Source organism: Paenibacillus thiaminolyticus (assembly GCF_003591545.1).
GTDB classification, from domain to species: Bacteria; Bacillota; Bacilli; order Paenibacillales; family Paenibacillaceae; genus Paenibacillus_B; species Paenibacillus_B thiaminolyticus_A.
The window spans coordinates 191,550-249,220 of record NZ_QYZD01000004.1; the positions used below are offsets into that span (position 1 = coordinate 191,550).

Genomic DNA, 57,671 nt, shown 5'->3' on the forward strand with positions numbered 1-57,671 from the left:
CGGGCACAGTACATCGCGGTACACGAACACCGCAGGCCACTCGGGCACAGTACATCGCGGTACACACGCGACAGACCACGGCCCGCAGCCCACAGCCGCTGCATAAAAAAGCACCCCTCAGCAGGCAGCGGATAAGCCGGCGGCTTCGTCCGTTCCCCGTTCTGAAGGGTGCAGCTTATGTTCGTTAGAAAATCTCGGATTGCTTCACGCGATCATTCAGGATCGTAAAGTCTTTGTCCTGCAAAGGCTCCACTTTGCCCTTCTGATAACCGCTGCCCTTCGTCGAGAAGAAGTCATGCGTGCTCGTCTCGGTGCGAATGCCGTTCAGGACGACCGGATTGACTTCCTCTTCCGGGAAATGCGGCTCGAAGCCGAGGTTCATCAGCGCCTTGTTGCCATTATAGCGAATATACTTCTTCACTTCATGCGTAAGCCCGATCGCATCATACAGATGCTGCGTATACTCCAGCTCGTTCTCATACAGCTCAAGAAGCAGATCTAGCACAAATTGGGACAGCTCCTGCTGCATGTCTGCGCTCTGCTTATTGTAAATTTCTTGCGCCAGCAAGCCGACAAAAACGCCGTGAACACTTTCGTCGCGGATGATTAGCTTGATAATCTCCCCGCTTGCTACCATTTTGCCTTGTCCGGCCAAGTACAGCGGATAGAAGAAGCCCGAGTAGAACAAGAAGCTCTCCAGGAAGACGGACGCCACCATAGCCTTGTACAGGCTGATCGGATCGTTGTCTTGAATGCCTCTGTACAGACCATCGATGATCGCGGTCTTCTTCTGCAGATGCTTGTTCTCCTTCACCCAGTCGAACGTCTCGTCGATCATGGCCGTGCTGGCCACGGTCGTAAAGATCGTGCTATAGCTCTTCGCATGAATCTCTTCCATCGCGGCCTGGAAGATCAGAATCGCTTTTTTCTGCTTGCCTTCGACGTGCTGCGCAATGACCGGCATGCCGACGTTGCCTTGTTCCGTATCGAGCAGCGTGAGGCCGCCAAGCACATGCATGTAAGCGAGCTTCTCGTCTTCGGTCATTTTGGACCACGACTTCAGGTCCTTCGAGATCGGAATCTCGGTATCCAGCCAGAACTGGGACGTATTTTGCGTCCACAGCATTTCCATATAATCCGACTCGGGCCGGTTCCAGTTCACTGCTTCAAAATTTTTCATCGACGAATTCTCCTTCTATATCTGCAACTTCTGCAACTTATAAGGCTCCGACTGATAAGACTTATTCAACTTATACGACGCAGCTCACGCACTCGTCGATCGTTTTCTTTTTCGTCCGGGTATAGTAGAGCGTCTTGAGCCCCTTCTTCTGTGCGTAGATATAGTACTTCGCCAGATCGCGGGTCGTCAGATCGTCCTTCACGAACAAGACGGTCGAAATGGCTTGGTCCACGTGGACCTGCACATCCGCAACCAGGTCGATCAAGTTGAACATATCCATATCATAAGCTTCTTTGTAATAGAAGTAGTTCTCATCGCTAATGTACGGCATCGGATAGATCGTCTTCGAATCGCCGTATTCGCGCTCTTCGATGCGCTGCGTAATCGGTGCAATGGATGCCGTCGAGGACTGCAGGTACGAGATCGAACCTGTCGGCGCAATCGCCAGACGGTACGCATGGTACAAGCCATGCTCCATCACCTGCTCCTTCAAGCGGGCCCAATCTTCGAGGGTCGGAATCGTATGGCCTTCGAAGAGCTGCTGCACTCGCTCCGTCTTCGGACTGAAGTCCGTATTCAAGTAACGGTCGAAGTACGCGCCGCTTGCATATTCGCTCTTGTCGAAATCTGTGAACGTCACGCCGCGCTCCTGCGCGATCAGCATGGAACGCTCCAGGGAATAGAAATTCACCATCATGAAGAACGCGCGAACGAAGTCTCTCGCTTCCTTCGATTCATAGGCGAGCTTGTTCTTCGCCAAAAAGCCGTGCAGGTTCATCGCGCCCAAGCCGACGGAATGGAGCTCGCGGTTCGCCTTGGCCACCGAAGGCACAATGCTGATATTGCTGCGGTCGCTCACTTCGGTCAACGCATCCATCGCGCGGTGTACCGTGTCGCGCATCCGCTTATTTTTCATGACGTTAACGATATTCAACGATCCGAGGTTGCAGGAAATATCGCGATGGATCTCGTCCGCTACGCCGTAGTCGTTAATCGTGGACACTTCGCTAAGCTGCGCGATCTCGCTGCACAGGTTCGAGAACTTGACGCGTCCGATTTCTTTGAGCGCATGGTATTCGTTCGTATTGTCGACGAACATGATATAAGGATAGCCCGATTCCATCTGAATCTGCGCAATCTTCAAAATAAGGTCGCGTGCGACAATCTTCTTCTTCCGGACATTCGGATTGTCGACAAGCTCATCGTACATCTCGCTGATGTCCATGTCGTCCAGATGCTTGCCGTACTCCTTGTACACGGTATACGGATAGAACAAGTACATATCCTTGTCCTGCTCGACCAGCTCGAAAAACTTATTCGGAGCCACAACGCCAAGCGACAAGGTCTTAATCCGGATTTTCTCATCGCTGTTGATTTTCTTCGTATCCAGAAATTCATGAATATCGGAATGGAATACATTTAAGTAGACGACGCCGCTGCCGTCGCGCTGCCCCAATTGGTTCGCATAGGAGAACGCATCCTCGAACAGCTTCATGACCGGCAGAACGCCGCTTGCCTTGCCGTCCAGCCCTTTGATCTGCTCGCCGGCGCCGCGGATTTTGCTCAAATTCAGGCTGACGCCGCCGCCAATCTTGCTAAGCTGCAGCGCCGAATTGATCGAGAATCCGATCGAGTTCATCGAATCATCCACTTCGAGCAGGAAGCAGCTGACCAGCTCCCCTCTCCGCTTCTTCCCGGCATTCAGGAATGTCGGTGTCGCTGGCTGATACTCCTGGGAGATTAACAATTCGGCATACTCGAACGCCTTGTCGATATCCCCGCTCGCCAGGAACAGGGAGACAACGGCCAGCCGGTCCTCGTAGCGCTCCAGGAACTTCGTATCGTCATTGGTCTTCATGGCATAGTTGTTATAGAACTTGAACGCGCTCATGAACGATGGGAAGCGGAACTTCTTCCCGTACAAATATTCATAGAGACGCTTAATATCCTTGAACTCGTACTTATCGAACAATTCTTTTTCATAGTAGTCGTTCTCTATCAGATAATGAATCTTTTCCTCAAGATTATGGAAGAATACTGTATTTTGATTGACATAGTCAATGAAATAGCTTTTCGCCGCTTCTCGATCTTTGTCAAATTGGAATTTGCCGTCCTTCTGGACCATGATTTCGTTGTTAAGCTGTATCCATTTTGGTATCAAAGTAATGGACCTCCTGAGTAAATTGTTCTACATCCTTCTTCGTGCCGCTGAGCTCGAACTTCATCAGCACGGGCACTGAATATATTCGAGAAATATGATCGGCTGCCAGTCCGTACCGGACGCCCCAGTTCATATTGCCGCTGGAAGCGACACCTTGCAGCAAGTGACCATGCTCCTCGAGGAATTGCATTGTAGATTGAGGCACTTGTCCGAACCCTGTCGTATACGTAATCAAAATAAAGGGGTCGGTCAGCTTCGTCTCTTCCGATATGCGAACACAATCCATATCCAGCTTCTCGACAAAACGCTTCACGTTGCCGGTCTTCGAGTCGTAAGCGATAAGCACGTGATCCCTCCGTCGCAATCCAATCTTCAAATTTCAAATAGAGTCGCCTGTACTCGCCAAAAAGAGCACATCTCAAAGAAAGAGACAGGAACCAACCGCGCACGATGATCCGATGTACCGCATGCAAATTGGCACTTCCATCTCCTTACTCTTCGAAGAGAATGATAGAAAAATATGCTATTGGTTAAGCAGGGAACTCCACTTGCCGTTACAATATATAGTGTATGTATTCATTTTCGCATACCATATATAGTCCGTTATTGAATCATAACCAATTTTAAGATAAATGGCAAGCCCATTTTATCCGCCATCGGCAGCAACGAAATATGTCGGCCTGTGACAAAAAACATATCTATCGTACCACATCTATGAGCATTATTGGTGTTCAATTTTTTTGGAATTATGCGGGATATCCATTTCTGGCATATGGGCCGCCTAGCCGCCGTTCAATAGGGGGAGACTTCAGTATTTCAGAGGGATAATTCAGTACTTCTCCGTAAAAATACAATTTTCGCAGCAGGAAATAGAGAGCCTCAAACCGGATTTTTGGGTTATTTAATGAGATTACATATACTCATCGACTCGATTCCCCATAACGACCGCAAAGCTGGATTTTTCCTGGGCGGAAGGATAGTCAATGTCATTAAGTAGATACAAAAAAGAGCCTCGTGGACGGCTGGCTCGAAGTCAGGCTGTGCGCATCTTTTATTAAAAATTTTCCCGGGCAAGAGTGCGAATTCGCGTGTTTGCGACAGCGCTCACGCCATTGACGGTGATTTTTTACCGACAAAGGACGTGAGCGCTGATAGTTAAGGAATCTTAGCTTTGTTTCGCTTTTTCTGTATACAGAAACATCATTAGTTTCTTTGATAGACTTCTATTTCTCTTCCATCTTTTGTTACAGCATATATACTAACTTTTCCATTATTATCACCAAGATCTAAGCCTCCTCCCTTATTGTAATCTAACATGTTAACCTTTACACTACCCTTGCTATCAACTGGATAACTGCCTAAACTTTTATCTAAATTCGCTGTTGTTTTCACTCTGTATTTCGTTACATAATTTTGTAAGGGGTGTATATTTGTAAATGTGACAGAGTTTAAATAGGACTTATTATCGTACTTGACTACATTTTCTTTATGATCCTGATATATCCCTTTTATTTCTTCGTCTGACAACTCATTAGGTTTTATGGCCGAAACCTTAGAAAAACTAAGATCATCAAACATAACCCTTGATTTCCCATCTGCAACGATGCGTATTTCCTTAATCGGATTATATTCTAAATTGTGAACCAAAATATCAACTCGCGTATAGTTCTTGTCACTCTTATTTAATGTTATTTGTTTACTAGCCAGCACAGATTTTTCACCAGCTATTTCTAGTGTAGGCTTTGTATTATCCGTATCCGCCTTCATGTATAAGCTGATATAGTAGTTCGTATTTCTCTCTAACTTATTCTTTGAAGCTTGATTTAGGGTAAGGGTGCTCGTTCCTTCGGATAGACCTGATATATATTGCTTCTTTCCAGTATTCCCGCCATCAATAACCAATATCAAAGACCAGGTACCTAGAGGGCCAGATAAACTGCCGTTTTCCGCCCCATCATAAAGCGTAGACATTTTGATCGTAAAATTCATCTTTGGCGTCAGCTTAACATCATATAACTGCTTGACATCCTTAAATATTCCTTTTGTATCACTGATCTGTTTTTTGATTTCCTTCGCCGTATTTTCATCAACATAGCTCATGACACTGGATTCATAAATCGGCTGATCATCATAATATAATAATCCTTCTTTTTCCGTAATCTCCGGATAGGCCAGCTTGAGTGCTTCTTTTAAGGATACGGACGGTGTTTTATCTTCCGGGTTATCATAATCTTTGGCAGCCACTCTTTTTTCCGAAGCGGAGTCACCCTTATCAACGATAATAGAAGCTGTTTTCCCTTTAATTTGGTCAATCACACCAGTCCACGAACCACCCATCGCAATCGAGCCATCTGCTTTTTTTATGGCATATTTCCCATCTGCCTGGTCCGTCTCAATTATAATCGGTTTTTTATTTACGACATCATTCAACTGTTGATTGTTTAAGGTAATCGGATTCGAGTTAAAGTCATCCATGGTGTTTAAAGCGATACCGTTCTGCCCTTTTTTCGGATAGCTTTCACCAGAAGGCATACTTAATGCGGTAGCATTCGATTTTGCCGTTATCGTTGCAATCGTGCTGTCCCCGAGTACAAAGCTCGTTGTCGGTTGTACTTCGTAAATTGCGCCTGTTCCGACATTATTGTAGCGAACATTCGCATTTAAATATCCGGCTGAAGCGGTATTGAATTGCGAGGTCGTTCCATGGGATGCTCCCCATTCTGCCCCTACCGTCTCAGAATGTTCATAGTTTGCGCTTATTCCAAACGAAAAACCTTGTGGACCAATACCTGCTTGAATAGAAGCTCCTTCCGTATTAGTATATGACCAATTACTTGAGGAGTGGGATTCTGCACTCTTGGATAAATCCTTGTTCTCCGACAGTATGATCTTTTCCATACTTACATTGATGCTTGGGAATGCGGCTACTAACGGATTAAAGGTTTCTTTCGCGTTTGCCAGGGGCAAGTCTCTTGCCGCTTTTTCATAGTCCGTATAGGGATCTCCTGCCGTGTGACTATCCAATGGATTGGAAACAAATTTGGTATATCCCTTGGATGCATAGGAGTCGTCCCATTTAACGGCTACTTTATTCATAATGGTATACCCATTTTCTTCCCAGCTATCCGGAATGGAATCCCCGTCCGTATCTTTATCATCATCATCTTTTACTTCTTTTTGACTATGCAGATAGGATACAGAGGCTTTCTTAAGAAAATCCTTCGTTTCTTTTTTATTAAAGTCTGGGTTTCTTAGCTCCTCTTGTTGAACAGGGATGGTATGATTGCGGATATCTGTCTTAACTAACCGAAGCTTATTCCATGCGGCGCTGCCGGTACTCAGCTTGCCGTTAGGCTTGTACTCGATTCTTATGGGTACGAATTGTCCCTTCTCTAAATGGACCCTTTGTTTCTCCTTGCCCTTGTTCGAAACTATTTTTCCATTGATTTCGATGATGGCAAGTTCATCATCTGACAAGGAAAATGTATAATCGCCTGTTTCCTTGCTTGTTATCAGACCGGCCCAGCGAATGGAAGAAAATTGCTGCTGGCTGTCAGCCAACAAATCGCGAGCTGTTCCTTGATCATAGACGAGGGTATGATTGCGCGTGGGAGTGAATAGTATCAGATTTTTAAATTGATCTTCCCGGTAGTAATATCCTATCAACCCCTCGCGATCGATGGCTGGCTCATCTATTGATGTAATTACAAACGGGTCCCCCGCATGAACTACAGGAGCATTTCCATTCAAAAAGAGTGGAGCTAACAAAACGCATGTTAACATCATGCTAACTTTTTTCTTCATCGTTTCCATCTCCTTATTTTGTTAATAATGTGCCATCGATCACCAATTTAGGTTTTCCTTTTACCGTTACCTTTGTTACCTTGTCGATGGTATATTTACTTCCTTTGTCAAAAAGAATTTCTTTTTCCCCTGTTTTTCCACCCAACGCCGTTACATAAGCTGCTACACTTCCTTTAGGAACATGCAATCTCAAAATTAATGGCCTATTCCCGAAATCAAGTCCCGCGCTGGCTATGCTCGTACTATAAAATGCTTTTTCCTCATGAATTTGATTTAAAAATTTTCCTTCAAAGTCTTCTAAAGTGGGAGTCTGACCAATTTCATAGCCAAATTCCAAATTGCTGCATAATCGATATACGGTCATATTTTCGGGTATGCTTGTTTTTCGTAACCCCTCGGAAATATTTTTAATTTTTTCATCTAATGCTGCATCGCCCTTCCCATTGTCTCGCAAATAAGTATTTATGGCCTGATAGTCTCGCTCCATATAACCAAGAATGTCTCTCAGTTGATCAGGGTTTAATCTGTTCGAAGCATCGGGTTCACCTTTCGCCGTTGCGTTAGCCCATGTTTTATAGTGATCCTTTCCCCATTTATCAGCCTCGTTATTGATATCATTTTTGAAATCAAGGTTTTTCTTCAATGTTCCCTCAACTTGTATGCACTCCTTGCCTTTCTGTGTGATTTGGGTAATTTTATCTGCATGGAGCACATAACCATTGTCAATGAACATTTGGTATTCATTCTTATTGAGAATCAATCCTGCCTTTGTCGGTGTCGATCCTTTCCCGCTCGGGACGGTAACCTTTAAAATAATTCTTTCTGCCGCCGTAACATCTTGCGCCGTTAGATGGGTCGTAAGATAACCATCGAACTTCAACTCTTTACCTTGAAATTGTTCAATAAATTTCTTCTTGCCCTCCGGGTCAAGCTGATTGCCATTCGTTAATTTTTTATGAAATCCGATTTCTGCAGGCGCCACATTTTTATACGTGTGAATAGACGCTGACAGATTCGCTTTACTTAAGGCTTTATCAATATCTTTCAATATTTTAATTTCCTCCGCAAACGGATCTCCCGCTTGCGTCTTTCCATCAGCCGTAAAACTAATCTCTTTATACTTTGTCATGATTTTATTTTTATCAGCTAAGAATCCGTTGATCTTATCTTTTTCAGTAAAAGTTAATTTCCACTCTTTTGCTTTTTCTTCCCCCCATTTCTTAGCTGCTTCCTTATCATCCCTAAAATCTACGGGTTTGTCCGTATCTTTATGGTCATCAAAAGCGGTAATGATAAATGGATCATGTAAAGATGCGGCCCCGGCATATCCATCAAATGTTGAAGGTAAAGCAAACATGGTGCTTAGCAATATAGTTGTCGTGATTACTCGTAATTTTACTAATTTCATAGGACATTCTCCTTACTTTGATAAGTATTTCACAATCTAAAGCATAACTAATGATTTGCTGCTTGTAATTGTGCCGATTCCATCCGAACGCAGAGTCAATCCAAGATCTTCCAATGTTCGAGCATAGTATTGTCTATAAAGGCACGAACATTCTTCAACATCGTACACATTATTCACTACATGGGATTTCAGCCCCTTTCGACCAGAATGAAGCAATCGATCTTTTTTTGCGTTATTTATTCCATAATCCTCCTTTCATCAATACTTTAACAGATGCGAAGGTAATTTTTTACATAACAATAGTTATAATGTGTGTCAACATAATGACCAAAGAAACAATAACGCAATATTCAAACCGAAACATTAGCTTGACACCAACCTAAACTTAAAATATAGTAATCCCATCGGAATTATCATTAACTGACTCGTCAGTTAAGTGGAAAGGGGCGATGGAAGCTGGCTGCCGGACCGAAGCAAGAACAGGACCGCCGTCAACAATTGATGGGCGCCGCCCTGAAGCTATTTGCCTGCAAGGGATATCACAGCACCAAAGTTTCCGATGTCGTCAAAGCCGCAGGAGTGTCGCAAGGAACGTTCTACTGGTATTTTCAAAGCAAAGAACAGCTCGTGCTGGAACTAATCGAAGACGGAAAAAAGGAACTGATAAACGTTATTGAGCAAGGCTACCGCAAGCACGCAGGCACGGTAGATGATTTGGTCCGTTCGTCCGCACGGCTGCTCACCGACCTGTTCACCTTCGCCGATCGTAATCGGGAGTTGATGGCTTTCCTGCTTATAAAAGGCCAAGGCGCAGACCCTCCGGTGCGGGAAGCGGTCTCGCACACGTGGGTTGCGTTCGAGGAGGCGTTCAAGCATAACATTCATCGGGCAATGGAGCTAGGCATGCTTCCCCGTACGAATGATCTGCCGCTTCGGGCCAGCATTCTCGTCTGCTTCATAACGGGCGTATTGTCCAAATGGCTGTTCGGACCGATGCAAGAGGTAGATTATACGTCCGCCTACTCCCCAGCGGAAATCGCCGAAGAAACCGCCAAATTCGAATTCCGGGGGTTGCTCGGATAACCCATTTTACTTATAAGGAAGACCCCATAAGGAGGCTATCATCATGTCTGTCAAACTACAAAAATTCGTCAAAGCTGTACTGCTGCTCACGGTTCTGTCTGTCGCTCTCGCTGCATGCGGAAGCAAGCCGGCCCAAGATGCCAGCGCCGCTAACGCGCTCCAACAGATCAAGAAGGCCGGCAAAATCAGAGTCGGGCTTATGGGCACCTATGCCCCATACAACTTCCTGAACGAGAAGCACGAGGTCGACGGCTTCGATGCGGATGTCGCCAAGGAAGTGGCAAAGCGCCTCGGTGTGGAAGTCGAATTCATTACAGGTGAATTTTCCGGACTGATTGAAGGACTGCAAAAGGATAAATACGATGCGCTGGTCAGCCAAGTCACGATTACCGAGGATCGCAAGAAGATGATGGATTTCTCCACACCTTACGTGAAGAACGCCGTCAACGTCATCGTCAAGAGCGACAACGAGACGATTCAGAAGATCGAAGATTTCAAAGATAAAAAGATTGGCGTCGGACTCGGGACGAACGATGAGAAATATTTGCGCGACGTCGCGATGCCGAAGGTCGGCAAGTTCGAGATCGCCACATATAACGATGTCATCACCTCACTGAAAGACCTGGACGTCGGCCGCATCGACGCGACGATCAATAATGTGTTCGCCCTCAAGCCGCTGATTGAGAAAAATCAGTTCAAGGTGAAAGCGGTCGGCGAGCCGATTAAAGAAGATTTTGCCGGGATCGCGATTCGCCAAAATAATCCGGAACTGCTCGATGCGATCAATAAAGCGCTCGCCGAGATGAAATTCGACGGCACATTCACGGAAATTTTCCATAAATGGTTCGATGTCGATCCGAACTTCTAATGAGCAAGAGCCAGGAGGAGACAGATAATGGAGCTGGTCTTTAGTAATTTCCAATTTCTATTAACAGGCGCGTACTACACCTTGCTGATTACGGTCGTCTCCATGTTTTTCGGGCTCTTTATCGGGATCGTCGTCGCCATTGCCCGCTTGAAAGGAAACCGGCTCGTCCGCACGCTGGCCAAAGGATATGTGTCCCTTATTCGGGGCACGCCAATCCTGGTGCAGATCTTCCTTATCTATTACGGACTGCCTGATTTCGGAATCACGCTGGGGCCGCTTACCGCGGCCTTTATCTCACTGAGCATCAATATCGGCGCGTACTTGTCCGAGACGCTCCGCGGCGCGATTCTATCCGTGCCCAGCGGTCAGACGGAAGCCGCTCAGTCCCTGGGCTTGACGCCTTGGCAGACGATGCGGCGCGTCGTGCTTCCGCAGGCGGCCCGGGTGGCGATCCCGCCGCTCGGCAACACATTCATCGGGATGCTGAAGGAGACGTCGCTCGTCTCCATCGTGACCGTAACGGAGCTGTTGCGCTCCGCTCAACTGCTCATTGCGCAGTACTATGTCGCCATGCCTTTTTATGTGGCGATCGCTCTCATGTATTGGGTGATGAGCGTGTTCTTCTCTTACATTCTGAACCGTATCGAGACGCGGTTGTCAAAAGCCTATTAAGGACGTGTGATGCACATGATTGAGGTAAATGATCTCGGCAAAAGCTTCGGCGAGTTGACCGTATTCGAAAACATCAACCTGCATATTGACTCCGGAGAAATCGTAGTCCTGGTCGGGCCGAGCGGCTCCGGCAAGAGCACCCTGCTGCGCTGCTTGAACGGGCTGGAGGTGCCGGATGCGGGATCGATTCGGGTGGGCGATGCGGCCTGGAACGCTTCCATGGGCGAAGCCGCCAAGAAGGAAGCGGTGCGGCATATTCGCACGTTAACCGGAATGGTGTTCCAATCGTTCAATTTGTTCCCCCATATGACCGTCCTGGAGAACGTCACCATGGCCCCTATGATCGTGAAAAAAATGAACCAAGTACAGGCGGTTGAAATTGGCGAGTCGCTGCTAACCAAAGTCGGGCTGTTGGGCAAAAAAAATGAACACCCATCCCGGCTGTCCGGCGGCCAGCAGCAGCGGGTAGCCATTGCCCGCGCCCTCGCTATGCAGCCGCAAATCATGCTGTTCGACGAGCCGACATCGGCGCTCGATCCCGAATTGACGGGAGAGGTGTTGGCGGTGATGAAGCAGCTGGCTACGGAAGGGATGACGATGATTGTCGTCACCCACGAGATGAGATTCGCGCGGGAAGTAGCGAATCGGGTTATCTTTATGAGCGACGGGAAAATCCAGGAGGAAAGCTCGCCAGAGCATTTTTTCACTCAGCCGCGCACCGAACGGGCCCGCAAGTTTTTGCGGCAGCTTGGCAGTGAGCCAGAAGAATGAGGGCTTTGAAGGAGCTGATCATATGATTTACGGCAAAGCTGAGCATTTGAAAGATGTCGCGGAGCGGGCGCGAGCGGTAATGGAAAGAGAGAACGTGGAAGCCATCGTGGTATCGAGCTGCGAAAATTTCTATTACTTGTCCGGCCACCCCAGCACGTTCATGTATACCTTGCGCATGAACGAAGTCGCGCTGGCGGTGATGTTCCGTGATCCGTCCCGCCGCACGGTGATCATCATGAATGAGTTCGAGGCCGCGGGCGTACCGGACGCTCTGCCCCAATGCGAGCTGCGAACGTACCCGACCTGGGTCGACGTCGACGATCCGCTCGGGCTGCGTGGCGACAGGTACGAAGGACGGAGGCCCGTCAACCATCAAGTCGAGGAAATGTTCGGGCTGCTCCGGGAGGTGCTGGCGGAATACGGAATCCGCAGCGGCAAGGTGGCCGTCGAGTTGAGCGCGATGCGATATCCTGCCGTGAACGCGCTGCGCGAAGCTGTGCCGGGGCTAGAGCTGACGGAGGCCGGCGGGCTGCTCGCCGAGCTGCGTGCGCGCAAGACCCCTTGGGAGGTTGAGCAGCTCCGCCTGAGCTGCGCTTACGCCGAGATCGGAATCACCGAAGCGATCAAGGAGATCCGGGCCGGCAGCTCGGCGGCCGACATTGCCGACGCGTTCCGGCGTGCGCTGCTGACGCATGCGGATGGAGCGCCTTCCCGCTTCCATATGATCTCCGTCGGGGCGAAGTTCGCACCGGCGCATATATTCGACACCCGCCCGGGACAGCCCGGCGACGTGATCAAATTCGACGTCGGCGTCGATGTGGCCGGCTACGGTTCGGACATAGCCCGCACCTTCGTGCTCGGCTCGCCTTCGGACACGGTGAAGCGCATCTACGGCGCGCTGCGGGCCGGACATGACCGGCTGCTGGAGCTGATCGAGCCGGGTCTGCCGATGAGCAGCGCATTTGACGATGCGATGCGGGTGATCCGCCGCTCCGGCCTGCCGAATTACAACCGGGGCCATCTGGGACACAGCGCAGGCCTGAGCCTCGCGGCCGAGGAAGCCCCGTTCCTGAGCCCGGCGGAGGAAGCCGTCTTCGTTCCGGGCATGGTCATCTGCCTGGAGACGCCTTACTACGGCTACGGCATTGGCTCCATCATGATCGAGGACATGGTGCTGGTCACGGACAATGGCTGCGAGCGGCTGAACAAGCTGTCCCGGGATCTGATCTCGCCGTAGCTCCCCCGCTGCGCGCCTATATGAATGGTGAACAAGGGGTTGGTCCCATAAGCAGTTTGTTACCTGCAGCGAGACGGCCCGCCCCTGCTTCTCACAGCTCAGCTTGCTGAAAAAACTGTAAAAGTACAGTTTTTCTTCGAGATGTTTACTTCGATACCAAAATTCCTGCAAAACGGCATGAATTTCAGCCATACCAATGAATGGAAAGCAAAAATCGGCAGAAATGATGTACTTTTGCAGGAATTCTCTCAAATAGCAGAGCAAATAGCGTAAATTCCTGCATTGGCGCAGGATTTCTCTTTCCCATTCATCTTCACCGCTTTGCCCGCCGACTGAAAAAGTTATGCAAGCTTCCACCGACACCATAGAAGGAATGGACATAGTCGCTGGACTCAGCAAACAATCCGATATCTTCAACCGCATCCGGAGAAAGAATCGTTTCAACAGCACCTGTGTCAATGACCATATTATCAACGATTTTTCGAGCACCCTTGAATTCAATCTCCAATGAAGTGAACAGCAGGCCATCTTTATACTCGATGCTTATCATAATTTCCTCTGAAACCGAACAACGGCTTAATTTGGATCTCGATCTTTTCCTTGGCCGTATGGTAAACAAGCTCATCGTCTTTCGAGCGAACCAGCTCTCTGGTTGCCGTTTGATCATCATCAAAGGCTTGAATAACGGCGACATCTTCAACATACCTGACTTGATTATCAATGTGTGATTTCAACAAAATGGCTAACCCGCCGCCATTTGGTATGGCGTACGGGTTAGTCCTTGCCGTTGCTGTATTCTATTTCACGAACTCCACTTCATAACCGTTCGCTTTTAGCTGATCGATAATCATGTCTTTGATAACGAAGTGACCGGCTCCGACAACGACAAAGTGCGTGGACGCCCCTTCTTTATCCAGCAGCTCCATCAGCTTTTTGGCCATATTTTTATCCCGTTCCCCGAACAATCGCTGCGCCGAGTCGCTCTTCACCATGTCCTCCGAATCCATGAAGGATTCCGAGAATTTTTCAAGGTCGGCCTTGGTCCACAGGATCTGCCACTGTCTCAGCTGCTCGCTCGCATCCACCGGCTTGTCGGCGGCCGGCGTCAGGATTTGATCCAACACCTCGTTCAATTCTTTCTCCTGCACCGCAGGCGGCACATTATTGAAGAGATCCGCCTGGAACTTGAGTCCTTCCAGCTCATGAATCGGCTTGCCTGTCAACAAGGCCGAGTTGGTGAAATACATATCGACACCAAGGGCTGCCCCTTGAGCCATGTCTGCAGATTCACCTGACATATTGGCCATCGAGAGATTGGTCGTGATTGCCCACGGCTTGAACGGATCGAAGGTATCTTGCGCCATGTTCAGCTGCTCCAGCACCTTTTGCAGCTTCTCATAGGTTTGCTGCGACACATGCTCCTTCAATTGCGTGCCGTCTTGATACGTCATGAGTTGGATGAAATACTGCATCGAGGCTTCTGTGTCGAGCAAATTCACTTCTACCCACAGCGTGTCCGACTGTGCAAACGCGTCTCGGATTGATTTTTGCATCGGATACATGTCTGGAATGCCCAGGTGAATCGCCCCGAGGAGATAGAGCGTATTTTGCCCCTTCGTGGCTTTCCAGAGAAGCCCCTTCGCCCCGCCTCCTGCCGCATCATAACCGAATTGGACAAGACGGCTTGCCATAACAGACGCTTGCTCTACGGTACTCGGCTTATCTAGCTCCAGCCCTTTGCCTGTTCCATAGACAATGCCGTTCTTCTGCAAGAACGCTACCGGATCGGACATATCTCGATCAAGCGATTCAGGCCATTCGTACTGGGCAAATACGCTATACACGGCATCGATCACCGTTTTTCTCGTAATTTCCTTCGCTCCGGACGGAATGGCGACCTGCCCTGTTTTCTTTAATTCGAGCGCATCCAATTTGGCGGAAGTCGCTTCGATGAGAGCTTGCAACTTATCCTGCGTGATTGGCTGTTGGAACGTGCCGTCAACGTACCACGCAAGCGGGAAGATCCCGTACTTCTCCCCTTCATTCAGCGTTTTAACCGACCACGTACTGATTTGCGGAATGGCCGCAGGTCCTTCATTCGCTTGTGCCGGAATGACGAATCCGAGCATAGCGATCAAGACGGCCAATCCGCTGGCCACACTTCGCTTCACCCTACTCCATCTGCTACATTTCACTGCTATTCTCCTCTCCAAAGGATATATGTACGAAAAAGAAGCCTCAACGATTATATCTCATTCCTCTATGAAAAGGAAGATATTAGGTAATCGTGCACAGACATTTATCCGCTGCGCATGCCCGTTCCTGACTGTAACCGCAGCGATGACGGCCATACGCTTCGAACAACAAAAGGTGAATCAGGTTCTCCCTGACTCACCTTGTCGTCCTTGCCGGTAAACACGGCTTTATTCAGCCGGACCGCCTGCTGTCGCCACTCAGTTAACTTTGTATGTAACCGTGAAGTAATTCATCGTGTACGAAGATGGGGCGGCAAATTGAAAATAAAGATAGCCGTCTTCCGTCGCCGTAAAAATTCTGCCTACATTGCTATTGTAAAAAGTCCCGAGATGATAGTTCGAACTATAGACCGAGTAATGGGCGTAGCTGCCTTGAGCATAAATCGTTAGCTGCTGGCCTTTCTTCAGGTAAATCCCTTCCCATGGGGTAACTTCATTCGGCCGCAGCGCATAATACTTAATGAATTGCTGGCCTTCTTGAACGACCGGGCCCGCAGAGACGGCAGGAACAGGGTTCTGAGAAGCATAGGCCGGCGAAGCGGTGGCCAGGACAGCTAAAGCGGACAATGAGAGCAGAAGCTTCTTCATTTCACATCACTCCTTAAATATTTGTATTTGATGTAATATATGTAAGTTTCACCTTCTTGAATATAACAAAGATATAATATAATGTAAACCTTTATTTTCTATTTTCATAGATTTATTGGTAGAATTCATCGACATATACAAAGATCGGCTCTCCACAGATCATTGAGGCCTATGGAGAGCCGCTCCATTGGAGCAGACCGATTACTTGGCTATAGGCAAGCCTTCCTCACGCCATCGGATGATGCCCCCTTGCAGGTTCATTACATTCATACTGCCATGCGCCTGCAGAATGCTGGCCGCAATCGCCGAGCGCGCCCCCGTCCGGCATTGGAGAAGCACCGGCTTGCCTTCAGGCACCTCACGGATGCGTCCCGGCAGCGTCCCGAGCAGAATATGGCTCGCGCCCGGAATGCGGCCTTCCTCCCATTCCGCTCCAGAGCGTACGTCCACGACAGCGACCTTCCCGCCCAGAACCTGATCGGCGATGTCCGCCGGAGCCACTTCGCGATACGATTCCAGGTCTGACGCCGCCGCATCGATGCCGCTCCACAGCGCGGAAGCCTCGATCGTGCCCGCAATCCGGTCGATGCCAATGGACCGCATGTCGCGGACAATCTCAGGCAGTTGATCCGCTTCTCCCATCACATACAGCGGCCGCTCGTCATCGACGAGCCATCCGGCCCATGCCGTGAAGGAACGGTTGTACGGCAAATTGATCGTTCCCTTCACATGCCCGGATGCAAATTCCGTACTAGACCGCGTATCAATCACAACCGCGTCTTCCTCCGCAAGACCGGAGACCGCCGTGATTGTGCCCTCAATCCACTCCGGTGCGGGAAGCCGGGCGAGCAGCTCCGGACCATCGCGGTTCACCCGCTTCATGCGGGGGAAATAGGTTGGAGGCTCGGGCTGTCCCGCCAATAATGCAGCGGTAAAGGCTGGTTCGTCTTCCATGGATAAGGCCCAATTGAAGCGCTTCTCGTAACCGACCGTCGAGGACGGGATCGCGCCAAGCGCCTTGCCGCAGGCGCTGCCCGCTCCATGGGCCGGCCATACCTGCACATAGTCGGGCAGCTGCTTGAAGCGCTGCAGGGAGCGGTACATCTGGCGCGCTCCCTCCGCGGCGGTGCCAGCCAGGCCCACCGCTTTCTCCAGCAGATCCGGCCGGCCGATATCGCCGACGAAGACGAAGTCGCCCGTAAATATGCCCATCGGGCTATCGGCGCCCCCGCCTCGGTCTGTCAGCAGGAACGACACGCTCTCGGGCGTATGGCCCGGCGTATGCAGCACCTCGAGCTCGATCCGCCCCACCTGGAACCGCTCTCCGTCTCTGACCAGCCGATGCTTGATCGGTGCTCTGCCCTCGCCGCCGTTCACGTAAGCATAAGACCAATCCGGTCCGCCTTCTCCCGACACATAGAGTGTGGCCCCATGTTCCTCCCCCAGCTCGCGGGCGCCCGATACGAAGTCGGCGTGGATATGCGTCTCCGCTGCGGCGACGACCTTCAAGCCTTCGGCCTGAGCCGTCTTGATATACGGAACAACATCTCTGGCGGGGTCGATCACGATCGCTTCCCCCGTCGCTTGACAACCCACGAGATACGAAGCGTGGGCCAGCTTCTCATCGTAAAAATAGCGCAGTAGCATGTATGCCGCTCTCCCCTTTCTCTGAACATATTCAACTAACGTTTTATATCTGTTCTGTTGACCTTATGAACCTGCGGTTACATCCGTCCCTTCAGCATGCCGTGCCAGTACAGCTTCGGCAGCAGCTCTTTCTTCAGCAGATACATACTGTACCGCTCCTTCGACTGGTCGAACGGGAACGTCTCCTGCGGCGTCAGATCATAATCGAACTCCGCGAGTATGAGCCGATTATAGCCCGTTACGAGCGGGCAGGAGGTATACCCGCCGTAGCTTACATCCGGCGCCTTCCCCGCCAACACATTCAACACATTACGGGCCGCTGCCGGGGCCTGCTTGCGAATGGCCGCCCCTGTCTTCGAGGTCGGCAGATTGCTGCAATCGCCCAGAGCGAACACGTTCGCGAACCGGACATGCTGCATCGTATGCTTATCGACCTCGGCCCATCCGCCAGGCCCGGCAAGCGGGCTATCCCGGATGAAGGACGGGGCGGACATCGGCGGCACGACATGAATCAAGTCGTACCGGAGCGTCTCCCGGTCCTTCGTGTCCACATGCTCGAAGACCGCTTCCCGCTTGGCGGAGTCGATCTCGACCAGATTGCGCTTGTATTTGGCCGTGATTCCCTTGCGCTTCACCACCTTGTCGAGCGCAGCGGCGTACTTCGGCACGGCGAAGATCGACGCATTGCCGGATGCGAAGATAATCTCTGTCTTCTCCCTGACACCCGAGCGCCGGAAGGCGTCGTCGGCCAAATACATGATTTTCTGGGGCGCGCCCCCGCACTTGATCGGCGTGTTCGGCTGCGTGAAAATTGCGGTGCCGCCGCGGAACTCCCGGATCGACCGCCAAGTGCTGTCCACATAGCGGTAATCATAGTTGCTGCATACGCCTTCACGGCCGATGCATTCCTTCAGCCCCTTAATCTGATCCCAATCGACCTGGATACCCGCGGCGACGACGAGGACATCGTACCGGATGACGGTGCCAGTACTTGTAACGATGCTGTTCTCGTCCGGGCGGAAATGCGCGACCGCTTCCTGCAGCCAGTCGGCTCCCTTCGGGATAAGCGATTGCTGATCGCGCTCCGTCACCTCCTTGCGCGCGACTCCGCCGCCGACGAGCGTCCACAAGGGTTGATAGTAATGCTTGGCCTGCGGATCAATGACCACGACGGAGCCGTGCAGTGTTGCCGATGTTCGCAGCACACGGGCCGCAACCGACAACCCGGCGCTGCCTGCCCCTACAATGACGACGGCATAGTGGAGTTGCTGTGGCATCACATACCTTCCCCTCTTCCAAAATGCTGCTAGTCTGGGTTCTCCATCCAATCTCTAAGGCCTATTCTACTCTTGCGCTTCAATGTTCGCAAGCGGCTCCTTAATGCACCAATGGTCAAATTATATGGCCAGACTTCGGGTTCTATGTTTTACATTTCGGTGAATGAACTGAAGGGCGGATCCATTTCAAGTTTGATTAGGGTTCTGACTTCGGTAGGTTATAGACGTTCGAATCTATCTTGATCGCTTTCGCGTAAGACAATGGAGGAATGGCTTTTGTTCGCGCTTAGGGAAGGGTGGCGGAATGGTCTCTCCCATCGGCATGGCCATGGTATACTATATTGCGCCAGTCCGCCAATGAGGTTTTGTTATGATTTACTTGAAAACGGGCTGTTCATACTGTGGCAGGCACTGAGCTTAATGCTTTACATGCCCATTGGAGGTAAAATCTTGGCGGGGTTGGACCCTGGACATGCCCGCGTGTTACAGCCGGCCCAGCTTGCTCAAATATAGAACGAGCTCCGTACGGTTCCGGCATTCGAGCTTATCGAGAATTCGGGATACATAATTTTTAACCGTCCCCTCGGTAACGAACAGAGCTTGAGCGATCTCTTTATTACTGCTTCCGGATAGGATATGACGGGCAACTTCCGCCTCTCTCGGGGTAAGCAGCCCCAGCTTATCCGGTACGGGAGCCTCTTGGTGAGACGGCATGGGGTTGTCCCGTCCGGAGGATATGGCCTCTACCATGCGTTCGGTCACCTTCGGATTGAGAAGCACGCTGCCGGCGTATACCGTTTTGATGGCGTGTAAAATATCGGCGGAACCGGAATCCTTCAATATATATCCTTCCACCCCGTTCTTCAACCCTTGGATAATATACTCATCTTCATTAAAGGTGGTCAAAATGATAACCTTGATCTCCGGATGCCGCTCCTTCACCAATTGAGCAGCCGTAATTCCATCCATCACCGGCATTCGGATGTCCATCAGAATCACATCAGGGTTCATCACTTCAAGCCGTTCCAACAGTACTCTGCCGTTTGGCACTTCACCGATTACCGAGACCTCATTGTACATGCTCAGTATCATTTTAAGCCCTTCCCGGACGATTTCCTGGTCATCTACAATCATTACCTTGATCATAGCGTCCCCCTTCGATTATGCATGCTGCCCGCACCTTCCCCAAGCCTGCTCAGGCTGCGAAGGACACCGGACATCAATAGTAAGTTGGCAATGGCCAGCTCTTCAACGGCAGACAAATAGATCTGCAGCGCGGCATTCGCCTCCTGCAGCTCCCTATCCAAGTTCTATAGGACACACGGGCACTGAACATCATCAGCACAATCGGTATCCGTTGTATATGTGTTCTTCTAATCTTCAATCATATCAATTAATCATAGCATGGCTTTTTGAGGTTTCATAGATAACGAAAGTCATCGAAAAACGAGGAAAAGTGATGCGACAATTGAGTACTTTCGTGAATTGGGCGCAGCTCGCCATCATTCTACAATATTCTGTATAAGCCAAGCACAGCAACCAAACGGTTTTCGACAAACAACGGAAAAGGAGTGCGCATGATGAATTCACTTTTTATTATTATCGGCATCGTAGAGCTGCTCTGCGGAATTTTCATCAACATTTATATCGGCTTCTTGGCCAAAACTCTCTTGTGGAAGGTTGGAACTGCTCCCCGAATCCCCCTACGAGTAATCGGGATCTATCTGATCATCAATGGCATTTCGAAGCTTACCCAATAAAAAGTCCATTCCCGGATGTCGGACCATAGGTCCGACATTTTTTCATAAAATTTTTACGAATGTCAATCAACAACAAGCAATGGTCCCGCTTTCAGACCGGATACATTCAAAACCTATTTTGATGTTTCCCCTGTCTCTCGAATTCTTGCCAAAGCTCCCTTCGCTGCTTGTCTCCCATTCGCCATGCCGGATTGCGCAATCTCCCATAATTTCTCTTTTGCCGGGACATGCCTGTGATAGCCCAAAATCTCGCATGCTCTTTCCTGCACATACATATCCTCATCAACTCATCGATACATTTCCTATCATCTTCGAGATGCTGTGTATCGATATCAGCTTCCGCCGGATAGTCCTTTTTTAAATCATCCCAATCCAGATCGGGAGATTGTTCCAACGAAGCAAGGAAAGAACTTACACTTCGGAAGCCCGGCGACAGATCGGTTTCCTCATGACTAATGTAGCATACCTTGTTTTGTAAAGGTCCCCGACAGTAAAGTCCAACATAGTTCGAATTGTCATCGCTCCATAAAGGGAGAATGTCTTGAAATTCTTCAACATCAGCCAGACATTTATGAAGTTCAATGATCTCGTCTCGATTCATGAGCTTCAAGAAAAATTCACCAGCCACTTGCTTGGCATGATGAGACGCTAGAGCATCCATCACATCCCTTGGCAGTTCTATAGGAAGCCCGTCATAAAGCTCTGCAACATTCATTATCTCTTCTCCTTTTAATATGTTATCTAAAAAGACGCTTCTACAGGGTGTTCTTGTTCAATTCTTTTCTTCGCTACAAGTACATCGCAAGGTGATGTACTCCACTCCGGATTCTTGGGAAACATTCTTGTAACTTAAAATAACACCTTATTCAATCTTCGCCTCGATAGGGCCTTATCAGCAGCCGTTTCGTTTCGATTCGCATTGATTTTATCATTACGGCCCCCAATTCTTCACCATTCTTGTGAATTGCATAGGATACATCCAAGACAGGACAAATAGACGGGATGCTCGTTACACATCGGATAACCTTCAGGTATCGTTGGTACGTCATCATCTTCATCCAGTGTGATCCAATCGGCATAATACTGAGCATCTACATCTGTTTTAGCAAACAGCTGCACCATGTTGAAGAAGTGCCCCAATGTCTGCCTGCACCACTCCTCACTCGGTTCATAATCTAGTACATGCCAATTCGTCTTGGTCATCGCGCCTTGTATCGTACGCAATAAGAAATGTTTCATTTCATCAAAATCGTCTTTTTTCCAAGGCATTTCTTCTATATGACATCCAACCGTTCCACGGCCAACGATATTTTGGTCCCTTTGCGCCAGCCATATCACAAATTCCTTTTCTCTATTCGTGGCAGCTAGTTCAGACCCGCTTAAAACGATGACATCCACAAATACGGAAGTACCCGTATTGGTCATTCTTAATGGTTCTATCGCTTTTTCAAGTCGTTTCGGCATCGATATTTGATTCATCACGGTCTCCTTCGGCATGTCCCAATGCGAACACGATGTGATAGGTTGAGTTCACATTGGATCATTGCGCTTGCATCGAGCGCCTCATCACCATAAAGTCAACCTCTTGCTCTCCGATTTTACTTTGGAATAATGATCCCTTAGCAAATCCGGCACGCTCATACACTTTAATCGCCCGTTCATTACATGCGGCCACAACCAATTGAATATTCGTTACTAGATACTGCTCATGAATAAATTGAAGACTGCTTCTAACAAAATCGGCCCCCATTCCCTTCCCGGTGAACTTCGGATGCAATCCTAATCCAAAATCAATGTATGTATCATGATGATAGATGCCGATGTCATATCCTCCCGGCACACGCGCTGAGTTCCCTGTACAAATAAACCCGATTAAGACATTATCATTGTCCAAGACATAAAAATAGTCCCCGTTCATGAACTCTGCAATGGTGTCCTCATCCCCGTCCATACTATAGAGCGAATAAGGCTCATCATAAGTCCACTTCGCAATGATGGAAGCATAGTCCTCTGTCATTGGGAAATAATGCAGAGATGACATGGTTAACCAACTCCTCTTCTTATTGGTTACAATCAAAGCATCGGCCTTTTCCCCGATCCGATCTTCATCCTGCCAAAATTATTCGTTTAGCCTGTTCAAACGAGCTTCCTCTTCCTCGGTGAGATAGCTTGGGATATCCCATAATTCCTGGCAAAGGCGAATCATCCTTGAAGCGCTCCACAATGGAGTAATCTTCCGCAAGCAGCGATTAATCAAAAGTATAGAAAACCGTTTGCTAGAAAACAACCATTTTCGTGAAATGCCGGAAAAGCATGCCTGCATCAGCCAGGCATGCGCCTCTTTTTTATTCCTGCACTTTCGCTTCTATATCGAGGGAGATCTCTTCCGGCAGACGCCGGGTCGTGCCTGGGACCTCGCGCGGAATATACTTAATCAATTCGGAAGAATACACCGCAACGACCATTTGGCCCCCGCCGGCATGAGCGCGGATGAGAACCGGTTGATTGTACCGATTTTGAAATGTGAAATCCGGCCCGCCCCAGCTCACCGTCGCATCGCGGCGAGGCGGTACATAGGGCACATGCCGGCTGTGGGAGTAACGCTGCTTGATGGCAAGCCCTGCCCGGTCCACGGCATTGAACAGTGTCGAGGATACCTGGCAGATTCCTCCGCCAATCCCTTCCGAATACTCCCCGCTTACGATTATAGGCGCTTGCCTGTATCCTTTCGCCATGGTTCGCATACCGACAACCCGGTTGAACGAGAACTGTTCTCCCGGGAACACGACGGTGTTATTAATGGCTTTTGCCGCCAGGTCCACATTATGCGACCGGTTTTTATTTCTGGAATTGTAAAAGGTCACGTAATATCCGATTCTCTTGTCACGGATATATGCCAACAGTTCGCTATCAACTTTGGCGTGAACCTTCAAGCGCGGCGCTTCGATAGCTTGGGAACCGGTGCTGTAGAGGCAGGAATAGAATTGCTCTCGAAAACGCCTCCGATCCAGTTTATAACCGCTCTGTTCCGGGATAATTTCCTCGTAATCGCCAATCCGCGCATTTCTGGGTGCTTGATACACTTTCTGATCGAGATCATCAAGAAGCCGGTCTATTTTGTCATCATTCAAAAGCGGGAACACCGGCGCCACATAATCGGCACGATTCGCGGTCGCAACGCTGCGCCCCTGTACGCCGATCTGCACACTGCCGGGAACGAGGGCCTGGTGCAGCAGAAGCAAGATTTGAACATATGTAGCCCAACTCAAATCGGGACACCCCAATTCACGAAATGTACCTAATACATTTCCCTGAAAAGCGGCTGATTATTTTCGCACCGCGCGCAGCTCCCAGCGCGCGGTTGCATGACGGCGGTCGACCACATGCGGCACATAATTTGAAAAGAAATGACAACACTATCCATAAGTATGGATTGGACAGACTTAATTGACATGGAGGCCAGACCATGAATCCATTGATGACTCGCATCATCTTATTCTTGCTGATCATTTCATTCCTTCCCGTTCACAATACCGTCGTCTATGCTGCGCGCACACCGCAATCCACGGTTGTCATCAGTGTACGAACCACTCCTTCTGCCACGTTCGAACAGAAGCTCGTTCTGACTCCGAAGGATGCCGTTCAACTCTTGAAGGCTAGCAAGGAGGAAGAGGCTTCATCCCCGGCCGCGCTTTCTGATATTTATTTACTGATCTCGTGGAAAGGTCAGTCGAGAACATACCGAATGGAAAAACTCGGGGTCTTTTGGAGCGAAACGGAGTCAAAACGGCTCATCCTGTCTCCAAAAGCAACGAAGCTATTGCAAAAATATTGTGCAGAATTAAAGGCACGCCACTATGGAATGAGCATCCCTTGGAGTGAAGCAAAGCAATTGGTCCCGCGAAAAAGTACCTTTTCCATCATCGATTTGGAAAAAGGGCTTTCGTTTCGTGTGCAACGGCGAGCCGGAAGCAGACATGCCGACGTGCAGCCGCTGACCAAAGAGGACACCAAGATTATGAAGCAAATTTATGATAATCAATGGAGCTGGAAACGAAAAGCGATATTAGTCATTACAGACAAACATAAAATTGCAGCTTCCATGAACGGGATGCCGCATGGAGGAGATGGTATCCCGGGTAATGGATTTTCAGGCCACTTCTGCGTTCATTTCTTGGACAGCAGCACCCATCGCTCCGCCAATCCGGATATATTTCACCAGTTGATGGTATATACGGCCTCCGGCCAGCGCGAGACCTTTTTCAATATGGCGTCTCCCGCCATGCTGTCGGAAATTTTCATTGGAGCATTGTCCGTACGGGATGTTGATCTGTTGAAAAGCGTCTCGAATGGACTGAATCCTGAAGCTGTAGACTCCTTTTTGAAAGAGATCGAAAGGGGAACGACGTTTCGACTAACGACCAAAAAGAAACGGAACCATAACACGCGGAGCACCGAACAAGGCATTGTCCATAGCCTGACGGCGGAAGTGACTCACTCCGTGTCGTGGCGGCGCAAAAATCAACCCGAAAAGGGCGCGGCCTTCCAATTTGAATTTGCGCGGGATTCGTTACATTCGCCCTGGAAATTAACCAATGTAAGGAGCAATATGAAGCAGAGGAATTGATAAAATCCCCGTCATGTGCTTTAATTTTCAATGATGGGGATATTGCGACGACATTCCGAAGATAATTGACTTATAAAAATGGTTCTGTTACAATGAATGACGTTCAGTCATTTCAGCCAGGAGGTACTGCAAATGGACAAAAGAGAAAAGATCGTTCAAGCGTCCATCGAGGTTTTTAAAGAAAAAGGGATCGAAAAAGCCAAAATATCGGACATCGTCCAAAAGGCCGAGATTGCTCAGGGAACGTTTTATCTGTATTTTCCCTCTAAATTATCGGTTATGCCTGTGATCGCGGAGCAAATTGTGCTGCAATTTATGAAGAAAATTGAAGTCTCGGTTTCACTTGACGATCCGTTGACCGAACAACTAAGTCAATTGGTGAATGCCATTTTCCAGGTTACGGCTGAATTTCGTGACGTGTCCGTTCTTGTCTATGCAGGCCTGTCCACTACCGAAAATATGAGCAAATGGGAAAACATTTATGCTCCGCTTTACGATTTGGTCGCTTCTCTGTTCGAGACAAACAAACAGCGCCGCCTCGTTCGCGCAAACCTGGATCCCGCTCGTACCGCCAAATTAGTGCTTGGGCTGATTGAAGCTGCTGCAGAGCAAGTCTTTTTATATGATGCGTACGACTCTCAAAATGAAGCCAATCAAAGAGCTGAATTACTGACCTTTTTAGAGCATGCTTTGCGTCCGTAAAGTATGTCGTCTTTTCAAGAAAAGTGACTGAATGTCATTCATATAGAGAGGGTGTGTGAAATGAATAAATATTGGATGTATGTAATCCTCACCTGTTTATTAGAGATGGTCTGGGTTTATGGGTTCAGTACCGCATATGCGGCATGGCATTGGATACTGCTCGTAGGTGTCATTATCGTTGATTTTTATTTCCTGTCCAAAGCCTGTGAAGGATTGCCTACCGGGACCGTCTATGCCATCTTCGCTGGGGTCGGTTCAATCGGGACGGTATTGATGGATTACTTCTTATTTGGCGGAAATATGAGCGCCCTGAAATTGCTCTTTATCGGGCTGCTTGTAGCCGGGGTTATTGGTTTGAAGCTGGCTGACAATAAAGTGGAAGAAAGGGGTCATCAATAATGGGTTGGTTGTTCGTTACCTTAGCTGCTATAAGTGAAATCGCTGGTGTTGTCGGGTTGAAGCTGTTCAGCCAGGAGAAAAATATCCGCAATGGCGCATTATTCGCAGGCGGGTTCGCCCTCTCCTTCGGGCTGCTGTATCAGGCCTTCGGCTATTTGCAGTTGAGCATCGCCTATGCGGTCTGGATTGGAATCGGAACGGCAGGCGCCGTGCTGATTAATATGATCTTTTTTGGAGAATCCAAAAGCGCGGCCCGTCTTGTCAGCTTGGGTCTGATTATTATTGGCGTTACCGGATTAAAGCTTGTCTCATAAAAGTCATTCTGCCTTAATGGCCTAGTTACAGAGCTTCTATAACAAGAACCGTGTCGAATGACATATTCATTCACACGGTTCTTTCCGTCTAAGAACGCCGTATTCATTTCACATTAGCGATCACTCGCGCATCAAGCTTCAACAGCGTATTATAATTCAGTTTAATGAAGATATAGAAATACGCAGACAAAAGACCGACTATAAACAAGATCGGCACCTTCTCCCATATCACCATACCGATGAACATAAAGAGGAATATAAGTAACACACTCTTATAGAAATAAACGATCGAATACATAAATGACGCCCTTAATATGTTCATAATTCCAGTATCATATAACTGAATCAAGATATACGCGATCAGATTAAATGAGATGATGAACGAAGCCAACAGCAGGTTCACATAAGAAGCGGATTGCAAGAGTAGCGAATAGACCGAATACACGGAGAAGTAGCTCACGATCGCAACCAATCCGAATTGCATCCAGATCTGCTTCGTTAATCGGATCCCGTCCAGCATCTTCTTGTCTTCCACGATGTTGATGATGCAGCGGCATAAGTACAATATGCCCAACGGAATAGATAATAAGGGGATGGAAGTGATATAGAACAGAAAATTCAACACGACCAACTGCACTAACAGCACCAGGCCATTATATAATTTGCTATCTATACTTATCATCTGTCCATCCCCTCAGTTCCTATTTAAGTCTCTCGATATTGGACTTAATCTGATTGTTTCTTTCTTCGACGAGCTTATCATAACCGTTGTTTTGTCGATATTGTACGAACTCGGCCATATACTGATCGACCTCGCTATCCGATTGCGCATTCAGGATCTTAGCGATAGTCTTGGACCATTCTTGATTAATCTTCTCTCTATTTCTAGCCGATTCTTTCGATAGGTACGTATCCAGACTCGCTATCTCGAACTGCGGAACGATGTGCTCAGATGTCCATTGCTTCGCTTGCTGCAGCGATTTCGGGAATTGATCGATCCCCATCTGGCGGGATAGCAATGCGCTGTCCGCAAGCCATAAGTGAGTCGTCAAGCCAACCTTGGTCTCGAATCCGGCAGGATCAGTTTGTTTAAATTCCAACAGATCAGCGTTCAATACCGGCTTGCCGTCTACCATCGTGTACGTTTCGCCTTCTTTGCCGAAGTTCATGACGGTATCGCCATATTCACTGACGAGATAGGTTACAAGCTCCATCGCCTTTTGCGGATTCTTACAGTTCTTCGAGATGAACGTTAGCGTCCAGCCTTCGATCGAAGTGCCTGTCAACATTGGCTGTCTGCCTATAGTCGATGACGGGCCATCAACGGCAATATACTGTTTGTCCGGATTCTCATTGGCCCATACGGTCATTGAATTGGTCTCACCGATGACATCTGAAGCGAAGTATACAAAGTAAGTGCCGTTCGTCAGTCTTGCATCCTTATCATCCTTGGTCATCGTGATCATATCTCGATCCGTCAAGCCTTTTTGCCGAGCATTCACGATTGCCTTCAACCACTTCTGAAAGTCTTCATCCGTAAATCGGTCATAGAACTCGTCATCTTCTGTCAGAATAGGCACGCCTATAAAGTCAGCAAGCGTCTTATTAAATACACCGTTCTTCTCAGAGCCCTCATTAAAGTCACTTGTACCAAAAGGAATGATTGGTTTACCCATCTCATCCTGCATATTTAATTGTTGTACAGCTTCTAGTGCAGCCAGGAAGCCTTCTGGTGTTGTCATATCAGGGCTGCCGAGCTTCTCGTATATATCTTTGCGGACCATGAAAGCTTGGTTGCCGTAGGTGCCGCCATTATTGTAGTCTTCACTTGTCGTGGAGAAGTTCGGATATCCGTAGATATGCCCGTCTTCTTGGGTGAAGAACTTTAAGGTCTCGGGCTTGGCAGCGCTCTCTATGAAGTAAGGATCGTACTTCTCTGCTAATACATCAAGCGGAATAGCAAACTTGTTCGCATCTTTGATGATCGGACTGGATCCGTCTATCGTGATAATGTCGGGCAGATCACCGGATGCCAGCATCGTATTCAGCTTGTCATCTGCGCCGCTCAGATAAGTGATATTGACTCCTGTATCCTCTGTAATATATTTGGTAGCCGTATCATTGCCCCAGGTCTGAGCGAACCAGTCAAAGTTGATGTACCAGTCGAGGTCTGCCGTGCTCTTATCGATCTGCCAGCTCGGCGTATTCTTATTAACGGTAAAGGTCGGATCTGCCAAGCTCGACGCTGCTTCTTTATTACCGCAGCCAACTAACGATATTGCCACCGCTATAATAGTCAATAGTACGATCGATTTTTTCATCATCTTCTTCCTCTCTTATCCTTATTCTTTTACTCCACCGAGTAACATACCGCTAATAAAGTATTTCTGAAGGAAAGGATAGATCAGCATAATAGGTAACGTTGTAACGATCATGGTTGCCTGCTGCAGGGACTGTGTAGTTACGGCCTTGGCAACATACACTCCGGCCTTAGCGGAGTTCGCCGCACCTGCGCTTGTTAACATCTGATACAGGTAATATTGAATTGGATACAGCGATTTGTCCGTAATGTAGAGCTTAGCCACAAAGAAGTCATTCCATTGATAGACGCCGTGGAATAGCGCTATTGTTGCAATGACCGGGACAGATAGAGGCAGAACGATCTTGAAGAAGATCTGGAAGAAATGCGCGCCGTCTATCTTCGCTGATTCTTCAATCGATTCCGGCAAGTTCTTGAAGAAGTTCATCAGAATGACCATATCGTAGAAGCTGAACAGCACTGGAATGATGAACACCCAGAAGCTATTCGCAAGTCCAAGCGACTTGACGACCAGGAATGTCGGGATCATCCCGCCGCTGAAGAACATCGTGATGACTCCCATTCGGATGAATATCTTGCGACCCATCAAATACGGCTTACTCATTGCATAAGCAGCAATACCTGTTATCAACAAGTGACCTGCCACACCAATGACCGTCTTGGCAACGGTGACAGCAAACGCCCGATAGATGGTCAGATCCTTTAGAATCGTTTCATAGTTGATCAGGGTGAACTTTCTCGGTGCTAGATAGATTCCCCCCTTCATCGCGTCATAACCGTCATTCAGTGATAATGCGATGATATTGATCAGCGGAAATATTATTAAGGATAGAAAGAACACCATGAATATAATGTTGAAGATATTGAATATTTTTTCGCCCTTCTCCATGCCCGTATCCCCCCTTCTAGAAAATTGAGCTGTCACTGAATCTCTTCGTTAAGAAATTTGCCATTAACAAGAGCGTAACTGACACAACGGAAGAGAAGATGCCAACGGCAGTAGCAAAGGAGAAGTCCCCTTGCGCCAAACCTAAGTGATATACGTAGGAATCGATGACTTCACTTCGCCCCATGTTGGAAGCATTCTGCAAGACCAACGTCTGCTCTAGATTGGAGCCCAAGACCGAACCTACGCGCAATACAAACATCAGGACGATAATATTGCGCATGCCCGGAAGAGTGACGTGCCAGATCCGCTTGAAGAATTGTGCCCCGTCCACTTTGGCTGCTTCGTATAGCGACGGATCGATTCCTGTTATGGCTGCAAGATACAGAATCGTTCCCCAGCCCACCTCTTTCCATATATCAGAGAGGACGGCCACCCACCAGTATAGGCTCTCATTGGCCAAGAATGAGATTGGCTCCTCAATAATATGAGTGGATAGCAGCAGGCTGTTAACTAAGCCTGATGAGTTCAGCCAGGATATGATCATGCCGCCCAGAATAACCCACGATAGAAAATGGGGCAAATAGGACACCGTCTGCGTGAACCTTTTGAAGAACCCCATGCTTAACTGGTTGATCATAATAGCTAATACAATTTCAAGCGGGAACCCAATTAATAATTTCAATAGGCTAATGGCCAATGTGTTGATGAGAACGTTATAGAAGCCTTCATCACCAAAGAACGCTTTAAAGTTATCAAGTCCAACAAATTCTGAACCAGTAAACCCCGATAGCGGAGAATAATCTTGAAAAGCTATGATCAATCCAAACATCGGTATAAACGAGAATACGATCATAAGTAAGATGCTCGGCCAGATCATAGCTTGGAGTTGCCATTGAGATAGCCAACGACCTATCCAACTGTGCTTCAACATTGTACCCCCTTCCAACTTTCCTCATAACTCCAGCGCAATCGCATGTAAACGTTATCACAAAAACTATTATAAGTGCTGAATTTCCGATCCACAGTGAAAGTTTTTACACACTTAATTAAGTTTATAAAATAATTAGGCGGAGAAAAGGGACACTTGCGCATCCCTCCCTCAATCTCAATATTCTATCGTAAAATCAGCATTCTCCAACTGATTAATATAGATATTGAATCTCCCAGGCTCAACGGTTTGCTGCAGGTCTGCACTTAGATACTGAAGATCCTCCAGTGCAATCGAGATCTCTACCGTTGCCTTCTGGTTAGCAGGGATTGTAACTGTTTTATATTTCTTCATTTCCCTTACAGGACGTACGGTCTTTGATACAAGATCCTCGATATACACGATAACGATCTCATCATAATCATATGAACTTGGATTGCTTATCTCCCACGAGACCTGGATAGCTTGATCTTTTGTAATCCTATAACTTGAAATGGTAAAGCTGGAATACTCGGTATTCGTATACGTTAAGCCATGTCCGAAGGGGAACAGCGGTCCAATCTCACAGTCCTGATATCTGCTGCTGTAGCTGGATGCATTCGCCGGGCGGCCTGAACTGTATTCATTATAGTAGATAGGCGTTTGCGCCGAATAACGCGGGAACGACATCGTTAACTTCCCGGAAGGCGTGTCCTGTCCCAAGATAAGCTCTGCCACCGCGATGCCCGCTTGCGTGCCTGGATACCAGCACCATAGCAGAGCAGGGATATCATCAATAATATCTTGAAGCGCCAGAGGTCTGCCGGAGAAGCATACACAGGCATACGGCTTATTCGTCGCTTTCACATCTCTTATGAGCTGCTTCTGAGCCGCTTCTAGCTCGATGTTCACACTGCTATGCCCTTCGCCGCTTAGCTCCCAGCGTTCGCCGATCGCGACGACGATATAATCGCAATCTGCTAATTCCGCTGCCGGGCAGTCTGTCAGAGCTTCGTATACGTGCAGCTCAAGCGATCGTTCTGCTTGTCTCATGCCTTCTGCCAAGGATACCACATCGTCAAAGCTGCCTTTGCACTGCCAGTTGCCGAGCAGTTCTCTAGTATCCGAGAATGGACCGACGAGAACGACCTTCTTGTGCTCCTTGCTCATGGGCAGCTTCTGATCATTTTTCAATAATACACAGCTCTTCTTAGCAGCTTCCTTCGCGAACTCAAGACACTCTGCATTCAGCATAACTTGAGCTTCCAGCTCCTCGTCAACGTACGGATTCTCGAACAAGCCCATCTCATTCTTGAGCTGCAATATCTTCAAGACAGCGGCGTCAATATCTTGGATAAGTGCGGGATGCTCCTCTATTATCTCTTCATAATGCTCGAGATATAAGGTGGACACCATCTCGATATCGATTCCCGCCTGCATAGCCAATTCAGCTGCTTCCTTGCCATTGCCGGCTACTCGATGGTTCTGCAACTCAGACACGGCTCCCCAATCGGAGATTACGATATGTTCAAACCCATACTTTTCACGCAATATATCCTTCATCACTTCTTGGCTAGCACTCACGGGAACACCGTTAAAGGTGTTGAAAGAGCTCATAACGAATCTCGGCTGCTGCTTCAGAGGGATCTCGTACGACTTGCCATAGTAAGCATAGAACTCTCTCATCGACATGTCTACCGTGTTATAGTCTTTACCTCCGATACCCGCTCCGTATGCGGCAAAGTGCTTCAAGCAGGCCGCTACTCCAGAGTCAGCGATGCGGCCATCCGCACTCTTCTGATAACCGGTGATCATCGCTCCACCCAGATTACCTGACAATAGGTGGTCTTCGCCGAACGATTCCATCACTCTTCCCCATCTGGAATCTCGCACGAGATCTACCATCGGCGAGAAGTTAACGTGAATGCCAGCAGCACGCAGCTCTGATGCGGTATGCTCTGCTGCCTTCTGCAGGACACCTTCATTCCAGGTGCAAGATAAGCCCAACGGAATGGGGAATATCGTCTTGTACCCATGAATCGCATCGTGCATAAAGAGCAGTGGGATCTTTAGTCTCGATCTTTTCAGATATTCCGATTGCACTAAGTTGATCATCTTGGCGCTAGAGACACCGATAATGCTGCCAATCGTATATAAAGTGTCTCCTTCGAGAACTTGGTCTGAATAACCAGGTCCCGTCTCCACCATCTCACTGTCAACCTTGCCTACATAATGCTCGCCAGTAACTTGAGAGAGCTGCCCGATCTTTTCCTTCAACGTCATGCTGTGAAGCAGCTCCAACACTTTTTCTTGTTCCATATGCATGGCCTCACAATCTAGAAGATAATATTAGTATCTTATTTCCATTCCAGCTTCGGCAATAAGTCTTTCTGCCGCTCACACATCTCGTCGATCATCGCACAAGCTTGATAATAAGTAGGAGCTTGCGGATCAAGCAGGATCGCCTGCAGCAGCTTCGTCTTCGATTGTTCGACATATGCTTCCAGCAACAGCTTGTGGATGGTGCCTTGGATATGAATCGTTCCGATAAGGGCAGTCGGCAGTTCAACTGTCATCGGTTTAAATGCAATCCCGTCTTTGTTAACAACAGCTTGCGTTTCCACGACCATATCATCTGGGAGACCCTTAATCGCGCCGTTATTTTGCATATTAACAGCATTCAGATGAAGATCCTCGCCGAAGAACATCGCTTCGATAATGGGAATAGCATACTCACCGCTGCGCGTAACCTTTTCCTTATCAAATACATAAGCCTGTTCTGTCCAGAGCTCTTGTGTCATGATTGGCGAGAATAAACCTTGATCCAGATTGTTGCCGCCAGCACAATACACGAATTCTGGTACTCTTGAATCTGGCTCCCACAGCTTTTCTCTGATCGGATCATAGCGATACTGCAACGATAATCCGGCATAGAAATCTTCCGCATAGGATACATACTCTCCGATATGGTTCGTCCCTGGATAAGGATAATATCCGTAAGTGCGATACATCGTTCTGGATAATGCCATATGTTCAAATTTAGCTAGACGGTTCGCCTGTTTCTCCTTCTCATGGAACAGCGGGTACAGATCCTCTCCTGTATTCTTGTCCCAGATCTTGGTGAAGAAGCCGAAGTGATTCAAGCCGCCGCCTTCGACGCCGATATCCTTACTATCCATCTCTAAAAACTCTGCCAGTTGATGAATGCCCATATCTAGTCCGTGACACAACCCCACTACTTTAATCGAAGTTAATTTGGATATTGCTTCTACCAGCTTCGCTTCCGGATTCGTGTAGTTGATCAGCCAACCCTCCGGACATACTCGTTCCATCGTCTTCGCAATCTCGAGCATCGGACCCAGATTTCTCAGCGTATGGAACATCGATCCCGGACCGCCATTCTCTCCATAGATCTGCTTGCTGCCGTAACGGCGCGGAATGTGGAAATCCTGGGACCAGTAGAAGTATCTCTCTACCTCAATAGCTACAATGACAAAGTCTGCTCCTCTTACTGCATCTTCAAGATGAAGAGTATGCCAGATCTTCGCTGGATACGAATATTCAGTGAACATCTCGGATGCATACCTGTGAGTTCTCTTGACATTCTCTTCTACAATGTCCATCAGGGCGATCTCGAGATCCGCATGCTTCTTCAACCGTTCAGACAACACCAGATCGTTAAGCGCACCTAGCGCAAAGGAGACACTGCCTGCTCCAATCAATGCAACTTTTAGTTTTTTCATGGTTCTCATTCTCCCTTAGCCTTGTTATATACGTTATAGCCGGCTCCAATAATTCCAGCATCGGGGCCGAATTGTGATACCACTATCTGCACATTGTCTCTAAGATGAGGAAGTACCTTCATTTTAGCGCTTTCAATCACTCGCTCAATCAACCATGGATTGTGGTGAATGACCGCTCCGCCAACGACGAAGGTATCCGGGTCTAGCGTCTGCATCAATGACACGATCGCATTCGAGAAGCGTTCGATCCACAGATCAATGACAGCGATCGCTTGTTCATCCTTCAGATGATATTGTTCAAACAAGAAGCAGTTCGTGGCCTGGCTGCCATATAGCAGCTTACTCTCCTCCTCAAGCGCCTTGCCGCTGCATAGAGCTTCCAGAGTACCATCGTATAAAGTTGAATGATTTCGCTTGCTGTCCGAAATAATCATGCTTCCAATCTCACCGGCATAACCATGGGCACCATGAATAAGTGCGTTGTTAACGATAATCCCAGACCCAATTCCTGAGCTAACGGTTATATAGATCGATTGATCGTACGCCTTAGCTGCTCCATGTTCCGCTTCAAGAAGTGTGATAACATTCACATCATTCTCAAAAAAAACGTCATGCTTCGGAAAATAGGATGTAATGCTGCTAATATGAACGTTCTCTAAATAAGGAATATTCGTTGCATCTAGGATAATTTCCGTCTGATCATTCCAAGGAACTGGCAGTACGATGCCTATCCTGCTTGTCTCATGTCCGGGATCTACGGTCTCAATCATCTGCGCGATGGCTTTACAGAGCTCATCGACATTGTGGAAGCTGCTAGTCAACGCAGCCTCCTTGCGAACTAACTCCAGCTTCTCGTTAACTAGCCCTACTCGAACATGAGTACCTCCAATATCTACACCAATAACTGCGTTACTCATATATGAACTCCTCAACTTTGATGACTATATAATGTATCGCGCAGCCTCCGCATCCAGGAAGAAATCAATATGTTCATAACCTAGTAATTGCTGAGCAGGCAGCTGCGCATCTGGGTTGGAGAATATCTCTTGCACAATATTCGCTTTGCGCTCTCCAGTGATGGCTACGATTACTCGCTTGCTATTCGTTATCTGGCCTAGACCCAACGTGATTCCATCCTCTAAGACCGTCTGCTGGTGAAAATACTTCTGGGCGACTTCTCTTGTGGACTGCGATAACGATACGACACTGCTATGATCTAATACGGGACAGCCTGGTTCGTTAAGTCCGATATGGCCATTCATTCCTACACCCATGAGGCTGAATGTAATCGGATGCTCCGCGACGAAACGATCAATTCGCAGACACTCCCGCTTCAGATCGGACGATGATCCGTCGAAAAACTCTATCTGACTGGCATCAAGCGATACCAATGAAAACAGATCCTGATTCAACATCTGATAACAGCTTCCTTCAGAGCTTCGATCAATTCCTACCCATTCGTCCAAGCTTACAATCTTAAGCCTCTTCATCTTCGACTGAATATCGGCATCAGCGGCAAACTGCTTATAGCTCTTCTGCGGAGTGCTTCCTGAAGCCAGGCAGAAGACGGGCTGTTCATCGTGTAATAGATGCTCTTTCATCTCACTAGCAATTGCATGCGCTACTTCCTCTTCACTATCAAAGATCTGGATCATGCTGTTCACTCCCTAATTGGGTTATCCGGAGATGACCTTAATCATCTCCTGCTGAAGAATGAGTATAGCCGCTCCGATTGCCGTTGATTGATGGGAATCGCTCACAGCAATCGTAGGCGTCCATTCCGTGTACTGCTCAACATAGCTCTTGGTGCGATCCAATATACGATCCGGGAACAACGCAATGGTCTTCCCGCTAATGATAATGTGATCAATATCCAATATGCTGATTACATTCGTGATCGTTAATGCCAGGTTCTTAGCAATGTAATCGATACAAGCTTCCGTGTCTTCAGCAGAATTCAGATCATACGTACTTAACAGATACTTAATTCCTAATCTGCTCTCCAACCAACCGACCGAGGAAGGAGTTCGCTTATATTCGGAATCGAAGCACATATACTCCAATTCACCAGCGCTTGCATTCACGCCGCGGTGCAGCTCCTTATTAATGATCAAGCCGCCCCCTACCCCATCACCGGCAGCAATATGAAAGAGATTCGTCGGCGCTTGATCGATATTTTCCAGATTGCGGAATTCCGCCACCGTTGCAGCGTTTACATCGTTCTCTAGAAGAATAGGCAGGTTTACTTCACTCGTTAGTCTCTCTACGATCGTTTCATAGTTGAAGTCGTTTTCTGTATTATGCTGCGTCCTCATTCGGATCGTTTTCTTCCTCGTATTTATCGCCCCGTCTACGCCAATACCAATCCCCAAGACAACGCTGTTCGTTTCCTTCGCCTTATCCTTCAAGTGCGTAACGATCTCTGTAAATATCGAAGTGAACTCTTCGCTATAGAACGGGATGTCCGTTGCGATCGAGTAGGAATCAATAATCTTGCTGTATAGATTAATGAGCAGTGCTGTGATGGTGTTGCCAATAATCTGAATGCCGATGGTCGTGTAGCTGTTCTCATTGAATCGGTACACGGTACGTTTTCTTCCCAAGCCGCCGGAGCCTTCTCGGCTTTCACCCGTGACATGCACTAACCCGATTTGTTCAAAGAAGGTAACGATCTTGCTCACCGTAACGAAGCTCATCGCCGTCCGTTCCGTGATCTCGACCTTCGCCAACTCCGGATTCTGCAGTAAGATGTCAAAGACTATTTTTCGATTCTCATCTTTAATATCATTCGGCAGGAATGACTTCATGAATCCATCCACTCACAATCTTTTTAATTATATTAATAAATGAAGTTAAATAATTGCCTGTAAAAAAATGAGTCCTGCTAGACCTCATATCTCCATTATATAGCTATAAGTATACTTGTCAAGCTCTCAATCGCCTCCATTTACACCTATTCTGCTTGCGATCGTGAGAGGATGGATGAAGTAGAGGCATTTATAGCAACCCCCATCCATGTTCGAGAATATTAATACAATAGCGTCTGAATCGAATGCGCCGGAGCATGAGCGGAAGCTAAGCCATGTTCTGTGCGCAGATGGAATGGCAGCTCCCCGCTCGTCCGGTTCAAGATGACAACAGCCGTCGTGCCGTCAGGATTGCGGAATGCGGTCGTGTCCAGCTTATCCGTATAACGGCTGCAGCCGAGACGGACAGCGCCCGGACGAATGAATCGGCTGAACTGCCCGATATAATAATACGAGCTCTGGTAGTAGACGATCTCCTGCTTCGTATCCGCGATGATTGGAGCATCGCAATAATTCGCTACATGGTTCGGCCCGCCGATCTCATCAAGCAGCAAGTTCCAATCTGTCCATCCGTTCATTCCGTTATTCAGATTGCCGATGATATCGTGCGCATACCGTTCACCCGGGTCCCAAGAGCCGAGCTTACCCCCTTTCTCTACACAGCCTTCTGTGAACAGAAGAGCCTTGTCCGGGTATTGACGACGAACAGCATCCAGCGCTTCAAAGTGATCCCCGGAGTACCAGTGGAAGCCGACTCCATACACATACTCGTTCGCCTTCGGATCGGATAGAATCGTACGTGCTCGTTCGTAGAGCCGCTCCTTATTGTGATCCCATACGATGATCTTGACATGACCCAAGCCGGCTGCCGCTAGCGCAGGTCCCAGATAATCGCGTACGAAGTCGCGCTCTTCCTCCGCCGTGTAGATGCAGGAATCCCAAGGCTGCACCGCTTTCGGCTCGTTCTGAACGGTAACGCCCCAGATGTCGATTCCTTCTGCAGCATATGCTTGAATGTACTTCACGAAATACTTCGCCCAGACTGCCCGGTATTGCGGAAGCAGAGAACCGCCCTTGTTCATCGTGCCGGATGTCTTCATCCAGGCTGGCGGACTCCAAGGAGAAGCGAACATCGTGATGCGGCCGCCTGACGTCTCCATCGCCTGCTTCATGAACGGCAGCAGCGCATCCCGATCCCGCTCGACATCGAACGATTCCATCGAATCGTCTCCTTCTTCGATGTAGACATAGTTACCGAGCGCGAAGTCGCAGCTGTGAATATGAGTCCGGCACAGCGTGTAACCAAGACCCGTCTCAGGCGCAAAGCAGGCATCAATAATTTCCCGCTGCTTCTTAGCACTCATCTTCTTCAGCGTGACTGCCGCCGCTTCTGTGAATGCTCCTCCAAAGCCTTGAAGCTTCTGGTATTCCACATCTTCGTACACGTTGATTAGCTCCAGCTCACGGCCGTCCGCATCAGGTACGAACGTCAAGTCTTGCTGTTTCGTCAAGCGATCCATCGTATCTCGTGCGGTCATATATACGTTGACTGATTTGGTATTCATATGTTTACTCCTCTGCGTATTCTTGACTCTCGTGATTACTATTGCATACTAGATATGCGCCCCCCACTTACTTAACTGAATTAATAAATATAATTAAATAATATCATAACGCGATAAGAATTGCACCTAGAACCAACCGAGTCAGCTTCTTCCCTCTGATACTCGATAGGCGCCGTAGGTTGCCAAATCGTCTTCGCCCAGATAGTCAGGGACCTGAGCCTCCGTGCTGTGCAAGGCTTGTACGATCAGCTTCCACAGCTCCGAACGCTTGTATCGTTGATGCACCTTCTCAAATGGATGCTGTTCCAATATCGCCTTCGCCTCGTCTAACGCGCCTTTATCATAGAGGAACCAAGCTTGCCGCTCCATCAGCCCATCATCGAGAAGGGAATTGACTTGCTCGAACCATTGCTCCCTCTCTTCAAGCGCAGATGAACCGATATGATGAAGCGTGATATCCCGTTCGATAAATACTTGAGGATGGAGGCTCCACGCAGGACAAGTGATCTTGCGGAACGCTTCCCGTGAAGCGGCATAGTCCTGCTTGCTTACGCGAAGCAATCTTCCGAGGAAAGCATAGCTCCAATCGGTCTCCACCGTCTTCAATACGTTGATGCACTTATCGATGTCTCCGCGCCCCGCCAGCCATACGCCTAAGTAATACCTCCACTGCGCGCGGGCCTCTTCGTCGCCATGTTCAGCTGCCCACTTCATCGCATCGCCCAATTGCTCCATACCGGAAGGCGGCCAAAGGCATTCCTCAGCCGCTGGCGGCCAAGGGATCTGATCCGCTGTCCCGTGCTGGTAAGCCTCGGCCAGCTTGCTCCATGGCGCCGACATCGTGTGCGGAGCCCAGTTGAACAACGGAATATGCTCCGCTTCCATCAACTCCGGCTTAGGAAGCTGTAGTTGGCGAATGTCGAGCGGCTCAGAGCTCGGTATCCAATACTGCGTATGCAAGTGGCGCTCACCGGGTCTCAGCTTCTCATTTTCTGATTGCTCGACTAATGGACCCGCTTGTATCTCGACATAGCTCTCTCTTCGCGCAGCAGATAATTCAGCCCACTCCTCATGCGGGCCGATACCGTAGATCCACAGCTTGATGCCCGGCGTGTCCGCCGGATCGGCAATATGGTACAGGCCTGCGCCGAGGCTGGGCGTATACATGCCGAATGCATGGCAATCGGCGGTTCTCCAGAAGAAGCCTTGCATGCGGTCATAATCAGCCAGCCGGTATTCGCGCTTCGCATCCCACTCGATCTCTTCGAGAGTGTCCGCATGGCGCAGCACTTTCCCAGCAGGGAAATGGAATTGCGAATCCGGACGTGCCGGCAGCGCCGCATTGGACCAAGACATCCACGAGTGGGCTTGCGCGGTCGGATTATAAAGTAGCATTCTCTGCGTCACATATCGCTCCTCCGCGCCAAGCGAATATTCAACGGTCCATTGCATGCCATACCGAATCTCTTGCTCACCGCACCAGATATAGATCCGCTCTCCCACTTGCTTCGCGTGAGCGTGAACCGTCTCCGTCAGCACCGGTGTATGAGCAATCGGAAAGCTGACTTCGATACCGCCGCTTATGAACGCCATTCGAGGCAATATTCGAACTGGACGAACCACCCCTGATTGAAACAGAATCTCCTTGCCTGTGGATTTATCGATTAACGAATGAACCTTTCCCCCAAGATCCGGACAGACCGTGAGCTTAATCCACTCGTTCTCGATCGCGATCATCCGGAATTTGCGAAGGTCTGGTCTCTTGGCCGTTTCACAATAGCTCACATACGGATAAATGCCTTCTTCATCTGCGACCGTAGGCACCGGGCCGCAAGGCTGCACCACATGATGGAGCATCGTCTCCTGCCATGCCGATATATTCAGCACGTCATCCCCTCCTATATGCGATCTTGGATCAATCGATTGATACGTTCTCGCATGTTGATGATCCACATCGAATGCTTCTCATAGCGTCTAAAGGTAAGCGGCTCCTGCAAGTCTTGTTCCAGATACTTCATCGTCTCTTGCTTGCCGATTAGCCCTTCCAGCAGCTTAAGCGCTCGTACATCCTGCATCGCTTCGCGCAGCACTTCCATACGGATCGAGCTGATCGGGCCGTTCTTCCCTGGATATACGAGAAATGCGTCGCCCGACGGAAAGCCATGATCCGCATCCGTTACTCTGAACGGATCGATCGGCTGGATCACCGACTTCTGCGAGTACCAGTGGTTATATCCCCAGTGCAGGAAGCCTTGAATATCATATTTGTACAACTGGGTTCCGATGATGCGGGTCCGCTCCGAAGGCATATTGAAGAAGCGGTTGGACAAGCCGTCCTTGTACTCGCAGCAGCAATAATAAGCCCACAGGTTGTTCGCATCATGCTCGATAAACGTATCAATATGTTCGGTAGACACGACCGGATGCGTCAACAGACCCGACTCGTAAAACTGATAATCGGACAAGGCGTCAATCACCGGGAAATCTCCTATCAAGGAGCGCAGCAGCGTGCTGGCCCCCTCATAGTACGGCATGTCACCGATCCATGGCTCATCCGATACGTGGAAGTAAGCCTGATGCTCAAGCCCGTACGCTCTAATCAACTTCAGCAGTTCGGGAATGAACTGCGTCAAGAATTGACGATATGCTTCGCCAGTGGCATTCGTATCCCAGCCAAAGATCCGCTCTGTGCCAGCACCCGTGTCAGCAACAATCTTCGGCGCGTGCTTCGCTCCCCATTGCGTGAACAAGTGAGAGAACTCAAAGTGCTTGATTCCCTTGCCCTGGCATAACGCGATCCATCTTTCCAAGCGGGAGAAGTCAAACGTGTATCGTTCTCCTTCCAGCACCACCCCGATCAGTTGAATCGTCGGACGCTCCTCCCCAACATGCATCTCTAATGGAGGGGTGAACAAAGGCGTCAGAATCATATTCATGCCATGCTCGACATAATGGGATAGGTACGCATCAATGATGTCCCAATGAGCTTCGGAGAACGCTTCTACCTTGTACTCGGTAGCCAAGCAGTCCAGGTAGAACCATTCCGTATGGATGAGTGTCTGCTCCGGTAGCGAAGCGGCGATGACTTCCAGTTGGAAGTGTTCCTCACCCAGCAGCTCACCCGCTTCACTCGTGAACCGAATGCCGATCGGATGGACACCGGCTGCTGCCTTCTCTGTAACCTGAACCGTTATCCAGACGGACCGCCATTGATTCGGAAGAGTCCGGACGGCATCGCCTTCTAGATCGTACAATGGATCAGGGTATAAGCCCGGCTTCGTTCGAAGCACATAATCGTCATGATCCTCATAGATCGGCAGTTCGGAAGGTACTAAGCCTACGCTTCTGACCGTGATGTATTCCGCAAGCGAGGACTCGACAGACATGCGAACATGTTTCATAAGCGATGTCGACCGATACGCAACTTGAAAAGAATAGTATTCCCCGATCAGCGCAGAACCCTGGACATAGGCTGGAGCTTTCAAGTCTTCGTCAGCAAACACTTTTACAAGTGAATGAAGGCATCTTGTCTCAAAGTTGATATTCTGCGTCATGCTTCAACCTCCTAAGTGTACTTGGAAACAGCTTGCAGCAAGTGGCGATGTGCATCTGCAAAGTGTACGATATCCTCACGAACCTCGTTAAAGCTAATCATGCAGGAAGCGGCAATCTCATCGGCCAGTTCCTTATCATGTGAAGCTAGTATTCTCAGAAGCTCGTAATCTTCAGCGCCTGCTCTCATCGCCTCGAAGCGCATGCTCGTGAGCGGACCATTGGCACCGGGGTAGACGATATGGGTGTCGCCTGGAGGGAAGAAGATATCGGTATGGTTGAACGGATCTTTATCATCTGGGCACCAGTTGAGCCCCCAGTGCAGAAATCCTTCCATATCATACTTATAATTCCCCCAGTGCAGATATCGGCTCCGCAGCAGCGGCATGTCCCATAGACGGTTCACATAGCTTCCTCCAGGGAAGCAGCACGTATAATACCACAGCTTGTCGCCAAGCGCCCGCAAGCGTTCGAACTCTTCACGGTGCTCCAGATAGTACGAATTCTTCGGAATCCATATATCGACTGCACCTGATAGATCGGATGTCTCTACCGCTTCGAGCAGCGGCACTCCCGGCATGAACTTTCTCACGATGCCCGCTAGAATTCGATATTCCTCCTTGCTGTTCTCTGTAGGCTCATCCGCTACATGCTGGATGAGAATGTCCAACCATCCGTTCTTCTGGAGGAACTCTCGCCAAGCAGGCAAGAACTGTGACAAGTAAGCGTATCCTTCGAAGGATATTGCCTTAATCGGATCTCCGCCGTTCCAGTGGTTCCATATGACGAACTCTGAACCCATGAACTCCTGCCGTCCAGCAAGCAATCCGCCTTCGATACCGGAGAATCCGAGGCTAAGATAAAGACGGATCAAGCGATCGGCTCTATCGAAGTTGAAACGGTATTGGTTCTCCCCAACCAGTTCCACCTCGATCGCTTCCATCGGCACCCAGAAGTGAGTCTGACGCGCTCTGCGCATCACTTCGCCGTAACGGCGAATCATCGCCCAGTGCTCTTCAGACCACTGCTCTAGGTTGTATCTCTTGGCCATGTTCCCAAGGATGAACCAGTTGATGATGGACAGCGATTCCTTGGCAGGCACGGTAGCCGGATACACTTCCAGCTGATACGGAATGCTGCAGGTCTTCTCCCCGATCTGGATGACCAGCTCTCCTGTGTATTGTCCAGGCTCAGCGTTCGTCGGAATCTTCCAGGCAATGTACAGGGCTTCTGTGTCTGAACGAGTACGTACATCTGCTGTCAGCGGATTCATAGCCTCGTACACACGGAATGGCGCTTGGCGTGTCGTATAGCCTTCTGCCGACTCTCCTTCTTGAACGCAGAACCCGATCGGACCCGTATTTTTCTCGACGTAGATATCAAGCAGTTGATAGATTTCCGGCTGCAGCAAGCTTATATCCCGATTCTCGATAACCTCATATTCAATAGAAGATTCTGCCGCAACGTCATTGAACAGAATCTGGCAGGCTGCATAGCTGCCTCTGGCGACGGGCAGTTGAATACGCCGGCAGCCTTCCTTATCTACATGACTATCAGGATACAACCATTCATTGGCGCTGAATATTTCATATTTCACAACGATTACCTCCATATATGCTATGGCTATGAAGAGAGACAGGGCAGATACCAAGCTCTTTGACGTTAAGCTCCGATCTGTCATCTACCCTGACTTACAATCAATTACAAACTGTAATACGTGTCCACTGCTTCTTGATATATTTCCAGGAGTCTAGAGAGACCCATCTTCTCCAGATCCTTCTGGAAGCTATCCCAACCTGCATCGATGTCGTCTTCGCCAGTTACCCAGCGCGCAAATTTCTCGTCTGTTGCTTTCTGAATATCCGTTTGGATCGTTGATATCTCCATCTGCTGTTCAGGCGTCAACCAAATCGGAGGGAAAGGATTCTTCGTGAGATAAGGCTCGTATGCTTCAGCAAGTGTATACAGCTTGTAGTTCTCGCCTGTGATAGCATCCGGACCCATATACACTCCCTCCGTCTTCTCACTTAGATCAAACGGCCAATAGTTCGGGAATCCTGGCAATTTATCATAAGTAGTTGGGCCTTCAGGTTTAGGAAGAGCCTTGAACTTGCCTTCCGGTGTCTTCTCCCACCCTTCTCCTTCCTTGCCATACAACGTCTCGTTCAATCCGTCTTCCGTGATCGCCGGGAACAATTGATCCAACCATCTCAGAATGGCAGCAGGCTGTTCTGCAGCAGAAGTAATCGCGAACTGCGCCTTGAACACGTCAGGATCCGGCTGCGGCCATTCCGCTTGCTCGACATTCGGGCCTGTTACTGGCAGCAGCATCTCATACTGCTTGAAGTTCTCTTCACCCAGTGCCTCGACTCCGTCCCAGTCGGACGTTACGCCGTAGATCGGTGGATTCTGCCGTCCCTTAGCCTGCCATTGAGCTGTATCATGTGTAAAGACTTCAAGATCGAGCAGTCCCTCTTCCCACAGCTTGTTGAACCATTTCACTGCTTCCTTCCACTCAGGTTGGGCGGCAGTATATACGACCTTGCCATCATCCATAACAAGATGGTTAGGTGAATCGATTCTGCCGAAGAATCCGAAGAGACCATACTGATTGTTATTAGGCCCATTCAATTCGAACGTCAGAGGTATCTCATCTTTCTTGCCGTTGCCGTTAGGGTCTCCGTTCTTAAACGCTTTCAATACATTATATAGCTCATCCGTCGTAGTCGGCATGCTCAGACCCAATGTATCAAGCCATTGCTTGTTAATATGGAGAACCGACTTCGTATTCGCCTGCTTCTGCACGAGTGGAATCGTGTAGATATGCCCATCTGGCGTCGTGACGGCTTTGCGCGCCTCCGGCACTTCTTCAAACATTCTCTTTATGTTTACCGTATACTTATCGATCAGATCCTCAAGCGGAATCAGCACTCCCTTAGGGCCGTATTTCATGACATCGGATTCTGACAGCGCCCAACCAGCGATTGCATCGGCGTAATCACCGCTCGAGAACATCAGGTTCTTCTTCTCGCCTGCTGCAGCCCATGACTGCATGTCCCACTTGACATCTACATTCGTTGCCTCTTCAATCTTCTTGTATGCCTCTACTTCATCTGGCTTATTATCACCTGGCATAAAGATATTGAAAGAGTACTTGTCCTTCACGATCGGCAGACCCTCGAGGTATACGTTACCCTCTATAAGTCTTCCATCTTCGTCTTGCTCCATTGTTACCTCCGATGGGGCAGACTCGTTCTTGGCATTACTGCAACCTGCTACAGAGGACATAAGAAGCATAAGAATAGAAGCAAAGATCAATCCTTTTTTCATCTTCATGCGATAACCTCCCTATGTGTTTGATATTGCTATCCTATCGCGAAGGTCATGACTACCCCTTAATCGAGCCAATCATAATACCTTTCACGAAATACTTCTGAAGAAATGGATACAAAATGAGAACCGGTGCGCTGGCAACAATGATAACGGAATACTTCACTAATTGTGCAAGCTGTTGCTGCTGCTCTATCAATGCTTGATCTTTTATCATGGAGAACGACACGGTATTCTGTACCAAAATCTCACGCAGTACAAGCTGAAGCGGAAATAATGCCTCGTCCTTCAGATAGATCATCGCGTTGAAATAGGAGTTCCAGTAGCCTACGCATGAGAACAAGACCATTACCGCGATCAACGGTGTCGTTAGCGGAATGACAATCGATGCGAAGAAGCGCTTATTGGAGCACCCGTCAACCTTGGCCGCTTCAAGCAGCTCATTCGGTATCGTAGACTGAAAGAAGGTACGCGACATAATAATGTTCCATACACTTACTGAGCCTGGAATGATGACCGACCAGATCGTATCAAGCATGCCCAACCCTTTTACCAGCAGATAAGATGGAATCAGACCGCCGCTAAAGAACATCGTGAATACAAGGAAAAATGTAAAGATGTTTCTGCCTTTGAGATCTTTCCTTGATAACGAATAGGCTGCAGGCAGTGTCAAGGCCAAGCTGAATGCCGTACCGATTACGACATACAGTAAAGAATTGCGAAATCCAATCATAAGCTTATCATTCGAAAATACGGCTTTATATCCTTCTAACGTAAAGCCTTTTGGCCACAACCATACATTCCCGGAACTGACAAGCATCGGATCGCTAAAGGAGGCGATGACGATAAAGTATAGCGGGTACAGCACCAGCAGCATGATGATCGTGAGAATGATGTAGTTCATGAAGTCGAACAGCTTGTCCGCTTTTGACTTGTTAATGGACTCGAGGTTCATTCGTTTCCCTCCTTTCATCACCATAAGCTATTGTCAGATACTCTCCGGGCAACTCCATTGACGATAATAAGCAACACAAAGTTGACGACATTATTAAATAGTCCGACTGCTGTCGAGAAGCTGAAATCGCCGCCCTGTAAACCTACTTTGTATACGTAAGTTGATATTATCTCAGAAGACGTAATATTCAGATCATTCTGCATCAGGTAAATTTTTTCAAATCCTAGACTCATCACTCCGCCAAGGCCCAGAATCAACAGAATCACGACGGTCGGCATAATGCCAGGCAGATCGATATGCCATACTCTCTTGAATTTGTTAGCCCCGTCAATCATTGCAGCTTCATGCAGTTCCGGGCTGATACCGCTTAATGCGGCTAGATAGATGATGGCTCCCCAACCTGCCGATTGCCAGACATCGGACAGTACATATATCGTACTGAATAGCTGCGATTTCCCCATGAAGTTGATCGGATCTCCACCGAACATAACGATAATCGTGTTTATTATCCCTGTGGACGGAGATAGAAAGATGAGCAGCATCCCGACGATAACGACGAATGAGATAAAGTTCGGTGCATAAGTTATCGTCTGTACAATGCTTTTGAACTTTTTGTTCGGTATTTGATTGAGCAAAAGAGCTAGTATCAATGGTGCGGGGAACCCGACTGCAAGCGCATACAAACTTATGAGCAATGTGTTCTTAATAATATCCCATGCATATGAAGAATTGAAGAACCGGACAAAATGATCGAATCCGACCCATCTGCTTCCTAAGATCCCTTCCGTTGGCGAGAAATCTTTGAATGCGATTTGTACTCCATACAATGGATAATAGTGAAACACTGCAAAATAAATCAGAACTGGAAGCAGAAATAGATAAAGATCAGCATTTTTCTTCATGTAATCTAGGGTAGCAGCAGTCTTACTCTTCCTCGCTAGGCTAGTATTGCTTAGCTCCTTTTTTGGAGCAGATGTTTTGTGTCTAGCGATCTGCTTCATGAACCACACCCCTTTCCCTCTCGTGTTCAGATTAGGAAGAAAACCATATTTACATATCGTTCATCCTCTATCTGGCTTGCGTCATCTGATCTGCTTACAGCATAAACAACACATTCTAAATTGTTAATCAGCCAATCCCTATGGCGATATGCCAATTACGAACTATGCAGTCATAATGTGCGGCATATGAACTTCAATATGCGATCGATGACACCAAAAAAGCCCTCATATGAGGACTTTGCAGATTGTGGTCACTTATGTTGTTTTCTGTACTCTCCCGGTGTTATCCCTGTCATTCCTTTAAACTTGCGAATGAAGCTAGAGACATCATAGTAGCCTACCTTATGAACAACAACTTGCAAGGAATCATTGCTCGCTTGCAGTAGCTCCTTGGCCAATTCGATCCTGTGAACATTTACATAATCCGTGACTGATTGTCCCGTGTGCTCCTTAAAGTAGCGGCTGATATACGATGATGAAACGCCGATTTCCTCCGACATGTTCTGCACCGAGAAATTTGGGTTACAGTAATTGTCCTGAATATACGCTAATATCTTCGACTTGATATCCATGCTGGCGTCCATCTTGTTTCTCTCAATCGCTCTTAATAGATCCTGACATATTCGGTTCACTTCATCTTCCAGCTGCTCAACCGTTTCAAACTTCAGCAAGGAGACTACATCCGGATACTTATCCTTATCGATGAAATGGTTCGCTTTCATGCTCACCATAGTTCGAATGATCGTATTAATCACGTCATAGCAGATGCTTCTCGCCATTAGAATGGAGATGTTATGATGCTTAATATACTGCGTTATCTTGCCCATGCTATCAATTACCGCTTCGGTGTCTTCCCGTTTAAGCGCCAATTCGAATTGTTCGAAGTTATGCTTCGGATAATCATTGATATCATAAATATTCTCGGATATATCGTTGAAGCAGATGATCTTGTTATTGCCCCAGATCAGCCTATAGTTGATGGCGGTCATCGCCTCCATATAAGATTTGCCGATTAGATACGATTCTTCATATGGATTTCCGATTCCTACGGTAACCGGTAACTGCCAAGCGGCATAGATTTCTTTCTTGATCATCCCGATATAATCCTGCACATAATCTACTCGTTGATGATCGGATGCTACGATGACGAGCACCGAATGGTTATCAAAGGTTTCTTTGACGTACCCTTCGAGCTCTTCAGACTGCATCTTACGTTCGAGATAAGTGATTAGACTATCCTTCTGACCCTCATTATCGTGATCCAGCCAAAAAACCGCTACTGAAAAATATCGCTTCGAGAATGTTAGCTGTATCTCTCTACCCGCAGCATTGAATTCCTTAATATCTAAAATCTGTCCCTTCATCAGCTTAAAGAGCAGCATATCACGCAAGGCGGACTTACTGCTCTGAACCTGTTCGGACAGTACCTGATTCTTATCTGATAGATGGTCGACTACGAGCTGAATGAACTCAAACTCATTGCGCGTATAATATGCCATACCGAACTTCTCTTCTGCCGTCTTCATCAGATGCTTGATCGGATTGTACTGCTGAATCGACAGGTAATATACGAGGCCGCTCCCTACTAACAAGACGATTAAGAATAGGGTCAACGCTATATATTTGAAGTGAGTTATTTCCTTCATCACTTCACTCGTCGGAATGATTGTAATATAGGACCAATGCGAAGTACCCGATGTGATATACGACCGCAAATATTCATTATCATTCCATGTGACTTTATCTGAACCCATGCCTGCTCGAGCCGGTTGCAGGATTTCCTGTTGATCTGACGCATGCATATACTCTTCCTCGTATAGCGTCGTGAGGATATCCCCTTTTTCATCCAATATGACGGTGTTGCCAGAGTAATTATCCTGAATCCCGCGCATAAGCTCTTTCAGCTTGCTTTCTTTCACCTGAAAGATGACCGTCGCATATGGAGAAGGCTCGTATACGGGAATAGGTACGATATAAGTAAGCAGCTTCTCAGTCTGAACGGTTGCACCATTCAAGATAACTTCCTCTGCAGGCCTGAGTATAGGGCTTTCAGCATGATTGATCGTATCAACGAACTCTTCTAGTCCCCAATGTTGATACGTATACTTCGTGTCTAACAAACGAGCTGGCGTGTACGTGCTAACAGGTGAATATAATAATTCATCATCTCGGAAATAAAGATACAATTCTTCAATAAAGCTATTCGAGATAATGTAGCTCTTCAATGAATTGACGGCACGCATCCCGCCGTAACCATTGTTCTTAACCTTATACGGTATCATATTATCGTCGGCTGCGATCTGGTAGGCGATGTTTCTCATTCCCTGCATCTCATTGTCCACGATCGCTTGTACCTGCTTCAGCATTTCTTGATTGTTCTGGATAATATCTTCCTCTAGATAAACAGAGAAATAATTGAATACGAGGAATCCGATTAACATCAACGGAATCAATAAAACTCCAAGATACGATAGGAAGTATTTTTGAAGAAGTCGGGAATTCAATAATTTCATAGGCTCCACCCCCTTTAGGTAAGCGTTTTCATAATACTGTTACTCGTTGGTAAGTATGACAAAGTGCGGTCACTTCACTTACTATCTATTTGATTTAATTAATAAATAAACTTAAATAATTTATTGAAAAATAAATCGGTCTAAAAGGACCCATACGCCCATTATATACTGGATACTGGCTGATTTACAAGACAAGCATCCAGACGCCGCAATCCTCCATCTAGCTGGACGTCCTTGAAGTGCTAGTCCTCATTATATTCAAGCCAAGCTTCTCAGGGAGCAGTGCCATCCTCAATTCTGCAGGAAACGATCTTGAGAGATGCAGGTGATTGCTCGTGCAGATGGATAGCTTCCCAATAACGATCGCGCCCAGCCTCTCGACCTCGACGATCTGGAAGTAAGCTTATTCCCGGGCACGAAGATGTCCCTGCTTTAGCGAAGTCGGCGAAAAGCTGCGGAAGATGGATGAGGCCGTAAAATCCTGCACTGATGCAGCAATTTATGCCATTTGAACGACTATTTACCGATATTGCTGCAGAAATACATTATTTCCATCTATTTTTGTCTAAAATTTATTGGAGAGACTGAAATTAATGCCGTTTTGCAGCAATTCCTGCAAGGGAGTACACGTCATCAAGAAAAACTGCATTTTCACAGTATTTTTCAGCAATCTGAGTAGTAAGAAGCAGGGTCGGGGCTGTCTCGCTGCAGCTAAAAACGGCTTTCGAGACAGCCCCTTATGATCAGGACTAGATTATCAATAGAGATCGGTAAAATTCATGCTCCCCCATACAGACGTCAGTGTCAAGAACGTTGCCTGTGGCGGAAGCGTCTTGGCTGTGGCTATGCCTATGACTGTTGCTATGACTATGACTGTGGCAGGATCTAGCTCGGTGGTTTATCTTTTCCAACAACCGATTGGCCGGTGGCGATGAAGCGGCGGTCATATGAGTAGACCATTTGCTCCTCGAGCCGCTCGCCAGCCAGTTGCTTGCGCACCAATTCCCTTCCCAGCTCCGGAGTCATCTCCTTATACCAGACCCCTTCCGGGTAGGCGATGACGACACAAGCGTCCGTACAACGACCATTGCAGCGGGTGCGTGTCGTATGAATCTGTTTTTTCGCTCCGAGTGCCGAGATTTCATCCCGGATCGCTTGCGTCACTTCATCGGCCTGCTGCTTCATGCAGCTGCCGCCGTTGCATATCAGCAGATGATGGCGGATCTCCCCCAAATTCCATGTCGGCATGAATGCCCTCCTTCCCGCTGCTGCTTATTATGGCTGCACTTTATCCGGATACAAGCCGGCAGCGATCGTCTGTAAAGCGATCGGCGCCCGGATGCCCTCTGCAGCCGCCGAGAGCGGCAGCACGATAAACCGCTTGTTTTTGATCGCCTTCACATCAGCCAGCGGCGCTTTGTTCAAGAGCAGCTCCTGCTTCTGTGCGGCCGTCGTGTCGCCATAATCGAGAATGACGATGACGTCCGGGTCGCGGCTCACCACTTCCTCCCAGCTTACCTCAGCCCATCCTTTATCGATACCGTCGAAAATATTTTTTCCGCCAACCTTGCCAATCAAGCTGGTTAAGTACGTATTATTAGTATTTACGAACGGTAAACCTTACTGCTCCCGAAGGAGGCCCTGTGATACGCCTGACTTCAATCCACTATCTTTCGATCATTCCTTGTTCGGTGTGGGTATGACGAGAAATTCGGTATCTGTGTTCCTTCCATTATAAAGATCCCTGCCATTTTTTGATAGCAGGGATCTCTATTCATACTCGCTATTTTATGGAGCCAACCCTATCTCATCACAGGATGATTCTGTACATCCATTGGCTCGGCGAAGCGGACATCCTTCAGGATGCGGTGGTGTCTTGCCCGCTGCTCTGCGCGCACTGGCGAGACGGTGGCTTCCATCGCCTGGATGATGTCATGGTAATGATCGAGCAAGGTTACGGTCAGCGTCCCGTCGGCCTGCGTTATCCTTAGCTCCGAATTAGGGCGCACCTCTAACTCCAGCGGCTCAAAAGGCGAAATATCAATTCTTGCTCGCAAGTAGAGGTCCTGGAACTGATACCGATATACCCTGGCCCCTTCATTGCGGTACTCTGCGGCAATGCGGCCCTTGCCCACGTTGATCGCATAATTCAGATCCGCAATCTCCTCCGGTAGTCGCGGAGCGAGGACTAACGTATGCTGAATCAGATCCGGCCGTACTCCCAAAAAGTATTGGTACCATACCCGCAAATGCTCGGCATTGGACCAGGCTTGCAGATACGCCCCTGTCAGCTTCGCCCAGCTCTCGCCTTCATGCGGGTAGGCATCCATATTTTCGCACAGTCCGCCGACGACCCCCTTGGTCAGCGCCATCCCGTTCATGTTCTTGAACAATCGATAGGCTGTCTCTTCCTCTCCCGCCTCAATCATGCGCTGCATCGCGATACCGTTCAGCCAGAGCCATACGGCGCCGTTGTGATATGCGGCATCCTTATGATAATGAGGCGTCAAATGGAACGGATGGAACGACGGATGGCGCCGGTCCAGAGAAGCGACTCCCCAAGGATATACAAGCTCTTCCCAAGCCGTGCGGATGGCCTGACAAGCAAACTCCTGATCGTCGAACATGTCAAAGGCAAAGAGCTGATTCGGACGCAGGGAGAACTCCGGGTTGCCTTCCTTATCCAGCCGGTCGGCCAAATAAGGATGCTCGGCATCGCGGTAATCCTTCTCAAAATTCTTTTTCAACTGATCTGCTATCTGCTTCCACTGTTCCGCATGATCGTCATCCTTCATATACTCGGCGAAGTACACTCCGGCCAGCAGCTGGTTGTACCATAGCGCCTGAATATCATTGGCCCGCGTATCCCTTGGCGAATAGGAGCGCAGCTGACTGTCCCGCGCATCCATCCACGTTTCATTGTCGGCATGCATCAGGTAGCCCTTCTCGTCCATCCAGTGGTCAATGGATCCTTGAATGCTGCGTATGACGGCCGGATACAGCTCTTTAATGAGTTCCATATCGCCGGAATATTTGACATAATCCTGCAGCTGGATAACAAACCGCGGCGTGCCGTCCGTTGTATGATAATCAATATTTTCAGGGGCAAGGATATTCGGCATTCTGCCGTAAAATTGGGAATCCTGATCCGTATTCTGAAATTCGGCAAATGAAAGCAGAATGTTCTGTGCCGTGTCGAATTGCCCGCTAACCAAGACAGCCCCCGGGAGCGAAATGAACTGATCCCGTCCCCAATATTCATTGAACCAAGGAAGCCCGGCGTAGATGCCGTCTCCTTGCTGTCTCGTGACAAGCTGATCCATCGTGATGCTTACCCAGCGCAGAGCCAGCTCCAGTGTATCATCTGCGGTTTCCAGATACGTATTTTCGCGAAGCAGACGTTCCATTCGCTTGACTCGCTCCATCTTGAGGCGATCGACCTGCCCCCTCGTATCCTGCAGCAGCGCGACGGCTTCCTCTGCCGTTCGGCCGGCAGCGATGCAGAAGCCTTCCTCCTTCGCATCCGCAGAGATCATATGCCCTTCCAGCGTTAACGGCTGCAGCCGCCTGGAGCCAACGGCAATCACCCAGCCGTCTGTGACAGCCGAAAAGATCAGGATATGACCCTCTTGCCCTATCAGCTTCACATTCTCTCCCCTAAGCTCCAAGCCGATGGTCGGCTGCTGCGCGCCGGCAAGGCTGATTTCCAGCACATTTCGATAATCCAGCATCCACAGCTCTTCTGTGAGGGAACCATGCTCGCGCACCATTTTGTAAGGATAGACATACACTTGCGAATGCTGATTATCCAGCCTGCGGCCGCCTTCATATAAATTGTAGCCCTGCAAAATCCGGCGCTTCGCGATATTCCATCCTTCAAAATAAGCATGCTCCGGATGATCCGTGTGGTGAGACTGCGTAAAGTAAAACGCGGACTCCTTATTGGTAAAGGAGATCGCGCGGTTCGCTTCCTTCGACACGAATATTTTCATGTCATCTAACATTGATGTTATACCTGCATTCGTCATTGCTAACCTCCTGAACGCCATGTGGTCGGCCGCCGATATGCAAAACCTCGCCGCGCTGTGGAATCATTGCGGCGAGGCAGCATACGTGAAATACCGTACGGCTTCATTTCACCCTATTGTATTTTGCTGCGAATCACCTAATGACTTATTCCTTGACGGAACCGACAACAATTCCGGACACGAAGTACTTCTGTAAGAAAGGATAAATCAAAAGCAATGGCAGCGTAGACACAACGATTTTGGCGGAATTTAGCGTCCGGTCTGAAATCTTTGCATATTCGGCCAATTTCGCCGGATCCGTGATGTTCTGCACTTCCACGCTGAGCTGCTGAATATAGGTCTGCAGCGGATAGTTCGAAGTCTTGTTGATATACACTAGCGCGCTGAAATAATCATTCCAGTGGCCGACGATCGTAAACAGCATCACCGTTGCCAGCGTAGGCAATACGACCGGCAGATAGACTGAGAATAAGATCTTCCACTGCGAGGCTCCATCGATCTTGGCCGCCTCCTCCAGCGACTTCGGAACCGCACGGAACGCATTCATGAGCAGGATGACGTTGCCGATGGGAACCGCCCCCGGCAATATCAACGCCCAAATGGAATCCAGCAGACCAAGCTGCTTGACGACCATGAATGTCGGAATGAGTCCCCCGGAGAACAGCATCGCGAAAATAACGATATTCATATACACTTTCTGTCCCCGAAATTGCTTCGAGCTTTTGGATAACGGGTAGGCCATCAGGATCATCAGCGCCATATTTACGCCTAGCCCCAATACGACCCTTTCGACCGAGATCATGAACGAACGCCAAAATTGCGAGTCTGACAGCAGCTTTTCATAGGAGCTCCATGTAAAATTCACCGGGAACAGGCCCACCAAATTAGCGGAAGCGGCCGCATTATCACTCAATGAAATAGCTACCATATTGAGTAGCGGAAACAGACAAGACAACGTAAGCGTCAATAACAATATCCAGATAATCACGTCGGCGACGCGGCTTTTCATCGTCTGAGCTATAATGGAAGACACCCCCTAGAAAATGCGATAATCTGTCAGCTTTTGCGTCAATTTGTTCGCAGACAAGATCAAGATAATACCGACAATGGAACGCAACAGACCGACTGCAGTTCCGAGACTATATTGTCTTTCGACCAGACCCACCCGGTACACATAGGTGTCAATGATGTCGGCAGTCTCGTATACCAAAGGATTATAGAGATTAAAAATTTGGTCGAAGCCGGCATTCAACACATTCGGCAGGTTCAACGTCGTGACCAGCAGAATCGTAGGCATCAGGCCGGGCAGCGTGACATACCACAGCTTCTGGAACCGGTTCGCGCCATCAATCGACGCCGCTTCGTATTGTCCCGGATCAATCGAGGTCAGCGAGGCCAGATAGATGATCGAGCCATATCCGAACCCTTTCCACACATCGGACAACACCAGCATCGGTCTGAACCATTCATTGCTCGCCATAAATAAAATCGGGTCCTCGCCAAACCATCCTAAAAATGCATTGATCGGACCTTCATAGGAAAAGATGTTCATCACGACCGTAGCCAGTACGGCCCATGATAAGAAATTCGGCAAATACACAACCGTCTGCATGAACCGCTTGGCGATTTTCACTCGAATCTCATTCAGGAGCAAAGCAAACGTAATCGAAACGAAGGTCCCCACAATAATTTTCCATACCGCGATAACGATCGTGTTGATAAAAATCTGCTTGCTGTCCGGAATTTGCAGCATGAATTTAAAATTGTCCAAACCTACCCATCGCGAACCGCTGATCCCTTTGGCAGGAACATAATCTTGAAAAGCCATCACAATCCCGAACATCGGGATGAACGAGAAAATAATCAGGAAGATCATGCCTGCGGCCATCATCGAGTGGAACGCGATCTGATCGTTTCTATTCTTCATGAAGAACGCTCTCTTTCACGTCAATTGGAGGCAATCGCTTCGTTCACTTCATCCGTAATGATGTCGCCGCCGGTTTTCTTCCAATTCTCAACAAATTTATCGAAGTCATCCGGCGTTTGCTCGCCTGTAATAATTTTCAGATACATTTCAAGCTCCATCTTCATTAAGGTCGGCCATTTCAAAGACATGGAGCGAGTGCTTCCGAAGAAAATCGGGTTAACTTCTTTGATGTTGGAGCTGTTGACCAGCTTCGCCGTCGTAATGCTCGATGTATATCCGGCCCATGCATTGGCATCGACTTGATTTCCATTTTTCGAATCATCCAAATATTTTTTGTAAGACTTATAAGCCGCAATATCCAGATTGCTCGTTAGTTTGCTGGCATCGCCTGTCTCCAACGCCTTTTCCATAAGTCCGACATTGCGGTAGAAAGCATCATAATAGTCAATGTTGACAGCTAGCGGAGATCCGCCTACATTATGCGCGCTGTAATCCTCGAATTCCTTGAGAACAGCTTCGTCCTTCTCTTGATAACGCTGATAATCGAATTGAACGCTCGCGATCTTAATAGCGGCTTCAGGATGGCTGAATCCTTTGCGGACCACCAGATAACTGCTGGTCGGCTTGCCCGTGAACATCGTGACCGAACCGTCTTCCGATTGCGGAGCGACATAAGACACCCACTCGGCATCCGGATTGAGCTTGAGCGAGTCAGCCACAGTCCAGCTTCCCCACCAGTTGTCCAGGAACGATCCGCTTTTGCCGCTTGTCAGCAGCGCCTTGCGGTCATCCGAGGTACGAACGGCGAACTGACGGTCAATGAGTCCTTTTTTATACATATCCGCGATTTTAGCAAGAGCAGGCTTCATTTCAGACTGGATGGAACCGTATACAGCCTTGCCCGTGCCATCATCGATCCATTGCTTCGGGAACGCTCCATATAACGCAAAGATGTTATTCACTTCATATTGACCGCCCGAAATTCCGACAGGCTGTTCATTATCGATGACAAGACCGACCGTAGTTCCAGGTCCATTGCCGCCGGGATCTTTTTCTACGAACTGGGTGATGATATGCTCAATATCTTCGATTGTTTTCAGTTCGGCAAGCCCCAATTTATCCATCCAGTCTTTGCGCAGCCACAGGACGCCCGGCCCGTGAGAGATTTCCGTAGTTGGAAGCGCCATCAGCTTGCCGTCGAACTTGGCGGTGTCCAGCACGCGGCCATCATAGGAATCATAGATTTCCTTGATTCGCTCACTGGCTGTATTTTCATAGGCAGCGGTAAGGTCTTCGATTAGATCGTTCTCGTATAGCTGCTCCAATGTCTGATGATCGGGAACGACCATAATATCGGGAATCTCGCCGCTTACGATAGCCA

The 57,671-nt window shown here is 48.4% G+C and carries 48 protein-coding genes and 1 pseudogene (1 of these 49 only partly in view); 10 read left to right on the forward strand and 39 right to left on the reverse strand.

Annotation, left to right across the window (positions count from 1 at the left end):
• Window positions 1-184: 184 nt before the first annotated feature.
• The 5 genes from nrdF to DQX05_RS07275 form a co-directional block, all read right to left on the reverse strand.
• Window positions 185-1,180, reverse strand: a complete 996-nt coding sequence (gene nrdF / locus DQX05_RS07255) for a class 1b ribonucleoside-diphosphate reductase subunit beta (protein ID WP_119792215.1) — start codon at window positions 1,178-1,180, stop codon at window positions 185-187.
• 70 nt (window positions 1,181-1,250) lie between these two features.
• Complete coding sequence (gene nrdE / locus DQX05_RS07260) at window positions 1,251-3,305, reverse strand: class 1b ribonucleoside-diphosphate reductase subunit alpha (RefSeq protein ID WP_259391853.1); 2,055 nt, start codon at window positions 3,303-3,305, stop codon at window positions 1,251-1,253.
• A 10-nt stretch (window positions 3,306-3,315) separates the two neighbouring features.
• Complete coding sequence (gene nrdI / locus DQX05_RS07265; protein WP_119792219.1) at window positions 3,316-3,687, reverse strand: class Ib ribonucleoside-diphosphate reductase assembly flavoprotein NrdI; 372 nt, start codon at window positions 3,685-3,687, stop codon at window positions 3,316-3,318.
• Between the two features lie 857 nt (window positions 3,688-4,544).
• Entirely contained in the window at window positions 4,545-7,145 is a 2,601-nt protein-coding gene (locus DQX05_RS07270; protein ID WP_119792220.1) for a binary toxin-like calcium binding domain-containing protein, read from the reverse strand.
• 13 nt (window positions 7,146-7,158) lie between these two features.
• The gene (locus DQX05_RS07275) at window positions 7,159-8,553 is read right to left on the reverse strand and encodes an ADP-ribosyltransferase (protein WP_119792222.1); all 1,395 of its coding nucleotides are present in this window, start codon (window positions 8,551-8,553) and stop codon (window positions 7,159-7,161) included.
• A 501-nt stretch (window positions 8,554-9,054) separates the two neighbouring features.
• Between DQX05_RS07275 and DQX05_RS07280 the strand changes: the two genes are divergently transcribed.
• From DQX05_RS07280 to DQX05_RS07300, 5 genes are read left to right on the forward strand one after another with little or no spacing between them, the layout of a single operon-like run.
• Entirely contained in the window at window positions 9,055-9,636 is a 582-nt protein-coding gene (locus DQX05_RS07280; protein WP_119792224.1) for a TetR/AcrR family transcriptional regulator, read from the forward strand.
• A 43-nt stretch (window positions 9,637-9,679) separates the two neighbouring features.
• Window positions 9,680-10,504: a transporter substrate-binding domain-containing protein gene (locus DQX05_RS07285; protein ID WP_119792226.1), complete on the forward strand. Its 825-nt coding sequence runs from the start codon at window positions 9,680-9,682 to the stop codon at window positions 10,502-10,504.
• A 27-nt stretch (window positions 10,505-10,531) separates the two neighbouring features.
• Window positions 10,532-11,176, forward strand: coding sequence for an amino acid ABC transporter permease (locus DQX05_RS07290; protein ID WP_119792228.1), 645 nt, complete (start codon window positions 10,532-10,534; stop codon window positions 11,174-11,176).
• 15 nt (window positions 11,177-11,191) lie between these two features.
• The gene (locus DQX05_RS07295) at window positions 11,192-11,947 is read left to right on the forward strand and encodes an amino acid ABC transporter ATP-binding protein (RefSeq protein ID WP_119792230.1); all 756 of its coding nucleotides are present in this window, start codon (window positions 11,192-11,194) and stop codon (window positions 11,945-11,947) included.
• 22 nt (window positions 11,948-11,969) lie between these two features.
• Window positions 11,970-13,184: a M24 family metallopeptidase gene (locus tag DQX05_RS07300; protein WP_119792232.1), complete on the forward strand. Its 1,215-nt coding sequence runs from the start codon at window positions 11,970-11,972 to the stop codon at window positions 13,182-13,184.
• Window positions 13,185-13,497: 313 nt separating this feature from the next.
• Here DQX05_RS07300 and DQX05_RS07305 read toward each other — a convergent pair whose 3' ends face one another.
• From DQX05_RS07305 to DQX05_RS30610, 7 genes are all read right to left on the reverse strand, one after another.
• Entirely contained in the window at window positions 13,498-13,734 is a 237-nt protein-coding gene (locus tag DQX05_RS07305; protein ID WP_119792234.1) for a pepsin/retropepsin-like aspartic protease family protein, read from the reverse strand.
• Window positions 13,735-13,981: 247 nt separating this feature from the next.
• Window positions 13,982-15,379 (reverse strand): TraB/GumN family protein, encoded by a 1,398-nt coding sequence (locus DQX05_RS07315; RefSeq protein ID WP_259391845.1) that lies wholly within the window; start codon window positions 15,377-15,379, stop codon window positions 13,982-13,984.
• A gap of 258 nt (window positions 15,380-15,637) precedes the next feature.
• Window positions 15,638-16,027, reverse strand: coding sequence for a hypothetical protein (locus DQX05_RS07320; protein WP_119792237.1), 390 nt, complete (start codon window positions 16,025-16,027; stop codon window positions 15,638-15,640).
• A gap of 201 nt (window positions 16,028-16,228) precedes the next feature.
• Window positions 16,229-17,674 (reverse strand): MBL fold metallo-hydrolase, encoded by a 1,446-nt coding sequence (locus tag DQX05_RS07325; protein ID WP_119792239.1) that lies wholly within the window; start codon window positions 17,672-17,674, stop codon window positions 16,229-16,231.
• Window positions 17,675-17,751: 77 nt separating this feature from the next.
• Window positions 17,752-18,951 carry an FAD/NAD(P)-binding oxidoreductase gene (locus DQX05_RS07330; RefSeq protein ID WP_119792241.1) on the reverse strand — a complete coding sequence of 400 codons (1,200 nt, stop codon included), beginning with the start codon at window positions 18,949-18,951 and terminating at the stop codon, window positions 17,752-17,754.
• A 483-nt stretch (window positions 18,952-19,434) separates the two neighbouring features.
• A complete protein-coding gene (locus DQX05_RS07335; protein ID WP_220483164.1) occupies window positions 19,435-20,094 on the reverse strand; it encodes a response regulator transcription factor in 660 nt (219 codons plus the stop codon).
• The gene (locus DQX05_RS30610) at window positions 20,094-20,258 is read right to left on the reverse strand and encodes a hypothetical protein (RefSeq protein ID WP_182914657.1); all 165 of its coding nucleotides are present in this window, start codon (window positions 20,256-20,258) and stop codon (window positions 20,094-20,096) included. The genes DQX05_RS07335 and DQX05_RS30610 overlap by 1 nt, the downstream gene beginning before the upstream one ends.
• A gap of 273 nt (window positions 20,259-20,531) precedes the next feature.
• On the opposite strand from DQX05_RS30610, the gene DQX05_RS07340 reads away from it, so the two are divergent.
• Window positions 20,532-20,711: a hypothetical protein gene (locus tag DQX05_RS07340; RefSeq protein ID WP_119792245.1), complete on the forward strand. Its 180-nt coding sequence runs from the start codon at window positions 20,532-20,534 to the stop codon at window positions 20,709-20,711.
• 106 nt (window positions 20,712-20,817) lie between these two features.
• On the opposite strand, the gene DQX05_RS30615 is transcribed toward DQX05_RS07340, so the two are convergent.
• The 4 genes from DQX05_RS30615 to DQX05_RS07360 form a co-directional block, all read right to left on the reverse strand.
• Window positions 20,818-21,426, reverse strand: a complete 609-nt coding sequence (locus DQX05_RS30615; protein ID WP_182914658.1) for a hypothetical protein — start codon at window positions 21,424-21,426, stop codon at window positions 20,818-20,820.
• 233 nt (window positions 21,427-21,659) lie between these two features.
• A complete protein-coding gene (locus DQX05_RS07350; RefSeq protein ID WP_119792249.1) occupies window positions 21,660-22,190 on the reverse strand; it encodes a hypothetical protein in 531 nt (176 codons plus the stop codon).
• A 61-nt stretch (window positions 22,191-22,251) separates the two neighbouring features.
• Entirely contained in the window at window positions 22,252-22,752 is a 501-nt protein-coding gene (locus DQX05_RS07355; protein ID WP_119792251.1) for a GNAT family N-acetyltransferase, read from the reverse strand.
• 304 nt (window positions 22,753-23,056) lie between these two features.
• Window positions 23,057-23,980 carry a VanW family protein gene (locus tag DQX05_RS07360; protein WP_119792253.1) on the reverse strand — a complete coding sequence of 308 codons (924 nt, stop codon included), beginning with the start codon at window positions 23,978-23,980 and terminating at the stop codon, window positions 23,057-23,059.
• 197 nt (window positions 23,981-24,177) lie between these two features.
• Between DQX05_RS07360 and DQX05_RS07365 the strand changes: the two genes are divergently transcribed.
• The 4 genes from DQX05_RS07365 (at window position 24,178) to DQX05_RS07380 (ending at window position 26,753) form a co-directional block, all read left to right on the forward strand.
• Window positions 24,178-25,338: a hypothetical protein gene (locus DQX05_RS07365; RefSeq protein WP_119792255.1), complete on the forward strand. Its 1,161-nt coding sequence runs from the start codon at window positions 24,178-24,180 to the stop codon at window positions 25,336-25,338.
• 132 nt (window positions 25,339-25,470) lie between these two features.
• Window positions 25,471-26,040 (forward strand): TetR family transcriptional regulator, encoded by a 570-nt coding sequence (locus tag DQX05_RS07370; protein WP_119792257.1) that lies wholly within the window; start codon window positions 25,471-25,473, stop codon window positions 26,038-26,040.
• 60 nt (window positions 26,041-26,100) lie between these two features.
• A complete protein-coding gene (locus DQX05_RS07375; RefSeq protein WP_119792258.1) occupies window positions 26,101-26,439 on the forward strand; it encodes a DMT family transporter in 339 nt (112 codons plus the stop codon).
• The gene (locus DQX05_RS07380) at window positions 26,439-26,753 is read left to right on the forward strand and encodes a DMT family transporter (RefSeq protein WP_087443839.1); all 315 of its coding nucleotides are present in this window, start codon (window positions 26,439-26,441) and stop codon (window positions 26,751-26,753) included. The genes DQX05_RS07375 and DQX05_RS07380 overlap by 1 nt, the downstream gene beginning before the upstream one ends.
• A gap of 103 nt (window positions 26,754-26,856) precedes the next feature.
• On the opposite strand, the gene DQX05_RS07385 is transcribed toward DQX05_RS07380, so the two are convergent.
• The 23 genes and pseudogenes from DQX05_RS07385 to DQX05_RS07495 form a co-directional block, all read right to left on the reverse strand.
• Window positions 26,857-27,435, reverse strand: coding sequence for a YesL family protein (locus DQX05_RS07385; RefSeq protein ID WP_119792260.1), 579 nt, complete (start codon window positions 27,433-27,435; stop codon window positions 26,857-26,859).
• A gap of 19 nt (window positions 27,436-27,454) precedes the next feature.
• Window positions 27,455-29,077, reverse strand: coding sequence for an extracellular solute-binding protein (locus DQX05_RS07390; RefSeq protein WP_119792262.1), 1,623 nt, complete (start codon window positions 29,075-29,077; stop codon window positions 27,455-27,457).
• Window positions 29,078-29,095: 18 nt separating this feature from the next.
• Window positions 29,096-29,962, reverse strand: a complete 867-nt coding sequence (locus DQX05_RS07395; RefSeq protein WP_119792263.1) for a carbohydrate ABC transporter permease — start codon at window positions 29,960-29,962, stop codon at window positions 29,096-29,098.
• Between the two features lie 16 nt (window positions 29,963-29,978).
• Entirely contained in the window at window positions 29,979-30,893 is a 915-nt protein-coding gene (locus DQX05_RS07400) for an ABC transporter permease (RefSeq protein ID WP_397335058.1), read from the reverse strand.
• 174 nt (window positions 30,894-31,067) lie between these two features.
• Complete coding sequence (locus DQX05_RS07405; RefSeq protein WP_119792265.1) at window positions 31,068-33,188, reverse strand: glycoside hydrolase family 3 N-terminal domain-containing protein; 2,121 nt, start codon at window positions 33,186-33,188, stop codon at window positions 31,068-31,070.
• A 38-nt stretch (window positions 33,189-33,226) separates the two neighbouring features.
• The gene (locus tag DQX05_RS07410) at window positions 33,227-34,612 is read right to left on the reverse strand and encodes a family 4 glycosyl hydrolase (RefSeq protein WP_119792267.1); all 1,386 of its coding nucleotides are present in this window, start codon (window positions 34,610-34,612) and stop codon (window positions 33,227-33,229) included.
• Window positions 34,613-34,617: 5 nt separating this feature from the next.
• Window positions 34,618-35,529 carry an ROK family protein gene (locus tag DQX05_RS07415; RefSeq protein ID WP_119792269.1) on the reverse strand — a complete coding sequence of 304 codons (912 nt, stop codon included), beginning with the start codon at window positions 35,527-35,529 and terminating at the stop codon, window positions 34,618-34,620.
• Window positions 35,530-35,553: 24 nt separating this feature from the next.
• A complete protein-coding gene (locus tag DQX05_RS07420) occupies window positions 35,554-36,267 on the reverse strand; it encodes a 6-phosphogluconolactonase (protein ID WP_119792271.1) in 714 nt (237 codons plus the stop codon).
• Between the two features lie 21 nt (window positions 36,268-36,288).
• Window positions 36,289-37,419 (reverse strand): ROK family protein, encoded by a 1,131-nt coding sequence (locus tag DQX05_RS07425; protein WP_119792272.1) that lies wholly within the window; start codon window positions 37,417-37,419, stop codon window positions 36,289-36,291.
• A 221-nt stretch (window positions 37,420-37,640) separates the two neighbouring features.
• Window positions 37,641-38,984 (reverse strand): glycoside hydrolase family 30 protein, encoded by a 1,344-nt coding sequence (locus DQX05_RS07430; protein ID WP_119792274.1) that lies wholly within the window; start codon window positions 38,982-38,984, stop codon window positions 37,641-37,643.
• 141 nt (window positions 38,985-39,125) lie between these two features.
• Window positions 39,126-40,871, reverse strand: coding sequence for a DUF5107 domain-containing protein (locus tag DQX05_RS07435; RefSeq protein WP_119792276.1), 1,746 nt, complete (start codon window positions 40,869-40,871; stop codon window positions 39,126-39,128).
• A gap of 11 nt (window positions 40,872-40,882) precedes the next feature.
• A complete protein-coding gene (locus DQX05_RS07440; RefSeq protein WP_119792278.1) occupies window positions 40,883-42,538 on the reverse strand; it encodes a DUF4091 domain-containing protein in 1,656 nt (551 codons plus the stop codon).
• Window positions 42,539-42,549: 11 nt separating this feature from the next.
• On the reverse strand, window positions 42,550-44,133 hold the full coding sequence (locus DQX05_RS07445) for a DUF4091 domain-containing protein (protein WP_119792279.1): 1,584 nt from the start codon (window positions 44,131-44,133) through the stop codon (window positions 42,550-42,552).
• 104 nt (window positions 44,134-44,237) lie between these two features.
• On the reverse strand, window positions 44,238-45,872 hold the full coding sequence (locus DQX05_RS07450) for an extracellular solute-binding protein (protein WP_119792281.1): 1,635 nt from the start codon (window positions 45,870-45,872) through the stop codon (window positions 44,238-44,240).
• A gap of 52 nt (window positions 45,873-45,924) precedes the next feature.
• Complete coding sequence (locus DQX05_RS07455; RefSeq protein WP_119792283.1) at window positions 45,925-46,821, reverse strand: carbohydrate ABC transporter permease; 897 nt, start codon at window positions 46,819-46,821, stop codon at window positions 45,925-45,927.
• A 17-nt stretch (window positions 46,822-46,838) separates the two neighbouring features.
• A complete protein-coding gene (locus DQX05_RS07460; protein WP_119792285.1) occupies window positions 46,839-47,822 on the reverse strand; it encodes an ABC transporter permease in 984 nt (327 codons plus the stop codon).
• A 251-nt stretch (window positions 47,823-48,073) separates the two neighbouring features.
• Window positions 48,074-50,335 carry a helix-turn-helix domain-containing protein gene (locus DQX05_RS07465; protein ID WP_119792287.1) on the reverse strand — a complete coding sequence of 754 codons (2,262 nt, stop codon included), beginning with the start codon at window positions 50,333-50,335 and terminating at the stop codon, window positions 48,074-48,076.
• A gap of 885 nt (window positions 50,336-51,220) precedes the next feature.
• A complete protein-coding gene (locus DQX05_RS07470; RefSeq protein WP_119792289.1) occupies window positions 51,221-51,583 on the reverse strand; it encodes a (2Fe-2S) ferredoxin domain-containing protein in 363 nt (120 codons plus the stop codon).
• Between the two features lie 27 nt (window positions 51,584-51,610).
• Window positions 51,611-51,949 (reverse strand): annotated as a pseudogene (locus DQX05_RS07475) (ABC transporter substrate-binding protein); the annotation flags it as partial.
• Between the two features lie 188 nt (window positions 51,950-52,137).
• On the reverse strand, window positions 52,138-54,363 hold the full coding sequence (locus DQX05_RS07480) for an amylo-alpha-1,6-glucosidase (RefSeq protein WP_182914659.1): 2,226 nt from the start codon (window positions 54,361-54,363) through the stop codon (window positions 52,138-52,140).
• A gap of 145 nt (window positions 54,364-54,508) precedes the next feature.
• Window positions 54,509-55,372, reverse strand: coding sequence for a carbohydrate ABC transporter permease (locus tag DQX05_RS07485; RefSeq protein ID WP_119792293.1), 864 nt, complete (start codon window positions 55,370-55,372; stop codon window positions 54,509-54,511).
• A 27-nt stretch (window positions 55,373-55,399) separates the two neighbouring features.
• Window positions 55,400-56,290, reverse strand: a complete 891-nt coding sequence (locus DQX05_RS07490; protein ID WP_119792294.1) for an ABC transporter permease — start codon at window positions 56,288-56,290, stop codon at window positions 55,400-55,402.
• Window positions 56,291-56,310: 20 nt separating this feature from the next.
• Window positions 56,311-57,671: the 3' portion of an extracellular solute-binding protein gene (locus tag DQX05_RS07495; RefSeq protein WP_119792296.1), read on the reverse strand. It continues 349 nt past the right edge of the window; only the last 1,361 of its 1,710 coding nucleotides appear in the window; the start codon falls outside the window, past its right edge; it ends in the stop codon at window positions 56,311-56,313.

Excerpts from the sequence above, each read along its gene's own strand:
- nrdF (WP_119792215.1), bottom strand. The coding sequence starts at position 1,180 with ATGAAAAATTTTGAAGCAGTGAACTGGAACCGGCCCGAGTCGGATTAT.
- nrdE (WP_259391853.1), bottom strand. The coding sequence starts at position 3,305 with ATGGTCCAGAAGGACGGCAAATTCCAATTTGACAAAGATCGAGAAGCG.
- DQX05_RS07270 (WP_119792220.1), bottom strand. The coding sequence starts at position 7,145 with ATGAAGAAAAAAGTTAGCATGATGTTAACATGCGTTTTGTTAGCTCCA.
- DQX05_RS07275 (WP_119792222.1), bottom strand. The coding sequence starts at position 8,553 with ATGAAATTAGTAAAATTACGAGTAATCACGACAACTATATTGCTAAGC.
- DQX05_RS07280 (WP_119792224.1), top strand. The coding sequence starts at position 9,055 with ATGGGCGCCGCCCTGAAGCTATTTGCCTGCAAGGGATATCACAGCACC.
- DQX05_RS07285 (WP_119792226.1), top strand. The coding sequence starts at position 9,680 with ATGTCTGTCAAACTACAAAAATTCGTCAAAGCTGTACTGCTGCTCACG.
- DQX05_RS07290 (WP_119792228.1), top strand. The coding sequence starts at position 10,532 with ATGGAGCTGGTCTTTAGTAATTTCCAATTTCTATTAACAGGCGCGTAC.
- DQX05_RS07295 (WP_119792230.1), top strand. The coding sequence starts at position 11,192 with ATGATTGAGGTAAATGATCTCGGCAAAAGCTTCGGCGAGTTGACCGTA.
- DQX05_RS07300 (WP_119792232.1), top strand. The coding sequence starts at position 11,970 with ATGATTTACGGCAAAGCTGAGCATTTGAAAGATGTCGCGGAGCGGGCG.
- DQX05_RS07305 (WP_119792234.1), bottom strand. The coding sequence starts at position 13,734 with ATGATAAGCATCGAGTATAAAGATGGCCTGCTGTTCACTTCATTGGAG.
- DQX05_RS07320 (WP_119792237.1), bottom strand. The coding sequence starts at position 16,027 with ATGAAGAAGCTTCTGCTCTCATTGTCCGCTTTAGCTGTCCTGGCCACC.
- DQX05_RS07325 (WP_119792239.1), bottom strand. The coding sequence starts at position 17,674 with ATGCTACTGCGCTATTTTTACGATGAGAAGCTGGCCCACGCTTCGTAT.
- DQX05_RS07330 (WP_119792241.1), bottom strand. The coding sequence starts at position 18,951 with ATGCCACAGCAACTCCACTATGCCGTCGTCATTGTAGGGGCAGGCAGC.
- DQX05_RS07340 (WP_119792245.1), top strand. The coding sequence starts at position 20,532 with ATGAATTCACTTTTTATTATTATCGGCATCGTAGAGCTGCTCTGCGGA.
- DQX05_RS30615 (WP_182914658.1), bottom strand. The coding sequence starts at position 21,426 with ATGAATGTTGCAGAGCTTTATGACGGGCTTCCTATAGAACTGCCAAGG.
- DQX05_RS07350 (WP_119792249.1), bottom strand. The coding sequence starts at position 22,190 with ATGAATCAAATATCGATGCCGAAACGACTTGAAAAAGCGATAGAACCA.
- DQX05_RS07355 (WP_119792251.1), bottom strand. The coding sequence starts at position 22,752 with ATGTCATCTCTGCATTATTTCCCAATGACAGAGGACTATGCTTCCATC.
- DQX05_RS07365 (WP_119792255.1), top strand. The coding sequence starts at position 24,178 with ATGAATCCATTGATGACTCGCATCATCTTATTCTTGCTGATCATTTCA.
- DQX05_RS07370 (WP_119792257.1), top strand. The coding sequence starts at position 25,471 with ATGGACAAAAGAGAAAAGATCGTTCAAGCGTCCATCGAGGTTTTTAAA.
- DQX05_RS07375 (WP_119792258.1), top strand. The coding sequence starts at position 26,101 with ATGAATAAATATTGGATGTATGTAATCCTCACCTGTTTATTAGAGATG.
- DQX05_RS07380 (WP_087443839.1), top strand. The coding sequence starts at position 26,439 with ATGGGTTGGTTGTTCGTTACCTTAGCTGCTATAAGTGAAATCGCTGGT.
- DQX05_RS07385 (WP_119792260.1), bottom strand. The coding sequence starts at position 27,435 with ATGATAAGTATAGATAGCAAATTATATAATGGCCTGGTGCTGTTAGTG.
- DQX05_RS07390 (WP_119792262.1), bottom strand. The coding sequence starts at position 29,077 with ATGATGAAAAAATCGATCGTACTATTGACTATTATAGCGGTGGCAATA.
- DQX05_RS07395 (WP_119792263.1), bottom strand. The coding sequence starts at position 29,962 with ATGGAGAAGGGCGAAAAAATATTCAATATCTTCAACATTATATTCATG.
- DQX05_RS07400 (WP_397335058.1), bottom strand. The coding sequence starts at position 30,893 with ATGTTGAAGCACAGTTGGATAGGTCGTTGGCTATCTCAATGGCAACTC.
- DQX05_RS07405 (WP_119792265.1), bottom strand. The coding sequence starts at position 33,188 with ATGGAACAAGAAAAAGTGTTGGAGCTGCTTCACAGCATGACGTTGAAG.
- DQX05_RS07410 (WP_119792267.1), bottom strand. The coding sequence starts at position 34,612 with ATGAAAAAACTAAAAGTTGCATTGATTGGAGCAGGCAGTGTCTCCTTT.
- DQX05_RS07415 (WP_119792269.1), bottom strand. The coding sequence starts at position 35,529 with ATGAGTAACGCAGTTATTGGTGTAGATATTGGAGGTACTCATGTTCGA.
- DQX05_RS07420 (WP_119792271.1), bottom strand. The coding sequence starts at position 36,267 with ATGATCCAGATCTTTGATAGTGAAGAGGAAGTAGCGCATGCAATTGCT.
- DQX05_RS07425 (WP_119792272.1), bottom strand. The coding sequence starts at position 37,419 with ATGAAGTCATTCCTGCCGAATGATATTAAAGATGAGAATCGAAAAATA.
- DQX05_RS07430 (WP_119792274.1), bottom strand. The coding sequence starts at position 38,984 with ATGAATACCAAATCAGTCAACGTATATATGACCGCACGAGATACGATG.
- DQX05_RS07440 (WP_119792278.1), bottom strand. The coding sequence starts at position 42,538 with ATGACGCAGAATATCAACTTTGAGACAAGATGCCTTCATTCACTTGTA.
- DQX05_RS07450 (WP_119792281.1), bottom strand. The coding sequence starts at position 45,872 with ATGAAGATGAAAAAAGGATTGATCTTTGCTTCTATTCTTATGCTTCTT.
- DQX05_RS07455 (WP_119792283.1), bottom strand. The coding sequence starts at position 46,821 with ATGAACCTCGAGTCCATTAACAAGTCAAAAGCGGACAAGCTGTTCGAC.
- DQX05_RS07460 (WP_119792285.1), bottom strand. The coding sequence starts at position 47,822 with ATGAAGCAGATCGCTAGACACAAAACATCTGCTCCAAAAAAGGAGCTA.
- DQX05_RS07465 (WP_119792287.1), bottom strand. The coding sequence starts at position 50,335 with ATGAAATTATTGAATTCCCGACTTCTTCAAAAATACTTCCTATCGTAT.
- DQX05_RS07470 (WP_119792289.1), bottom strand. The coding sequence starts at position 51,583 with ATGCCGACATGGAATTTGGGGGAGATCCGCCATCATCTGCTGATATGC.
- DQX05_RS07480 (WP_182914659.1), bottom strand. The coding sequence starts at position 54,363 with ATGACGAATGCAGGTATAACATCAATGTTAGATGACATGAAAATATTC.
- DQX05_RS07485 (WP_119792293.1), bottom strand. The coding sequence starts at position 55,372 with ATGAAAAGCCGCGTCGCCGACGTGATTATCTGGATATTGTTATTGACG.
- DQX05_RS07490 (WP_119792294.1), bottom strand. The coding sequence starts at position 56,290 with ATGAAGAATAGAAACGATCAGATCGCGTTCCACTCGATGATGGCCGCA.